The 56,149-nt window shown below is 64.1% G+C and carries 54 protein-coding genes and 1 tRNA gene (1 of these 55 cut by a window edge); 16 read left to right on the top strand and 39 right to left on the bottom strand.

The genetic code is table 11. The features are described from left to right. The 3 genes from lptE to UP09_RS16420 form a co-directional block, all read right to left on the bottom strand. On the bottom strand, nt 1–152 hold the 5' portion of the coding sequence (lptE, locus tag UP09_RS16430) for an LPS assembly lipoprotein LptE (RefSeq protein WP_044539284.1). It extends 400 nt beyond the left edge of the window; only the first 152 of its 552 coding nucleotides appear in the window; the start codon lies at nt 150–152; its stop codon lies off the left edge, out of view. Then, the gene (gene leuS, locus UP09_RS16425) at nt 139–2,775 is read right to left on the bottom strand and encodes a leucine--tRNA ligase (RefSeq protein ID WP_044539283.1); all 2,637 of its coding nucleotides are present in this window, start codon (nt 2,773–2,775) and stop codon (nt 139–141) included. Before leuS ends, lptE begins: the two co-directional genes overlap by 14 nt. 301 nt (nt 2,776–3,076) lie before the next feature. Continuing rightward, on the bottom strand, nt 3,077–4,768 hold the full coding sequence (locus UP09_RS16420) for a diguanylate cyclase domain-containing protein (RefSeq protein ID WP_044539282.1): 1,692 nt from the start codon (nt 4,766–4,768) through the stop codon (nt 3,077–3,079). A 110-nt stretch (nt 4,769–4,878) separates the two neighbouring features. Between UP09_RS16420 and UP09_RS16415 the strand changes: the two genes are divergently transcribed. Then, the gene (locus UP09_RS16415; RefSeq protein WP_044539281.1) at nt 4,879–5,568 is read left to right on the top strand and encodes a YggS family pyridoxal phosphate-dependent enzyme; all 690 of its coding nucleotides are present in this window, start codon (nt 4,879–4,881) and stop codon (nt 5,566–5,568) included. Between the two features lie 181 nt (nt 5,569–5,749). Here UP09_RS16415 and UP09_RS16410 read toward each other — a convergent pair whose 3' ends face one another. After that, nucleotides 5,750–6,535: a 2-keto-4-pentenoate hydratase gene (locus UP09_RS16410; RefSeq protein ID WP_044539280.1), complete on the bottom strand. Its 786-nt coding sequence runs from the start codon at nt 6,533–6,535 to the stop codon at nt 5,750–5,752. A gap of 17 nt (nt 6,536–6,552) precedes the next feature. Continuing rightward, nucleotides 6,553–7,092 (bottom strand): L,D-transpeptidase family protein, encoded by a 540-nt coding sequence (locus UP09_RS16405; RefSeq protein WP_044539279.1) that lies wholly within the window; start codon nt 7,090–7,092, stop codon nt 6,553–6,555. A 243-nt stretch (nt 7,093–7,335) separates the two neighbouring features. Here UP09_RS16405 and UP09_RS16400 point away from each other — a divergent pair, with 243 nt between their 5' ends. Further along, nucleotides 7,336–8,022, top strand: a complete 687-nt coding sequence (locus tag UP09_RS16400) for a response regulator transcription factor (RefSeq protein WP_044539278.1) — start codon at nt 7,336–7,338, stop codon at nt 8,020–8,022. 56 nt (nt 8,023–8,078) lie between these two features. Next, the gene (locus tag UP09_RS16395; RefSeq protein ID WP_044539277.1) at nt 8,079–8,519 is read left to right on the top strand and encodes a cyclic nucleotide-binding domain-containing protein; all 441 of its coding nucleotides are present in this window, start codon (nt 8,079–8,081) and stop codon (nt 8,517–8,519) included. Nucleotides 8,520–8,641: 122 nt separating this feature from the next. Here the strand turns inward: UP09_RS16395 and UP09_RS16390 are convergent, their stop codons facing one another. From UP09_RS16390 to UP09_RS16320, 15 genes are all read right to left on the bottom strand, one after another. Beyond that, complete coding sequence (locus tag UP09_RS16390) at nt 8,642–9,457, bottom strand: exodeoxyribonuclease III (RefSeq protein ID WP_044539276.1); 816 nt, start codon at nt 9,455–9,457, stop codon at nt 8,642–8,644. Nucleotides 9,458–9,542: 85 nt separating this feature from the next. After that, a complete protein-coding gene (locus UP09_RS16385) occupies nt 9,543–10,367 on the bottom strand; it encodes an outer membrane lipoprotein carrier protein LolA (RefSeq protein ID WP_044539275.1) in 825 nt (274 codons plus the stop codon). Between the two features lie 96 nt (nt 10,368–10,463). Beyond that, a complete protein-coding gene (locus UP09_RS16380) occupies nt 10,464–12,938 on the bottom strand; it encodes a DNA translocase FtsK (RefSeq protein ID WP_044539273.1) in 2,475 nt (824 codons plus the stop codon). 16 nt (nt 12,939–12,954) lie between these two features. Then, complete coding sequence (locus UP09_RS16375) at nt 12,955–14,181, bottom strand: aminotransferase class I/II-fold pyridoxal phosphate-dependent enzyme (protein WP_044539272.1); 1,227 nt, start codon at nt 14,179–14,181, stop codon at nt 12,955–12,957. A 284-nt stretch (nt 14,182–14,465) separates the two neighbouring features. Next, nucleotides 14,466–14,870, bottom strand: coding sequence for a GFA family protein (locus tag UP09_RS16370; RefSeq protein ID WP_044539271.1), 405 nt, complete (start codon nt 14,868–14,870; stop codon nt 14,466–14,468). A 199-nt stretch (nt 14,871–15,069) separates the two neighbouring features. Then, complete coding sequence (locus UP09_RS16365; protein WP_044539270.1) at nt 15,070–16,518, bottom strand: ammonium transporter; 1,449 nt, start codon at nt 16,516–16,518, stop codon at nt 15,070–15,072. 39 nt (nt 16,519–16,557) lie between these two features. Continuing rightward, the gene (locus UP09_RS16360; protein ID WP_044539269.1) at nt 16,558–16,896 is read right to left on the bottom strand and encodes a P-II family nitrogen regulator; all 339 of its coding nucleotides are present in this window, start codon (nt 16,894–16,896) and stop codon (nt 16,558–16,560) included. Nucleotides 16,897–17,243: 347 nt separating this feature from the next. Next, the gene (locus tag UP09_RS16355) at nt 17,244–17,846 is read right to left on the bottom strand and encodes an ATP-dependent Clp protease proteolytic subunit (protein ID WP_044539294.1); all 603 of its coding nucleotides are present in this window, start codon (nt 17,844–17,846) and stop codon (nt 17,244–17,246) included. 39 nt (nt 17,847–17,885) lie between these two features. Next, nucleotides 17,886–18,242 (bottom strand): SRPBCC family protein, encoded by a 357-nt coding sequence (locus UP09_RS16350; protein ID WP_044539268.1) that lies wholly within the window; start codon nt 18,240–18,242, stop codon nt 17,886–17,888. An 11-nt stretch (nt 18,243–18,253) separates the two neighbouring features. Continuing rightward, nucleotides 18,254–18,568: an ArsR/SmtB family transcription factor gene (locus UP09_RS16345; protein ID WP_044539267.1), complete on the bottom strand. Its 315-nt coding sequence runs from the start codon at nt 18,566–18,568 to the stop codon at nt 18,254–18,256. Between the two features lie 135 nt (nt 18,569–18,703). Continuing rightward, nucleotides 18,704–19,198, bottom strand: coding sequence for an ester cyclase (locus UP09_RS16340; RefSeq protein ID WP_082070159.1), 495 nt, complete (start codon nt 19,196–19,198; stop codon nt 18,704–18,706). A gap of 26 nt (nt 19,199–19,224) precedes the next feature. Continuing rightward, nucleotides 19,225–19,920: a hypothetical protein gene (locus UP09_RS16335; RefSeq protein ID WP_044539266.1), complete on the bottom strand. Its 696-nt coding sequence runs from the start codon at nt 19,918–19,920 to the stop codon at nt 19,225–19,227. Further along, the gene (locus UP09_RS16330) at nt 19,908–20,246 is read right to left on the bottom strand and encodes a PadR family transcriptional regulator (protein ID WP_044539265.1); all 339 of its coding nucleotides are present in this window, start codon (nt 20,244–20,246) and stop codon (nt 19,908–19,910) included. Before UP09_RS16330 ends, UP09_RS16335 begins: the two co-directional genes overlap by 13 nt. 110 nt (nt 20,247–20,356) lie before the next feature. Continuing rightward, nucleotides 20,357–21,688, bottom strand: a complete 1,332-nt coding sequence (locus tag UP09_RS16325) for an ammonium transporter (protein ID WP_044539291.1) — start codon at nt 21,686–21,688, stop codon at nt 20,357–20,359. Between the two features lie 76 nt (nt 21,689–21,764). Then, nucleotides 21,765–22,103: a P-II family nitrogen regulator gene (locus UP09_RS16320; RefSeq protein WP_044539264.1), complete on the bottom strand. Its 339-nt coding sequence runs from the start codon at nt 22,101–22,103 to the stop codon at nt 21,765–21,767. 270 nt (nt 22,104–22,373) lie between these two features. Here UP09_RS16320 and UP09_RS16315 point away from each other — a divergent pair, with 270 nt between their 5' ends. Further along, the gene (locus UP09_RS16315) at nt 22,374–23,267 is read left to right on the top strand and encodes a DUF4339 domain-containing protein (protein WP_044539263.1); all 894 of its coding nucleotides are present in this window, start codon (nt 22,374–22,376) and stop codon (nt 23,265–23,267) included. A gap of 3 nt (nt 23,268–23,270) precedes the next feature. On the opposite strand, the gene tesB is transcribed toward UP09_RS16315, so the two are convergent. Then, on the bottom strand, nt 23,271–24,131 hold the full coding sequence (gene tesB / locus UP09_RS16310) for an acyl-CoA thioesterase II (protein ID WP_044539262.1): 861 nt from the start codon (nt 24,129–24,131) through the stop codon (nt 23,271–23,273). 196 nt (nt 24,132–24,327) lie between these two features. Here tesB and UP09_RS16305 point away from each other — a divergent pair, with 196 nt between their 5' ends. Beyond that, a complete protein-coding gene (locus UP09_RS16305) occupies nt 24,328–25,548 on the top strand; it encodes a ubiquinone biosynthesis hydroxylase (RefSeq protein WP_044539260.1) in 1,221 nt (406 codons plus the stop codon). Between the two features lie 87 nt (nt 25,549–25,635). On the opposite strand, the gene UP09_RS16300 is transcribed toward UP09_RS16305, so the two are convergent. Genes UP09_RS16300 through UP09_RS16290 form a run of 3 tightly spaced genes read right to left on the bottom strand, consistent with a single transcriptional unit; the run spans nt 25,636 to nt 27,336 of the window. Next, nucleotides 25,636–26,553 carry an alpha/beta hydrolase gene (locus tag UP09_RS16300; RefSeq protein WP_044539259.1) on the bottom strand — a complete coding sequence of 306 codons (918 nt, stop codon included), beginning with the start codon at nt 26,551–26,553 and terminating at the stop codon, nt 25,636–25,638. After that, a complete protein-coding gene (locus tag UP09_RS16295; RefSeq protein WP_044539258.1) occupies nt 26,550–26,747 on the bottom strand; it encodes a Trm112 family protein in 198 nt (65 codons plus the stop codon). Before UP09_RS16295 ends, UP09_RS16300 begins: the two co-directional genes overlap by 4 nt. 46 nt (nt 26,748–26,793) lie before the next feature. After that, nucleotides 26,794–27,336, bottom strand: coding sequence for a TetR/AcrR family transcriptional regulator (locus UP09_RS16290; protein ID WP_044539257.1), 543 nt, complete (start codon nt 27,334–27,336; stop codon nt 26,794–26,796). Between the two features lie 97 nt (nt 27,337–27,433). Here UP09_RS16290 and UP09_RS16285 point away from each other — a divergent pair, with 97 nt between their 5' ends. The 3 genes from UP09_RS16285 to UP09_RS16275 all read left to right on the top strand — a co-directional run bounded on the left by UP09_RS16285 (nt 27,434) and on the right by UP09_RS16275 (nt 30,920). Beyond that, complete coding sequence (locus UP09_RS16285; protein WP_044539256.1) at nt 27,434–27,784, top strand: hypothetical protein; 351 nt, start codon at nt 27,434–27,436, stop codon at nt 27,782–27,784. Nucleotides 27,785–27,807: 23 nt separating this feature from the next. Beyond that, entirely contained in the window at nt 27,808–28,230 is a 423-nt protein-coding gene (locus UP09_RS16280) for a PaaI family thioesterase (protein ID WP_044539255.1), read from the top strand. Between the two features lie 158 nt (nt 28,231–28,388). Further along, nucleotides 28,389–30,920 carry a bifunctional diguanylate cyclase/phosphodiesterase gene (locus UP09_RS16275; protein ID WP_044539254.1) on the top strand — a complete coding sequence of 844 codons (2,532 nt, stop codon included), beginning with the start codon at nt 28,389–28,391 and terminating at the stop codon, nt 30,918–30,920. Nucleotides 30,921–30,927: 7 nt separating this feature from the next. Here UP09_RS16275 and UP09_RS16270 read toward each other — a convergent pair whose 3' ends face one another. Continuing rightward, on the bottom strand, nt 30,928–31,602 hold the full coding sequence (locus tag UP09_RS16270; protein ID WP_044539253.1) for an LON peptidase substrate-binding domain-containing protein: 675 nt from the start codon (nt 31,600–31,602) through the stop codon (nt 30,928–30,930). A 61-nt stretch (nt 31,603–31,663) separates the two neighbouring features. Further along, nucleotides 31,664–32,584, bottom strand: a complete 921-nt coding sequence (gene trxA, locus UP09_RS16265) for a thioredoxin (protein ID WP_044539252.1) — start codon at nt 32,582–32,584, stop codon at nt 31,664–31,666. 344 nt (nt 32,585–32,928) lie between these two features. Between trxA and UP09_RS16260 the strand changes: the two genes are divergently transcribed. Then, a tRNA-Gly gene (locus UP09_RS16260) sits at nt 32,929–33,003 on the top strand. A 66-nt stretch (nt 33,004–33,069) separates the two neighbouring features. Here UP09_RS16260 and UP09_RS16255 read toward each other — a convergent pair. Continuing rightward, nucleotides 33,070–33,948, bottom strand: a complete 879-nt coding sequence (locus UP09_RS16255; RefSeq protein WP_044539251.1) for an NAD-dependent epimerase/dehydratase family protein — start codon at nt 33,946–33,948, stop codon at nt 33,070–33,072. Nucleotides 33,949–34,263: 315 nt separating this feature from the next. On the opposite strand from UP09_RS16255, the gene UP09_RS16250 reads away from it, so the two are divergent. Then, a complete protein-coding gene (locus UP09_RS16250; protein ID WP_044539250.1) occupies nt 34,264–35,541 on the top strand; it encodes a PQQ-dependent sugar dehydrogenase in 1,278 nt (425 codons plus the stop codon). 179 nt (nt 35,542–35,720) lie between these two features. Next, nucleotides 35,721–36,308 (top strand): c-type cytochrome, encoded by a 588-nt coding sequence (locus tag UP09_RS16245; protein ID WP_044539249.1) that lies wholly within the window; start codon nt 35,721–35,723, stop codon nt 36,306–36,308. A 204-nt stretch (nt 36,309–36,512) separates the two neighbouring features. Here the strand turns inward: UP09_RS16245 and panE are convergent, their stop codons facing one another. The 4 genes from panE to UP09_RS16225 all read right to left on the bottom strand — a co-directional run bounded on the left by panE (nt 36,513) and on the right by UP09_RS16225 (nt 40,224). Next, on the bottom strand, nt 36,513–37,430 hold the full coding sequence (gene panE, locus UP09_RS16240; RefSeq protein ID WP_044539248.1) for a 2-dehydropantoate 2-reductase: 918 nt from the start codon (nt 37,428–37,430) through the stop codon (nt 36,513–36,515). Between the two features lie 109 nt (nt 37,431–37,539). Beyond that, nucleotides 37,540–38,145 carry a 2-hydroxychromene-2-carboxylate isomerase gene (locus UP09_RS16235; protein ID WP_044539247.1) on the bottom strand — a complete coding sequence of 202 codons (606 nt, stop codon included), beginning with the start codon at nt 38,143–38,145 and terminating at the stop codon, nt 37,540–37,542. A gap of 110 nt (nt 38,146–38,255) precedes the next feature. Next, the gene (locus tag UP09_RS16230; protein ID WP_502689056.1) at nt 38,256–39,605 is read right to left on the bottom strand and encodes an MATE family efflux transporter; all 1,350 of its coding nucleotides are present in this window, start codon (nt 39,603–39,605) and stop codon (nt 38,256–38,258) included. Between the two features lie 31 nt (nt 39,606–39,636). Then, nucleotides 39,637–40,224, bottom strand: a complete 588-nt coding sequence (locus UP09_RS16225; protein WP_044539244.1) for a DUF2239 family protein — start codon at nt 40,222–40,224, stop codon at nt 39,637–39,639. Between the two features lie 68 nt (nt 40,225–40,292). On the opposite strand from UP09_RS16225, the gene UP09_RS16220 reads away from it, so the two are divergent. Both UP09_RS16220 and UP09_RS16215 read left to right on the top strand, forming a co-directional pair. After that, a complete protein-coding gene (locus tag UP09_RS16220) occupies nt 40,293–40,958 on the top strand; it encodes a glutathione S-transferase family protein (RefSeq protein WP_044539243.1) in 666 nt (221 codons plus the stop codon). A gap of 117 nt (nt 40,959–41,075) precedes the next feature. After that, nucleotides 41,076–41,411, top strand: a complete 336-nt coding sequence (locus UP09_RS16215) for a GIY-YIG nuclease family protein (protein ID WP_044539242.1) — start codon at nt 41,076–41,078, stop codon at nt 41,409–41,411. Here UP09_RS16215 and UP09_RS16210 read toward each other — a convergent pair. The 3 genes from UP09_RS16210 to ggt form a co-directional block, all read right to left on the bottom strand. After that, nucleotides 41,408–42,283, bottom strand: coding sequence for an SDR family oxidoreductase (locus UP09_RS16210; protein WP_044539241.1), 876 nt, complete (start codon nt 42,281–42,283; stop codon nt 41,408–41,410). The two genes, UP09_RS16215 and UP09_RS16210, sit on opposite strands and share 4 nt — an antisense overlap. A gap of 207 nt (nt 42,284–42,490) precedes the next feature. Next, entirely contained in the window at nt 42,491–43,789 is a 1,299-nt protein-coding gene (locus tag UP09_RS16205) for an MFS transporter (protein ID WP_044539240.1), read from the bottom strand. Nucleotides 43,790–43,915: 126 nt separating this feature from the next. Beyond that, a complete protein-coding gene (gene ggt, locus UP09_RS16200; RefSeq protein WP_044539238.1) occupies nt 43,916–45,661 on the bottom strand; it encodes a gamma-glutamyltransferase in 1,746 nt (581 codons plus the stop codon). A 118-nt stretch (nt 45,662–45,779) separates the two neighbouring features. On the opposite strand from ggt, the gene UP09_RS16195 reads away from it, so the two are divergent. Continuing rightward, nucleotides 45,780–47,162 (top strand): MFS transporter, encoded by a 1,383-nt coding sequence (locus UP09_RS16195; RefSeq protein WP_044539237.1) that lies wholly within the window; start codon nt 45,780–45,782, stop codon nt 47,160–47,162. Between the two features lie 100 nt (nt 47,163–47,262). Here UP09_RS16195 and purH read toward each other — a convergent pair whose 3' ends face one another. The 3 genes from purH to UP09_RS16180 all read right to left on the bottom strand — a co-directional run bounded on the left by purH (nt 47,263) and on the right by UP09_RS16180 (nt 52,354). Further along, the gene (purH, locus tag UP09_RS16190) at nt 47,263–48,870 is read right to left on the bottom strand and encodes a bifunctional phosphoribosylaminoimidazolecarboxamide formyltransferase/IMP cyclohydrolase (RefSeq protein ID WP_044539236.1); all 1,608 of its coding nucleotides are present in this window, start codon (nt 48,868–48,870) and stop codon (nt 47,263–47,265) included. Nucleotides 48,871–49,128: 258 nt separating this feature from the next. Further along, nucleotides 49,129–50,877: a heparinase II/III family protein gene (locus UP09_RS16185; RefSeq protein WP_156164635.1), complete on the bottom strand. Its 1,749-nt coding sequence runs from the start codon at nt 50,875–50,877 to the stop codon at nt 49,129–49,131. Between the two features lie 124 nt (nt 50,878–51,001). Then, complete coding sequence (locus UP09_RS16180) at nt 51,002–52,354, bottom strand: RsmB/NOP family class I SAM-dependent RNA methyltransferase (RefSeq protein WP_044539235.1); 1,353 nt, start codon at nt 52,352–52,354, stop codon at nt 51,002–51,004. A gap of 202 nt (nt 52,355–52,556) precedes the next feature. On the opposite strand from UP09_RS16180, the gene UP09_RS16175 reads away from it, so the two are divergent. Next, complete coding sequence (locus tag UP09_RS16175) at nt 52,557–52,778, top strand: DUF1674 domain-containing protein (RefSeq protein WP_044539234.1); 222 nt, start codon at nt 52,557–52,559, stop codon at nt 52,776–52,778. Nucleotides 52,779–52,817: 39 nt separating this feature from the next. Continuing rightward, nucleotides 52,818–53,417, top strand: a complete 600-nt coding sequence (locus tag UP09_RS16170) for a thermonuclease family protein (protein ID WP_197082680.1) — start codon at nt 52,818–52,820, stop codon at nt 53,415–53,417. Between the two features lie 61 nt (nt 53,418–53,478). Here the strand turns inward: UP09_RS16170 and UP09_RS16165 are convergent, their stop codons facing one another. After that, complete coding sequence (locus UP09_RS16165) at nt 53,479–53,994, bottom strand: L,D-transpeptidase (protein ID WP_044539233.1); 516 nt, start codon at nt 53,992–53,994, stop codon at nt 53,479–53,481. Nucleotides 53,995–54,338: 344 nt separating this feature from the next. Further along, the coding region (acs, locus tag UP09_RS16160) for an acetate--CoA ligase (protein ID WP_044539232.1) at nt 54,339–56,149 on the bottom strand (1,811 nt) is incomplete at its 5' end.

Below are 56,149 nucleotides of genomic sequence, written 5' to 3'. Positions count from 1 at the left end.
GGCGGGATTTCCACGCCCATCAGCTTTTCGCGCAGATCGGGCGTGCCGTCGGTGTGTTCGGCATACATCGGATGGAAGCAGCCGGCCGTCAGCGCGGCCATGGCGACCACGGCAACGAGCCTGGCAGCGATCCTGATCCTAGCCGACAACATTGACGATCCTCATGGGCACCACGATCACCTTGCGGACGGGTTTGCCGTCCAAAGCAAGTTTTACCGCATCGAGCGCCAAAACGGCAGCCTCTATATCCGCATTTTGGGCGACCCGTGGCACGGTAACATCACCCCGCTTTTTACCGTTGACCTGGACCACCAGGGTCACGCTGTCTTCGACCAGCAAATCGCGTTCGATTTGGGGCCAATTCGCCTCAGAAACCAGCCCGTTCTGGCCCAAAACCACCCAGCACTCCTCGGCCAGATGCGGCATCATCGGCGCAAACAGTTGAACAAGGATGACAGCGGCCTCTTTTACCGCCCAGGAAACATCTGGAGCGACGTCCGGAGCCGGTTTTTCACCCTTGGCCAGCACCTCGGCCAGCGCATTGGCGAACTCGCGGATATGGGCGAGGCACACGTTGAAATGCAGCCGCTCGATGCCTGACGACACCTTGTCCAGCGCGCCATGGGCGGCCTTGCGCAGCGCCAGCGCCTCGGGCCCGAACGTAGCCGGCCGGGCCGCCGGCGCGGCCTTGGCGATTTCGGCCGATTCGTTGACCAGCCGCCACAGCCGCTGCAGGAAACGCGCGGCACCCTGCACTCGCTCGTCGCTCCAGATCACATCGCGGTCCGGCGGCGAGTCCGACAGCATGAACCAGCGCGCAACGTCGGCGCCGTAGCTCGCGATGATGTCGTCGGGGTCGACGGTGTTCTTCTTCGACTTCGACATCTTCTCGATCGGGCCGATCGTGACGTCCTCGCCCGTCGTCAGCAGCGTGGCGCGGCGGCCATTGCCGCCGACCTCGACCTTGACGTCGGCGGGCATGACCCAGGTGCCGTCGGCCAGCTGGTAGGTCTCGTGCACCACCATGCCCTGGGTGAACATGCCGGCGAACGGCTCCTTCATGTCGAGATGGCCGGTCGCCTTCATCGCGCGGGTGAAGAAGCGGCTGTAGAGCAGGTGCAGGATCGCGTGCTCGACGCCGCCGATATACTGGTCGACCGGCATCATCCGGTTGGCGACCGCGGGCGTGGTCGGCGCCGTCTCGTTCCAGGGATCGGTGAAGCGCGCGAAGTACCAGGACGAGTCGACGAACGTGTCCATCGTGTCGGTTTCGCGCAGCGCCTTGCCACCGCATTGCGGGCAGCTGACATGCTTCCAGGTCGGATGATGGTCGAGCGCGTTGCCCGGCTTGTCGAAGCTTACGTCCTCCGGAAGCACCACCGGCAAGTCGCTATCCGGCACCGGCACCACGTCGCATTTCGGGCAGTGGATGACGGGGATCGGGCAGCCCCAATAGCGCTGGCGCGAAATGCCCCAGTCGCGCAGGCGGAAATTCACCTGCCGCTCGGCGACGGGTGCGTTTCCGCGCAGCTCGCCTTCCAGGCGTTTTGCGACATCTTCCTTGGCCGCTTCGATCGTCATCCCGTCGAGGAAGCGCGAATTGATCATGCGGCCGTCGCCGTCATAGGCGACGTCAGTGATGACGAAGGTCTGGGGATCCTGGCCCTCGGGACAGACCACCGGCGTCACGCCGAGCGCATATTTGTTGACGAAGTCGAGGTCGCGCTGGTCGTGCCCCGGGCAGCCGAAGATCGCGCCGGTGCCGTATTCCATCAGCACGAAGTTCGCCACGTAAACCGGCAGCTTCCAGCTCGGATCGAACGGATGGACCGCGCGGATGCCGGTGTCAAAACCCTGCTTCTCGGCGGTGTCGATGATCTCTTGCGCGGTGCCGATCTTCTTGATGTCGGCGATGAACTCCGCAAGCTTTGGATTCTTCGCAGCTGCCGCCAGTGCCAGCGGGTGATCGGCCGAGATCGCCATGAATTTCGCGCCGAACAGCGTGTCCGGTCGCGTGGTGAAGATCTTCAGTTCGTTCTCGCCGGCGGGTGTCGTCGCCGCATCGAGCGCGAATCGAACCAGCAGGCCTTCGGAGCGGCCGATCCAGTTGCGCTGCATCAGCCGCACCTTGTCGGGCCAGCGGTCCAGCCCGTCGAGCGCGTCCAGCAGCTCCTGCGCGTACTTGGTGATCTTGAAGACCCACTGGCTCATCTCGCGCTGCTCGACCACCGCGCCCGAGCGCCAGCCGCGGCCGTCGATCACCTGCTCGTTGGCGAGCACGGTCATGTCGACCGGATCCCAGTTCAGCTTGCGCTTCTCGCGCTCGGCGAGGCCGGCGCGCAGCATGTCGAGAAACATCTTCTGCTGATGCTTGTAATATCTGGGGTCGCAGGTCGCGAATTCGCGTGCCCAGTCGAGCGACAGCCCGATCGACTTGAGCTGCTTCCTCATCGCGGCGATGTTGTCGTAGGTCCAGGCCTTCGGCGCCACCTTGCGCTCGATCGCGGCGTTCTCCGCCGGCAGGCCGAAGGCATCCCAGCCCATCGGATGCAGCACGTTGAAGCCCTTGGCGCGCATGAACCGCGCCAGCACGTCGCCCAGCGTGTAGTTGCGGACATGCCCGATATGGATGCGCCCGGACGGGTAGGGGAACATCTCGAGCACGTAGTATTTCGGCCGCGGATCGTCGTTCTTGGAAGCGAAGATCGCCTTGTCGTCCCAGGCGGCTTGCCAGCGGGGCTCGGATTCACGGGCGTTGTAGCGTTCGGAGGTCATGAAATCGCAGGGCTTTTGGGTGGCTTTTGGTGGATTTGGGTCCCATCTGGGGACGGCGGACTAGGCCATAAAAACGCCCATGGGGTCAACGGTTTGGGGACCTCCAAATCCTCATAGGGGGTGCCGCCCACTCCTCTCCTCCGGGTCGTCCTGGCTTTCGCTAGGACGACGCTGAGTGTGTTGTCGGCAGCACGCCGGCTACTTTGCATGGGGTTGTTTTCGATATTTTGGCAGTGCGCCGCTGGCCCGAAGGGGGAGGGAGTCTGAAGAGCGAGCTCGCCTGACGCGGCTTGGTGACGACTTAGCTCGCCAGCGCCATCCCGGCCTCGTCCAGCCGCTGCAAGAACCCATGCTCGACCACCGCATTCCGGCCGCGGTGCTTTGCGGCGTAGAGGGCGGCATCGGCGGCTTCGATCAGGTCGCCGGGGCGCTGGGTGTCGTTCGGCGTCGTCGTCGCAACGCCGACGCTGACGGTGACGACGCTGTGGCTCGAAGTGGCATGCGGCACGCCGAGGCCGAGCACGGCGGTGCGCACGGTCTCGCCGATCGCGAGCGCATGGGCGGCGTCGGTGTTCGGCAGCAGCAGGCAGAATTCCTCGCCGCCATAGCGGCCGGCAAAGCCCAGCGTGTCCGCCGCGATGCCGGACAGCGTCTCGCCGATCCGGGTGAGGCAGGTGTCGCCTTCGGGGTGACCGTAGGTGTCGTTGTAGAGCTTGAAGTGATCGACGTCGATCATCAGCAGCGACAGCGTGCAGTCATATTGCTGCGCCTTGAGCCATTCGAAGTCGAGCCGGCTCTGGAAGCCGCGGCGGTTGGCCAGGCCGGACAGCGCGTCGATCGAGGCCATCACGGTCAGGCGGTCATTGGAGGCGAGGAGCTCGCGCTCGCGCTGGCTGAGCTGGGCGGCCATCGCGTTGAAGGCGCGGGCGAGCGGAATGAACTCCGACGGCAGCTTGTGCTTGGCGACGCGCGCGGATGCGTCGCCCTCGCCGAAGCGTCGTGCCATGCCGGTCATCAGCTCGATCGGATGGATGATCAGCTTCTCGGCGCCGACCAGGGCTCCTAACAAAACGAACAGACAGACGAAGCCGAGCTGCAGATAGGCGGTGCGGATCTCGCGGTTGATCGCCGCCGTCACCTTGGCTTCGTCCATGCTGACGATCAGCCGCGATTCGGTTCCGGCGATGCGCGCGAAGCTCAACGTCCGCTGCGCGCCGTCGGACGCGGTGAATGACACCGAGCCCGCGGGCTCGTCGTAGCTCAGCGCCTTCTCCGCGATCGCCGACATCAGGGGAACGGTGTCGAGCGAGCGGCCGATCAGGCTCGCATGGTCCGATGGTGCGGCGATCACGACGCCGGTGCTGTCGACCAGGAGCGCCGACATGCCCGGCCGGCCGCCGAGATTGGCCATGATCTGCGACAGCCAGTCGATATTCATGCCGGCGACGACGACGGCATCCTGATCCGGATTGATTGCTGATACCGGATAGGCCGCCATCATCATCGGCCGGCCGTTGGTCTTGCCGAACAGGTAATCGCTGAACACGAAGCCGCCGCTCTCCTGCGCCTTCTTGAAATAGTCGCGGTCGCCGAGCTTCAGCCCGACCTGGAAGTTGAGGTTCGAGCACTGCACCAGTCCGTCCTTGCTGACGAACATGATGCTGCGAATCCACGGCAGGTTGGTCGGCAGGCTGGCGCGCAGCACCTCGCAGCTGCGCGCGATGCCGCCGGAGGCGCGGATATAGGCGGCCGACTTCAACATGGTCTCGACCGAGGAGATGACCTCGCGCTGGGTCTCGGCCGCGTGGTGGGTCAGATTGGCGTATTCTTCGGCGGCCTGGGCGACCTGCTTGGCGCGGAAATCTTCCAGGGTGCGGACGCGGTCCAGCATCAAGGGAGCGACCAGCATCACAGCAAGCAGGGCCAGCCGGGCACGAACGCCCAGAAGCTTCTTGAGTTTGACCCGGTTGCGGTTGAAAGTTACGCCCGACATTTTCGTCCCTTGCCCCGTGAGCCAAGGTAGAATGAAGGGCTTCAAAAAGCCTTTCCCGAATTTGGTAAAATTCGACCCAACCCCCGAGCCTGTCAGAAAACGGCACAAGCATGACGCAAAGCCCGACCACGTCGTTATCAGCCCATTCACCAAACGGCCTCGCCGCCGTCGAGCAGGAGATCGCGCGCGCCTGCAAGGAAGCGCGGCGCGACCGCGCGACCGTGACGCTGATTGCGGTCTCCAAGACCTTCGATGCCGACGCCATTTTGCCCGTTATTAGTGTCGGACAGCGTACATTTGGCGAGAATCGGGTGCAGGAGGCCAAAGGCAAGTGGCCGGCGCTGATGCAATCCCATCCGGGACTCCTGCTGCACCTGATCGGGCCGCTGCAGTCGAACAAGGCCAAGGAAGCGGTCGCGCTGTTCGATGCGGTCCATTCGGTCGACCGTGTCAGCATTTGTGAAGCGTTAGCCAAGGAAATCAAATCTCAAGGCAAGCAGCCGCAACTGTTCGTCCAGATCAACACCGGCGAAGAGCCGCAGAAGGCCGGCGTCGCGCCGCAAGACGCCGACGCCTTCCTCGCCGCGTGCCGCGAGACCTATGGGCTGACGATCTCAGGCCTGATGTGCATCCCGCCAGTTGACCAAGCGCCGGCACCGCATTTCGCGCTGACCGCCAAGATCGCCGCGCGCAACGGATTGACGAATCTCTCGATGGGCATGAGCGCGGATTTTGCAGTGGCGATCGAGATGGGCGCGACCCATGTGCGGGTGGGGTCGGCGATTTTTGGGGCGCGGTAGCCGCCGCATATGGCGTAGGGCTCCCTCGCCCCGCTCTTGCGGGGAGAGGGTTGGGGTGAGGGGCTGCTTCCGCGAGCTGTGAACGTGGTGAGACCTGTACCCCCTCACCCGGATCGCATTCCGCTCCGCTGCATGCAATCCGACCTCTCCCCGCAAGCGGGGCGAGGTGGAAAAGCGCAGCCTACGCGAACCCCACCGACACCTCTCCCAGCACGCCAAAATCTGCCGCGAAGACATCGCCGGCCTGGATCGGCAGCGGCGGATGGCAGGTGCCTGTCGTCACCACCTCGCCTGCGCGCAATGTCAGCTCGAGCGCGCGCAATTCATTGGTGAGCCAGGCCAGCGCCACGCGGGGATCGCCGAGCACGTTCTTGCCGTGGCCGACATAGTGTTCGCCGCGCAGCGCAATGGTCGGTCGCTGCTCGACGAGATCCATCGCGCGCCAGTTGGCGGATGTTGCAGGGCCCAGCACGAACAAATGCGCGCAGGCATTGTCGGCGATAAGCTGGGCTTCGCCGGCGGAGGTGAAATCGGCGAAGCGCGAATCCGGAATCTCGATCGCCGGATGCAGCGTGCCGACCGCATCGAGCACCTCCTGCACGGTGTAGGGTGTTGGCCGCGGCGGCAGGTCGCGCGCCATCCGGAAGGCGAATTCCGGCTCGCCGACGCGCATCTCGTTGCCTGTCATCGACGCCGTGCCGCCATCGGCAATCACGGTCTCGGCGAGGATGCGCCCGGCCAGCGGCCCCGCGACATTGATGTGCTTCTGGCCGGCTTCGCTGGTCGCCGCGATCTTCCAGCCGAACAGTTTGTCACGCGACGTCTTTTGCAGTTCGGCCTGCACCGCGTAGCCCTCGGCGCGATCGCGCGGCCGCATTGCGCTGGCGAGTTCGCCGAGCTTGGTGCCGGCGTGCCAGTGCTGATGCAGCGTCCTTGATGCAGCGGCGATCTGATCGTTGTTCAGCATTCGTTGAATTCCAATTGCTAGCCGATGACGATCTTGGTCTGCGGGCTCATCCGCCGCAACAGGCGCAGCATCGATGTCTTCGTCATCGAGACGCAGCCGGCCGTCGGCGAAAAATTGCTGCGGGCCAGGTGAAGGAACACGGCGCTGCCGCGGCCGGCGATGCGCGGCGCGGCGTTGTGGTTGATCTCGACGATGAAGTCGTAGAGATGGTCTTCGCGCGTCAGGCGGTCGCCGGCCTGCTCCCGGTCGAGCCGGATCGGCTGGTTGTAACGGCGGTCGCTGGGATCCTCGCACCAGGCGTCCTGGGGGCGGATCGAACGGGTCGGCAGCAAGGTTTTCGGTCTGGAACAGCGGTCGGCGCGCCACCACAGTTGCAGCGGATGGAAGATGCCGCGCGGCGTGCCGCCGTCGCCCTCCCGCTTGTTGGCGAGGATGCCGCCGCGCCCGAGCGCCACCGGCACGGTCCAGCTATCAGCCGTCAGCCAGCCCCGGCGCGGGTCGCCGGCGGCGGCGCGGACACGGATTGCGGAGAGCGGATGATCACGTGATTCTGTCATATAAGTGATTGAAATAGCTCGGCTTCCTCTAAGAATCGTTCCAATCCAAACTTGCCTTCGGACATCAGCTTGTTCTATCTGGCGGGATTACAGGACATTCACCTCACCCCCGCCGAATTTGGGATAGACTGCCGTCGCCTTGTGAATCGGCAACAACAGCCTACCTGAAAGCCTATCTACCCGAAGTGTGGCCATAAGCGCTGTCCGCTTCTGACCGTTCGCTGCCCCCCAAAGGATGTACCTATGGCCAATGCCCGCAAGATCTTGATCGTGGATGACGATACCGATCTGCGCGATACGCTGGTCGAACAATTGTCGCTGCATGAGGAATTCGAAGCCTCCGCAGTCGATACCGGTGCCAAGGGCGCCAGCGCCGCCAAAGCCAATTCCCCCGATCTGGTGCTGATGGATGTCGGCCTGCCCGACACCGACGGCCGCGAAGTGGTCCGCTCCCTGCGCAAGGGCGGATTCAAGGCCCCGATCATCATGCTGACCGGCCACGACACCGATTCCGACACCATTCTCGGGCTGGAATCCGGCGCCAATGACTATGTGGCAAAGCCTTTTCGTTTTGCGGTGCTGCTGGCCCGGATCCGGGCCCAGCTGCGCCAGCACGAGGCCAGCGAGGATGCCGTGTTCTCGGTCGGTCCCTACTCCTTCCGGCCCGGCTCGAAGATGCTCACCGGCGCCAATGCCCGCAAGGTGCGGCTGACCGAGAAGGAGACCGCGATCCTGCGCTTCCTCTACCGCGCCGGCCAGATGCCGGTGTCGCGCGAGACCCTGCTCCAGGAGGTCTGGGGCTACAATTCCGGCGTCACCACCCATACGTTGGAGACCCACATCTACCGTCTCAGGCAGAAGATCGAGAAAGACGCCGCCAATCCGGAGATCCTGGTCACGGAAGCCGGTGGCTACAAGCTGGTGCCGTGATACGATTCGCGCTCAACGATTCGTGAAATCGAGGCGCACCGCGGTCACCGGCCTGAATGTCGATCGATGATGATGTAGCCCTGCTCGAGCGGGTCCCGACAATGCGTCTGTTGGGCGATACCTCGTTGCGCATGCTGGCGATCGGCTCCGAGCAACGCGATTTCAACCAGGGCGACCTGCTGTTCAAGGTCGGCGACGACGCCGATGCCGGCTACATCGTGCAGCGCGGCGCTTTCCGGGTCGAGGAGGGCGGCGCCGAGATCGTGGCCGGCCCCGGCGCGCTGATCGGCGAACTCGCTCTGATCGTGGCGATGAAGCGGCCGTCGACCGCAATTGCGCTGGAACGCACGACCGTCATCCGCATCGCGCGCAGCCTGTTCCAGCGCGTACTGGAAAGCGACCCCGCCGCCGCCCGCCGCCTGCGCGACGAGCTCGCGATGCGGACGAGTCAGTTGGCCAGCGATATATTGATGGCGGGCGCGAAGCTGAGTACCTAGCTCGCCCCTCTCCACCGTCGTTCCGGGATGGCCCGAAGGGCCAGACCCGGAATCCATTTAGCCACAGCGCCCGCGTCACGATGGATTCCGGGCTCGCGCTGCGCGCGCCCCGGAATGACAAACTAAACCTCCAGCACCGCCGTCACCGGCACATGATCCGACGGGCGCTCCCAGCCGCGGGCGTCGCGGGTGATTTTGAAATCGCTGACGCCATCCTTCAGTGCGCGCGAGACCCAGATGTGGTCGAGCCTGCGGCCGCGGTCGGCGGCGGTCCAGTCGGCGGCGCGATAGCTCCACCAGGTGTAGACCTTTTCCGACATCGCAATCCGCTCGCGCGCGACGTCGAACCATTCGCCATGCGCTTGCGCGGCGAGCAGCTTCTCGGTTTCGACCGGCGTGTGCGAGACGACCTTGAGCAGCTGCTTGTGCGACCACACGTCGTTCTCATGCGGCGCGACGTTAAGGTCGCCGACCAGGATGTGGCGATCGTCGCCACGCGGATGCAGCGGCTCGCACGCCTTCATCTCGTCTAGGAATTGCAACTTGTGCTCGAATTTCGGATTGAGCGCGGGATCGGGAATGTCGCCGCCGGCCGGCACGTAGAAATTATGCAGCACCAGCGGCTTTGAAAGCTGCGCCTTTTCACCGAAGGAAACGGAGATGTGCCGCGAATCGACCTTGTTGCAGAAGGTCCTGATATCGCTGCTCTCGAACGGCAATCGCGAGACGATGGCGACGCCGTGATAGCCCTTCTGCCCGTTCAGCGCGACGTGCTCATAGCCGAGCCGCTTGAAACGCTTCAGCGGAAACGCATCGTCGATGCATTTGGTTTCCTGCAGGCACAGCACATCCGGCCGCGCGCTCTTCAGGAATTTGGCGACGATGTCGATGCGAAGCCGCACCGAATTGATGTTCCAGGTCGTGACGGAGAAACGCATGAGGGCTGCGTCTTAGCACGGTTCGCGGCCGCGAAGCGCATTGTCCACAGGCGGGAATTCGGATTACGTCGCCTCGCTTGCGGGGCTAGCCCGGCGAGGCGCCCGGGTATTTCGTGAAGTCGATCTTGAACATCGACGGGTCGGGCTTCTGCGTCACATCCAGATTGTAAACGGCGACCGTGGTGTCGTAGCCCTGCGGGTCGGTGACGGTCCACTGCTTGAGCTTGCCGTCCTTGGTGCCGATCATCAGCATCAGTCTGCTGGTGCCGACCAGCGCCTGCTTCTCCTCGATGGTGACGCTGACGAAGACATCATCGGCGGTGACGCTGACGACATTGGTGTCCTTCAGCAGGTCGATGCGATCGGACAGCAGATAGCGCAGCGGCGTCTGCGACAGCGGATAGATGTCCTGGGTGGCGAGCCTGCGGTCGCGTACCGCAACCGACGAGCCGTCGGCGATGATCTCGATCGGAGACGGATCATCATATTCGAAGCGCACCTTGCCGGGCTTCTGGATGAAGAAATCGCCCTTGGTCTTGCTGCCGTCGGGTCCGACCTGGACGAAGTTTCCGACCAGCGTCTGCAACGATGACAGATAGGTGCTGACCTTGGCGGCCTGTGCCTTCTGGTTGGCGTCGAAGCTCGCGAAGATGTTGGCGGGCACGTTGCGGCGCGGATCGGGAATGACCGGATCGGGCGGCGTCTGGGTGGCGCCAGTGGTCGCCGGACCCTTGTCCTGCGCGGTCGCTTGCGCGCCGCTGTCTTTGGGCTTCGGTGTGGATTTGGGTGCGGGTTTCGGTGTCGGCACGTTCTGCGCCGTGGCGGCGGAAGACGCGCCGCCGGCGATCGCGGCGGAGACGAGGAGAGCCAGCGCGTAGCGCGTGAAACGGTGAGTGAAGTGCTTTTCCATCAGATATTTAGGTCTCTGTTCGACGCTCGTCCCGCTTCGCCCGATCTTATCGCGCCTCATCCGAAGCGGATATGGCTTTTCCGTGAAGATTCCCGATCAGAACTGGCCTTCTTCCTCCTCGACCAGGATTTCGCGTTTGCCGGCGTGATTCGCCGGGCCGACGATGCCTTCGAGTTCCATCCGCTCCATCAGCGAGGCGGCGCGGTTATAGCCGATTTGCAGCCGGCGCTGAATGTAGGAGGTTGACGCCTTGCGGTCGCGCTTGACGATCGCAACCGCCTGCGTGAACAGGTCGCCGCCGCCGCCGTCCGCACCCATGCCGGTGGAATCGAACACGGCGCCGCCCTCCTCGTCGGTCGGCTCTTCGGCGGTGACGGCCTCCAGATACTCCGGCTGTCCCTGCGTCTTCAAATGACGCACCACCTTCTCGACTTCTTCATCGGACGCGAACGGGCCGTGCACGCGGCTGATGCGGCCACCGCCCGCCATGTAGAGCATGTCGCCCTGGCCAAGCAGCTGCTCGGCGCCCATCTCGCCGAGGATGGTGCGGCTGTCGATCTTCGACGTCACCTGGAAGGCGATGCGGGTCGGGAAGTTCGCCTTGATCGTGCCGGTGATGACGTCGACCGACGGACGCTGGGTGGCGAGGATAACGTGCAGGCCGGCGGCGCGCGCCATCTGCGCGAGGCGCTGCACCGCGCCTTCGATGTCCTTGCCGGCGACCATCATCAGGTCGGCCATCTCGTCGACGATGATGACAATGTAGGGCAGCGGTTCGAGGTCGAGCTTCTCTTCCTCGTAGATCGCCTTGCCGGTTTCCTTGTCGAAGCCGGTGTGCACCGTGCGCGTCAGCTCTTCGCCCTTGCCCTTGGCTTCGAGGAGACGCTGGTTGTAGCCGTCGATGTTGCGGACGCCGAGTTTGGACATCCGCTTGTAGCGTTCTTCCATTTCGCGCACCGCCCATTTCAGCGCGACCACCGCCTTCTTCGGATCAGTGACGACGGGCGTCAGCAGATGCGGGATGCCGTCATAGACGGAAAGTTCGAGCATCTTCGGATCGACCATGATCAGGCGGCACTGGTCGGGCCGCAGCCGATACACCAGGCTGAGGATCATGGTGTTGATCGCGACCGATTTGCCGGAACCGGTGGTACCGGCGATCAGCATATGCGGCGTGCGCGCGAGGTCGATGATGACGGGATCGCCGCCGATCGTCTTGCCGAGACAGAGCGGCAGTTTTGCAACCGACTCGGTGGTCTCTTTCGCGACCAGCAGCTCGCGCAAGTACACCTTCTCGCGATGCGCGTTTGGCAGCTCGATGCCGATCGCGTTGCGCCCGGAAACGACGGCGACGCGGGCCGACAGCGCGCTCATCGAGCGCGCGATGTCGTCGGACAGGCCGATGACGCGCGACGATTTGATGCCGGGCGCGGGCTCGAGCTCATACAGCGTAACGACCGGGCCGGGATTGGCCTTCACGATCTCGCCGCGCACGCCGAAATCCTGCAGCACGCCTTCGAGCGCGCGCGAATTGGCTTCCAGCTCGGCCTTGCTGAGCGGCTGGCGGTCGCTCGCCTTCGGCGCGCTGAGCACCGAGACCGACGGCAGCTCGAACTTGTCGGAGGATTTTTTCTTGACGCGCGGCTCGGGCTTCTTGCGCGGGGCGCGGGCGACGGGAGCTTCCTCTTCGTCGTCCTCGTCGGCGCTGAAATGTTCAGGTTCGTCGTCGTCCTCGGCGGTGGGTGCGATCGGCGGCGCGGCGCGGCCATTGCCGCCGATATTGGGCTCCTGACGTTCGAAGGCCGCCGTTCGGCTCTGTGGCGCGCTCGAGACCAGCGATTTGTAGGCCGTTCCAAACAGCCAGCCGAGCCGCGCCTTGGTGCTCATCAGCGCGTGGAACAGCCAGCCCAGCGAGACCGAGCTGCGGTCGTTCTCTTCTTCCTCGACGAACGGCTCGTCATCGTCGGATATCGGCGTCAGCTCCGGATCGCTCTCCTTGGCGCCCCAGCCGCAGGCAAACAGGAAGCAGGCCGCCATCGCGGTAAATAGGATGAGGCCGAGCACGAGGCGATAGATGAAGCCGGGCGGGCCAAGGACGACCGCCGGCGCGCGCACCAGCGCATCGCCGACCACGCCGCCGAGCCCGGTCGGCAGCGGCCATGTGGTGTTGTGCGGCCAGCAGCTGGCCAAGCCCGCCGCGATCACCGTGCACAGGATCCAGCAGCCCAGCCGCAGCGCCTCGCGGTCGAAGGCGCGGTGCGTCAGCATCCGCCAGCCCCATACCGCAACGGGCAGGATCAGCATGATCGCGCCGAGCCCGAGGATCTGCATCAACAGGTCGGCGCCGATCGCGCCGGGATAGCCGAGCACATTGCGGATCGCGCGCGAGGTGGCGTGACTCAGCGATGGATCCTGCACCGACCAGGTCATCAGCGCGGCAGCGAGGACGCCTGACAGCGCGATCAGGCCGAGCCCAGTAAGCTCGCGCAGCCGCCGTCCGAGCGCCTCGCGAATCGAGAGCGGCAGATGGCCGACCAGGGGAATGACACGTTCGATCGCAGGCATGCTCAATCTTCGCGCTTGGCGATTAACCCAGGGTTTCGACCAGCCGATGCAAAGCTTCGGCTGCAGATTCGCTGTCGGAGACGAGCGCAAGGCGGATATAGCCCGCGCCCGGATTGGAACCGTCGTTCTGCTGGCGCGCCAGATAGCTGCCCGGAATCACCCGCACGCCGGCGTCGCGATAGAGACGCACCGCCGCCGCCTCGTCGCCGCCGCGGTCGGAGACGTCGAGCCATACGCAGAAGCCGCCTGCGGGCCGCTTGTAGCCGTAGCGGTTGCCGAGGATCTGGTCGGCGAAATCGAACTTGATGCGATAGAGCCGGCGGTTCTCCTCGACATGGGCCTCGTCGCTGTAGGCTGCGACGGCGACATGCTGCAGCGGCACCGGCACCTGCGGTGCCGCGACATTGCGCAATTCGTGGAACGCGGCCAGAAACTTGCTATCGCCAGCAGCGAAGCCGACGCGCATGCCCGGCAGGTTCGAGCGCTTCGACAGCGACTGGAACGCGACCACATTGCTGAAGTCGAGGCCGGCGCATTCCAGAATGCTGCCGGGCGCTTCCTTGGTGTAGATCTCCGAATAGCACTCGTCGGAGAGGATGATGAAGCCGTAGCGGTCGGCGAGCGCTCTCAGGCGGATGAGATAGTCGCGCGAGGCGACCGATCCTTGCGGATTCGCGGGCGAGGCGATGAAGAACGCGACGGTGCGCGCCAGCGTGGCTTCGTCGATCGAATCGAGGTCGGGCAGGAAGCCGTTGGCGAGCGTGGTCGGCAAATAGATTTGCTCGCAGCCGGCGGCGCGGGCGCCGGCGCCGTAGGCCGGGTAAAACGGGTTCGGCATCAGGATCGCGGGTGTGCCCTTGCGCGGCGAGACGTAGCGCGCGGCCGTGATCGCGGCGAAGAACAGCCCCTCGCGACTGCCGTTCAGCACCATGATTTCGCTCTCGGGATCGACCGGGCGGGGAAGATCGAACCGGCGCGACAGCCAAGCCGCCACCGTGCGGCGGAACGGTTCGATGCCCTTGGCGATCGGGTAGCGGCCGAATTCGGCGGTATATTTTGCCAGCACTGGCCCGACGAAATCGGGTACGGGATGCTGCGGCTCGCCCAACGACAGCGTAATCAATGGTTTAGACGGCTGATAGGGAGCCAAGAGCTCGGTCGTGCGCAGGAACGGCGAACGCTCCGCCTGGCCGGCGGATGCGACATTGCCGGCGCCTTGCGCCACGCCGGATGAGGCAGTCATAGCCATGTTTGAAGCGCCAGCACTTTCACTGCGATCGGGGGTGGGGAGGTCCGACCGTAAACCGATCAAATCACCATAGATAGGGCGAGGTTAAGACGCGATTAACCATCGGCGGCGGGGGGCGATATGGGTGATTTCGATGGGCCTGGATGTGGCCGCCCGCCGCAGTATCCGACGATGGCGATCCCGGAAGTTGCCGGGATAACGAGCTCTGCTTGCTTCATGGCAAGGCGGCGCGCGCCGGCCGATGAAGCGCGCGCGACGTCGCCTGATGCCAAGTTCTCGCGCGGTTAGTGCGCTGGCATCTTCTCGAAGGCCGGCATATCCGCGGGGATCTGATGGAACGCCTGCTTGTCGCAGGTGAAGATTGCGGCCTGCGGGCTGTAGAGCGCCGGATTGTCGAAGGTGCCGACCTTCAGGATCGCGGCGGGCAGCCCGGGCACCTTGGTCGCCAGATGGGTGCCGCATTCGGGGCAGAATTCGCGCGTCACGGGGCGCGCGAGGTCCTTGCGGGTGAACTGCTTGGGTTCGCTTGCGGTATATTTGAAGCCGGTGACCGGCATCGCCATGAACATGTTCGGCCCGCCGCCGGTGATGTACTGGCATTCCCGGCAATGGCATTGCGCCGCCATCATCGGCTCGCCCTCGGCCTCATAGCGCACCTTGCCGCAATAGCATCCGCCTTCGACCTTCATGACGTGCTCCTGTTTTTGTTGGCGCAGCCTCGTTGTTCCACAGAGGCGGGTAATCGCAGCAATTCTTTCTCAAGACACGACAAAAAGAAAGGGGCTCCAACTTGCGCTGGAGCCCCTCAACGGTCCTGGCATTGCCGGGTATGTGCCCGGACCGTAGTTCTGGACCTGGCGCCGGAGGGGCGCCAAGTCCCGGGAGAACTCACATGTTGTAAGCGCGCTCCGTGTGCTCGGTGATGTCGAGGCCTTCACGCTCGGTCTCGACGTTGGCACGCAGGCCGACGATCACATCGACGACCTTGTAGAGGATCGCCGAACCGATGCCTGAAATCACCAGCGTGGTGCAGACGCCCCAGCACTGCGAGATCATCTGCGCCGCGAAGTCGTAGTCGGCGACCTTCGGCGGGATCGCGGTGTAGTCGATGATGCCGGCACCGCCGAGCGCCGGGTTGACCAGGATGCCGGTGCCGAGCGCGCCGATGATGCCGCCGACGCAGTGGACGCCGAACACATCGAGCGAGTCGTCATAGCCAATCGCGTTCTTCACGACGGTGCAGAAGAACAGGCAGACCACGCCGACCACGAGGCCGAGCACGATGGCGCCCATCGGACCGGCATAGCCGGCCGCCGGTGTCACCGCGACGAGTCCCGCGACCGCGCCGGACAGAGCGCCGAGCAGCGAGGGATGGCCCTTGATGATCCATTCCGCGAACATCCAGGACAACGCCGCCGCGGCCGTGGCCACGAAGGAGTTGGTCATGGCGAGCGCAGCGCCGCCATTGGCTTCGAGGTTGGACCCGGCGTTGAAGCCGAACCAGCCGACCCAGAGCAGCGAGGCGCCGATCATGGTCATGGTCAACGAGTGCGGAGCCATCAGGTCCTTGCCGTAGCCGGTGCGCTTGCCGATCAGGAGCGCGCCGACGAGACCGGCGATGCCGGCGTTGATGTGCACCACGGTGCCGCCCGCGAAGTCAATCGCACCCTTCTTGAAGACCCAGCCGGCGTCGGCGTTGACTTCATCGAGCTTGGCCTGCGCCGCGGTCTTTGCGGCACCGTCAGCCGCGGCAGCGAGCGCCTTGGCGGCATCCTGGATCGCGTCCGGACCGGCCCAGTACCAGACCATGTGCGCGATCGGGAAGTAGATCAGGGTGACCCAGAGCGGGATGAACAGCGCGACCGCCGAGAACTTCATGCGCTCGGCAAAGGCGCCGACGATGAGGGCGGGCGTGATCGCCGCGAAGGTCATCTGGAAGCAGACATAGACCAGCTCCGAGATGTTGGCGTCGACCGAGAAGGTCGCCGCTTTCGAATCGGGGGTAACGCCCATCAGGAAGGCCTTGGAGAAGCCGCCGATGAAGTCGGAACCGCCGGTGAAGGCGAGGCTGTAGCCGTAGAGGGCCCAGAGAACGGTGACGATGCACACGGTGTAGAACACCTGCGCCAGCACCGAGAGCATGTTCTTGGAACGAACGAGACCGCCGTAGAACAGCGCAAGGCCCGGGATGGTCATCAACAGTACCAGCACTGTCGAGGTCAGCATCCAGGCGTTGTCGCCCTTGTTGACGGTTGGCTCGGCGTAGGCGGCGGTGGTGGCGAAGAGGCCAACCGCGAGGGCCGCCAGTCCCGCGCTATAGGGACGCTTGAACGTCATGTTGTTTAACTCCTGAGGTCTTAAGGTTTGAGCGCGAAATCAGAGGGCCGCGGCATCCGCCTCGCCAGTGCGGATACGGACCGCATGCTCGAGGCTGATGACGAAGATCTTGCCGTCACCGATCTGTCCGGTCTTGGCGGCTGCGGTGATGGCATCGATGGTCTTGTCGACCTGGTCGGAGGCGACTGCGACCTCGATCTTGATCTTCGGCAGGAAGCTCACGGCATATTCGGCGCCGCGATAGATTTCCGTGTGGCCCTTCTGACGGCCGTAACCTTTGACTTCCGTCACCGTGAGACCGTGAACGCCAATGGCGGTCAGGGCGTCACGGACCTCTTCGAGCTTGAATGGCTTAATGATCGCCATAACAATTTTCATGAGTCCTATCCCCGCTTGGGCCCGGTGCGAACGAACACCGGGAGATTTTGCGACTGAGGTTCACCACGCGGAGAGCTTCCATTACGCGGGCACAGCCAGACCCGTTAGAATCAAATGCCGTGCCAGATTGGCGGCGCTCCCTAACGGGTTATGAATCCGGACCTTTTCCCGCTTTGCGGGAGGCGCCCGGGAATGCGCCATTCCGTCGCGCCTAAAATCTGGTCACGCCTGATTAAAACGTAAGCGAGACAGACTCCGGACATAATCTTGCCCAGAGCAGTGGCAGGTTTGCGGTAATTAGGTAGGTCTGGGGTTGCTGCAGCGCAGCGACACGAAGACGCCGACCGTCAGGCGGCATCGCGTTGCGCCAGAACCTTGTCGATCAATCCCCACTCGCGGGCCTGCTGCGCGGTCATGAAGTGATCGCGGTCCAGCGTCCGCTCCACCTCGTCTTCAGGGCGCCCGCAATGCTGCGCATAGAGCCGGGTGATGCGCCGTTTGGTCTCCTGTATCTCGGCGGCGTGGATCAGGATGTCGGAAGCCTGGCCCTGGAAGCCGCCGAGCGGCTGATGCACGTGAAGGCTGGCGTTGGGCAAGGCGGCGCGGTGACCGGGCTCGCCGGCCATCAGCAGGAACGACCCCATCGAGCGCGCGGTGCCCATGCACAACGTATGGACCGGTGCCTTGATGAACTGCATGGTGTCGTACATCGCAAGCCCGCTGGTGATCACGCCGCCATAGGAGTTGATGTAGAGATTGATCGGCTTGTTCGGATTATCGGCCTCGAGGAACAGAAGCTGCGCGCAGACCAATCCGGACATGGCGTCATTGACCTCGCCGTTCAGGAAGATGATGCGCTCGCGCAAGAGCCTGGAATAGATGTCGAAAGATCGTTCGCCGCGGGCCGATTGTTCAACGACCATAGGGACGAGTTGCATCATGTCGCGCATCGGCGACCTCCATTTCAGCATGCGATGAAGTTTGGTTGTCTAGGCCGCGCGCATCAGGCAGCGGCCGTTGGTGTTGGCTGCTTGCGGCCGCGTTCGCCTGTTGTCACAGACTTCCTGAATGATCCGAAACCTTGTGCCGCCGGCCTCGTTCGGTTCGATCCGGAAGGTGACGCGGCTTTCGCGAAACGGTGGTTCGGACTCGCGGAGGCGGTAGCGCACCTCCTCGCCCTTTACCGTCGCTTCAGGTTCGGCCCTCGCGAGGTCGCAATCAGGAAGCCAGCGTTCGCGCAGCGCGGGAATGCTGACGGCGCGCCAGACCTTTTCAGGCGGCGCATCGAACTCATATTCGAGCACCAGGTCGGCGTCGGCGTGGTCAGGCTTGATTGCGTCGCTCATTGATCCAAGTCCTATTGATCCATGTCCTTCAGGAGGTCGTGGAGCGCATCCATCCGCTTCGGCCAGTAAGCGCGGTAGCGCGCAAGCCATGTCCCGATGCTGGCGATACCGTCCGGATCGACCTCGTAGTTGACAAAGCGGCCTTGCCGCTGTTCGCGCACGAGGCCGGCCGCGCGCAGCACCGCGAGATGCTGCGACATCGCCGGTTGGCTGATCTCGATTCCGTCGCGCAAGGCGCTGGCGTTCAGGCTTCCGCCAGCGAGCTTTTCAAAAACCTGTCGGCGGGTGGGGTCGGCCAGCGCCTTGAAGATGTCAGCTTCGATCATGACGATACATAAGCATATACTTATGTGACGCGCAAGTCCGCAGCGACATCAAGCCCGCAGCGACCGGGAGGCTCGCCGGCTCTACTGCGATCGGCTGACAGCGACGACTGACGTCTTATCGCGTGGAGTTTCTGGTCATTTGCCGGACAGTTGTTTTTCCAGTCCGACGGTATCGATCAGGTCCCAATGCTCTGCGAACTTGCCGCTCTCAACGCGCCAGATGTCAACGGTCGCAAACGAGATCCTCTTGCCGGTGCCGGCAAATCCTCGAACGACGTGGTCGTGCGTTGCCGTGTAGGTGCAGCGCGCGACGACCTTAGCGCCATCGATGATACGATCCTCGACGTGCATTTGAATATCGGGCCATGTTTCCTGAATGCGATGAAAGTTTTCGACCTGAGCTGGCAGCCCGGATGGGCTGCGGCCTGAGTGCTGGATATAGTCTTCGGTGAAAATTGTCGGGAATACAGTTGTGTCGTGCGCATTTATGGCGGCCGCATAGCGATCAAGCAGTGCGGAATTCGCGGCGTTTGCATCAGCCGACGATGCAGCCCGCACCATCGCGTGTGGGGCGATCGCAGCAGCAGCACCGGCCGTGGCGAGAGCGAGAAAAATGCGGCGATCGGTCATGTCAGGAGGTCTCCGGGAGCCGAGAGTTAGAGGTCAAATCGCAGGGTTGCTGTTGCGACAAGAGACGTCACCGCATGAACGCTGGCGACGAGCACCACGACAAGCGCAACCTCGATCCCGACTGACGCGATCGGTATCAAGTGAGAGGTGGACCACCCAACCCCGGAAAGCCGAAGAGCGGTCAGGACGATGTCGGCCAGCACTGAACCTATCAGCGCCGCTCCCGCGGCGGCCGACAGCATGAACGATCGCTGTAGCCGGGTTTTGTCGAGCGCGCCCGACGGCATGCGGGAGGCGTAAACCCATGCGCACAGCCCGGCAATCAATGCCAGATAGAACGCATACCGGTCGAATGCGTAGGCGATGACGCCGATATCCTGGAATCTTGCAGGCTCGCTCGCGGTCCAGCCCGTGGCCGCATACCACGCAACGCGTGCCTTCATGGCGGCGAATACGCCGAGCACGATCAGAAGGACGATTGGTCCGACAGATCGAGACCGCTTTAAGAGCGATGTAGCCGCAAATTGCGCGGCAATGGTCTTTGCCGGGCCGAACAGCTCAATTGCTTTGCGTTCCGCCTCCATGATGTTGCCGGCAGGGTGGCGTTCTGCGGATTGGCGAAGGTGATCCTCGACCTCTTCACACACCCGGCGCGACAATGACCGATCAAAAGACAGTTCACACGCGAGCGACTCAAGATATTTGGCGATCAGGTGCGACACGGCCTTGGCTCCGCAAGAAGACCATTAACGGCGCTTGAGAATTGGACCCATGAAGTCCTGCGCTCGACCATTGATGCCTTGCCGCGCTTGGTCAGCGCGTAGACCCGGCGGCGGCGGCCGATCGGAGACTTTTCCCAATGACTGGACAGCAGCTGCGATGCCTCAAGGCGATGCAGTACCGGATAGACCGTGCCTTCCGGTAGATCGAAGGCTCCACCGCTCCGGCGGCGGATTTCATCGATGATGGCATAACCATGTGCCGGAGCCGCCTCGACAGCGGCGAGCACGATCATATCGAGATGCCCTTTGAGTGTTTCGCCTTCCATACCTAGCATTGCTAGGCAATGTGACGCTTGGTGTCAAGCGCCCTCGCCTCGTGATCTCCGTCTGACGCGACCGGAAACGGCTGACCTTGCGTCCGCAATTCGGTTTCAGGTTACTGCAGCGCCTCGCCGTGCTGGGAAATGTCGAGGCCTTCCAGCTCCTGCTGCAGCGAGACGCGCAGCGGCACGAAGACGCTGACCAGCTTGAGCAGCACATAGGTGACGCCGCCGCACCACACGAAGGTGACGGCCACGCCATAGAGCTGGATCAGGAGCTGCTGCGGACGGCCCTCCAGGAGACCGGCAGTGCCGCCGATCGCCGACGTGGCGAAGATGCCCACCAGCAACGTGCCGGTCATGCCGCCGATGCCGTGCACCCCGAACACGTCGAGCGAGTCGTCGTAATTGAAACGATGCTTCAGCCAGGTGCAGGCCCAGTAGCAGACGAGCCCGGCAATGATCCCGATGACGATGCCGTGCCAGGGCGCAACGAAGCCGGACGCCGGCGTGATGGTGCCGAGGCCTGCGACCGCGCCCGAGATCATGCCGAGCACCGACGGCTTGCGCCGCTTCGCCCATTCGAGCGCGCCCCAGGTCAGCGCACCTGCGCAGGCCGCAAGATGGGTGGCGATGATCGCCATCACCGCATGCGAATTGGCCGCCAGCGCCGATCCGCCGTTGAAGCCGAACCAGCCGACCCAGAGCAGGCCGGTGCCGACCACCGCAAGCGACAGATCGAACGGCGACAAATTATCGCTGCCATAGCCGTGGCGGCGGCCCATCACTTTCGCAGCGACCAGGCCGCTGACGCCGGCGGAGAGATGCACGACGAGGCCGCCGGCGAAATCCAGCACGCCCATCGCGGCGAGGAAGCCGCCGCCCCACACCCAATGCGCCAGCGGCACGTAGGCGAAAACGAACCAGCCGATCGAGAACAACAGATAGGCGGAAAACCGCATCCGGTCGGCCACCGAGCCTGCCACCAGCGCCACCGTGATGATCGCGAACGTCATCTGGTACAGCATGAACAGCGCTTCGGGGATGGTCTTCGCCGCCGGATTGACGCTGTCCATCGTGAGCCCTGCGAGGAACCAGCGGTCGAGCGTACCGAGCCACGGACCGTCGCCGACGAAGCTCAGCGAATAGCCGAAGGTGACCCAGAGGATCGAGACGATCGCAACCGCAGCGAGGCTCTGCGCCATCGTCGCCAGCACGTTCTTCTTGCGCACCATGCCGGAGTAGAACAGTGCGAGACCCGGAATCGTCATCATCAACACCAATGCGGTGGCGATGATCATCCAGGCGGTGTCGGCGGGGTTGATCGTTGAATTGACGCTCGGATTGACGCTTGCGCCTTGGGCGAAAGCTGGCGTGCCCAGCGCAAGCAAAATTGCAGCATTGATCGGCGCAGCCGATAGCGCTGCGCGAAGAGCCCGTGCCCCCATGATCATTCCCCGGCGTGTCGTGGTTTTGTGGCGCGCGCCAGCGTCGTTGCCGGCGGCGATGTCAGATTGGAAGGTCTTAGAGCGCGTCGCGGTCGGTCTCGCCGGTGCGGATGCGCAAGGCGTGATCGATCGGCGTCACGAAGATCTTGCCGTCGCCGATCTGGCCGGTGCGCGCGCTCTGGGTGATGACGCTGACCGCCTTCTCGGCGAGGTCGCTATCGACCGCGATCTCGATGCGCAGCTTGGGCAGGAAGTTCACGACATATTCGGCGCCGCGGTAGATCTCGGTGTGGCCCTTCTGGCGGCCATAGCCCTTGACCTCGGTCACCGTCATGCCGTGGACGCCGATCCCGGTCAGCGCCTGGCGCACCTCATCCAACTTGAACGGTTTGATGATCGCGACGACGAGTTTCATGGTCAGGCCTTTATTCTCTCAAGGTTTCCGCACCGGCCCCCTCGGAGTGGCGAATTGCCATTCCCAGGGCGCTTTTTGCGCCTGCTAACTCTGGCATCTTTCTGGGCAAATGGCACAAAAAAGTTGCAGACTGAAGGGGAAAACGTGGGCCGCGGGTGAACTCCCTCACTGTACGGGATGAGAACCGTCGGCCAGAATGCGGTTTTCCCGCCCGGCCAGCGGTCCCGCTGGCTCGTTTCGCCTAGGCTGCGCGCGCTCCGAGGAAACAAAATGTCCAACCGAAACTGGTTTTATGCATCCGAAGGCCAGCAGAAAGGCCCCTTGCCCGAGGCTCAGCTCCGCGACCTGATCGCCCGGGGGACGGTGCGGGCCGATACGCTGGTGTGGACCGAGGGCATGTCCGGCTGGCAGAAGGCGGCCGAAATTCCCGGTCTCGTCCCCGGCGCCGGCGCGCCTCCGGCATTTCCGCAGGCCGGCGGTCCGCCCCAGGTGGTGGCGTCCGGAAGCTATAGCGGCGGGCCGCTGTCGGTCGATTTCGGCATCTGGGATTTTACCTGGCGCAGCATCGTGTGCTCGATCGCGAGCTGCTTCATCGTCCCGGCTCCGTGGATGATCGTCTGGTACCTCAAATGGCTTATCCCGCACATCCACGTGCCGGGACGCCCGAACCTCAGCTTCGAGGGCACGGCGATGACGATCGTTCCCTGGTTTTTCGGCGGCGTCGTGGTTGTGATCGCCGCGTCCATGAGCGGGTATCAGTCACTCAACATTCTGGTGCTGCTGGTTGAGGTCGCGCTCTATTGGCTCTTCTTCAAATGGTTCGTCGGGAGCCTAGCATCAAACGGGCAGTCCCTGGGACTGAGCTTCTCCGGTTCGTTCTGGGCCTATCTCGGATGGTTCGTTCTGACGATCGTTTCCGCCATCACGATCATCGGGCCAGCCTGGGTTTACGCGGCCTGGACCCGGTGGTTCTGCCGGAATATCGAGGGTACGCGCCACGAAGTGATCTTCAACGGCACCGGACTGGAATTTCTTTGGCGCGGGATCGTGGCCATCATCGGCTTCTCCTTCATCATCCCGATTCCGTGGGTGTACCGCTGGCTGATGCAGTGGATCGCGTCGCAGACGGTTCTCGTCGAGCGCGGTTCGCAGCAAGACGTGTAGGCGCTACCGCCGCTCGCGCACCGAGCCTTCCTGCGCCACCGACGCCACCAGCGTGCCGTCGGGCTTGAAAATGAGACCGCGGGTCAGGCCGCGGCCGCCTTGCGCGCTCGGCGAATCCTGCGCGTAGAGCAGCCATTCGTCGGCGCGGAACGGGCGGTGAAACCACATCGCGTGATCGAGGCTCGCCGGCATCATGCGCTTGTCGAACAGTGTGCGGCCGTAGCGCGCCATCACGGCATCGAGCAGCGAAAAGTCCGACGCATAGGCCAAAGCGCACATATGTAGCGCCGGATCGTCGGGCAGTTTTGCCGCGGTGCGGATCCAGACATGGATGCGGCCGTCGTCGATCTTCTGGCCAAAATAGCGACCGAGCTCGACCGGACGCAGCTCGATCGGCCGGTCGGATTCGTAGTAGCGGCGGATGAAGTCGGGCATCTCCTTGAACATCGGTTGCTTGGCGACTTCCTCCGCGGTCAGCTTCTCCGGCGGCGGCACGTCGGGCATCGTCTCCTGATGATTGAAGTTGCTCTCTTCCTCGGCATGGAACGAGACCATGATGGAGAAGATCGCGTTGCCGTGCTGGATCGCGGTGACCCGGCGGGTCGAATAGCTCTTGCCGTCGCGCAGCCGCTCGACCTGGTAGATGATCGGGATCTGCGGATCGCCGGGCAGGATGAAATAGCAATGCAGCGAATGCGGCAGCCGGCCCTCGACGGTGCGGCATGCCGCCACCATCGCCTGTCCGATCACCTGCCCGCCGAACACGCGCTGCCACCCCGTCTTCGGGCTGTTGCCGCGGAACAAATTCACCTCGAGCTGCTCGAGATCGAGGATGGACAGCAAGTCGATCAGGCTTTTGGACATGGATCGCTTTCGCTTCGATTTTACCCGTCATTCCGGGGCGATGCGTCAGCATCGAACCCGGAATCTCGAGATTCCAGGTTCACACTTGCGCGTGCCCCGGAATGACGGTCTCCACCTTGTATCTAAGCCCTGTTTCGCCCAGCTATTATCAGGTAGCAAGCACAGTCTGAGTGCGCCAAGCGCGTAAAGGAAGGGCATGCCGGTACAGCGAAGCATTGTGATCTGCGGGGGCGCTTTCGCTGGGCTAGCGCTGGCGCTGGCGCTGCGCCAGGGGCTCGGGCCAGATGTTCCCGTGATCGTGGCCGATCCGGCGCTCAGCCAGCGGCCGAGCCGCGATCCGCGCGCGACCGCAATTGTGGCGGCCTGCCGGCGGCTGTTCGAGACGCTCGGCGTCTGGGGCCAGGTCGCGCCGACCGCGCAGCCGATATCGGACATGGTGGTCACTGATTCCCGGCTGGAAGACGCGACCCGTCCGGTGTTCCTGACTTTTGCCGGCGACGTCCAGCCCGGCGAGCCCTTCGCGCATATGGTCGAGAACCGTTATCTGATCGATGCGCTGGCCGCGCGCGCTGAAGCCGAAGGCGTCGAGCTACGCGCCATCGCGGTGTCGACCTTCGAATCCCGTGCCGACGGCGTCAGCGTGACGCTGGCCGACGGCAGCGTGATCGATGCGAGCCTGTTGGTGGCCGCGGACGGCGCGCGCTCAAAGCTGCGCGAGCGCGCCGGCATCGCCACCCATGGCTGGGACTACGATCAATCCGGCATCGTCGTTACCGTCGGGCATGAGCGCGAGCATCACGGCCGTGCCGAAGAGCATTTCCTGCCCGCAGGCCCGTTCGCGATCCTGCCGCTGACCGGCAATCGTTCGTCGCTGGTGTGGACCGAAACGCGCAAGGATGCCGCGCGCATCACCGCGTTGAGCGACGACGAATTCCACGCCGAGCTCGAGCAGCGTTTTGGTTTGCATCTCGGCGAGATCAAGGCGCTCGACAGACCGCGCGCGTTTCCGCTCGGCTATTTCGTCGCGCGCTCCTTTATCGCCGAGCGGCTGGCGCTGATCGGCGACGCCGCGCATGTGATCCATCCGATCGCGGGGCAGGGGCTCAATATGGGCCTCAAGGACGTCGCGGCGCTTGCCGAAGTCGTGGTCGACGCGGCGCGGCTCGGCATGGATCTCGGACAGGCCGACGTGCTCGATCGCTATCAACGCTGGCGGCGCTTCGACACGGTGGCGATGGGCGTTGCCACCAACTCGCTGAACTTCCTGTTCTCCAACGAATCGACGCTGCTGCGCACCGTGCGCGACATTGGCTTGGGTCTCGTCGACCGCACGCCGCCATTGAAGAGCCTGTTCATCCGCCAGGCGGCGGGATTGTCAGGCGAAGTGCCGCGGCTGTTGAAGGGCGAGGCGCTGTAATTCGTAGCCCGGATGAAGCGAAGCGAAATCCGGGACCAGTTTCTCCTCGGATGGACCTGCCCCGGATTGCGCTGCGCTCCGTCCGGGCTACGGAGCTGAGATAAAACTCGCCACCGCGTCGATCATGTCAGGGTCGAGCGGCCGCTCGGGCTGATTGTAGCTCGCCACATCATCCGCCTCGTCTGACACGTCGACCAGCACGTGGTTCATATCGGGCAGCCACAGCGATTTGGCGGCGAAGTCTGCGGAGGCGAGCGCGAGGAAGTCGAGCCGCGCCAGTTGATGGTCGCGGCCGCCTGCGATGATCAGCGTCGGACTCGTGATCTTCTTCATGGGATCGATCGGATCCTCGGTAAAGGCAGATGCGATGCCGGGCTGCATCGCAGGCGCGATCGCAAACCCCGCCGGTGGCGGATCGACGACTTGCCCGGCCATAATGTCATCGATGGCCTTGGCGATCGGCGCGAATTTGTCCGGCGGCAGCTGCTTTTCGAGTTGCGCCTTCAGGAGGGCGCCCTGCTTGCGCGCCGCGGTCGCGAGCAGCACCAGCCGGTCGACCGGCACGCGTTGCGCGGCGAGGATCGCGACCAGGCCGCCCTCGCTGTGCCCGATAACAGCTACTCTTGAGAATTTGCCGCTGCCGCGCAGATCATCGATCAGCGCTGCGGCATCGCCGACAAAGTCCTTGAAGCGAAAATCCTCGGGTCGGCCGAACTCCTTCTTCCAGCCGCCGGCGCCGCGCTTGTCGTAACGCAGTGTCGCGATGCCTCGTGCGACCAGTTGCTCGGAGAGTTTCTTCAGCGTCGCCGGCTTGAGCTGCGGCCCGTTGCCGTCATGGTCGGTCGAGCCGGAGCCGGCGATCAAAAGCGCCACTGGCGGCCTTGCAACGTCGGATGGGACGGTCAGCACCGCATCGATGGGCCCGACCCGGATCTTGCTCTCGTCAGCCGCCGCGCCCGCCAGCGAGACGAGCAGCAGCAGCAATGTGACGATTGCCCGCGTCAATCGATCTTTCGCGCCTCTTCCGGCAGCATGATCGGGATGCCGTCGCGGATCGGATAGGCGAGCTTGGCCGAACGCGAGATCAGCTCCTGCTTCGCCGCGTCGAATTCCAGTGGCCCCTTGGTGATCGGGCACACCAGGATCTCCAGGAGCTTCGGGTCGGCGGTGCTTTCGAGATGGTCGGGCGTGGAATTCATTGCGGTCTCCGGCTGGCGGTCGTGTAGCACATCCCGACGCGGGGTGTCATGACGGCGGCTGTGTTACCATCCGCAGCAGTTCGGCGACCACGGCCTGCTGCCTGTCCTGCGACAGCATTTGGTCGGACAATGCGAAGCCGAGAAACGTCCAATAGACGATTTGGGTGCGGTCGCGCGCGACGGCGTCCGGCAGGCCGGCCCTTCTCAGCAGGCTTTCGACATAGTCCAGCCGGCGGCGGTCGATGGCCTGAACGGCGGCGCGGGGCGCGGGATCGTGCGCGGCCCAGCTGCGCACGGCTTTCTCCAGCACAAGCCTGCTGCCGAAGGTCAGGCGCAGCAGCACGGCGACCGGGTCTTCGCCTTTGGCCGCCTCGATGCCGGCGATGATCTGCTCGGCGGCGACGTCGCGCCAGCGCTTGAGGATCGCGGCGTGGAATGCGCCGATATCGGCGAAGTGCCAATAGAAGCTGCCGCGCGACACCCCCATCGCCTTGGCCAGCGGCTCCGCCTTCAGCGCCGTGAAGCCGCTCTTCGCCAGCGTCTTCAGGCCCTGGTCAAGCCAATCCTGCGCCGAGAGTTGATCCGCCATGGTTTCCGGATGTTGCTTCGTTCCACCATACACAAGTGTATTGACAGCCGCCAGCGTCAGGGATCATAACCATACAGTACTGTATGGAGCCGTTCCGATGCGTGATCTTCTGCTGCAGGGTGCCGGTGTCATCGCTATTGTCATCAGCCTGATCCACGGCGTGCTCGGTGAGACCAAGGTCTTTGCCCGCGCCACCGTCGAGCCGCCGCGGCTGCGACTGTTGCTACGTCTCGTATGGCAAGCCGGCACGATCGCCTGGGTCGGCGGCGGCGTGCTGTTGATCGCAGCGCCCACGATGGCCGACGACGTCGCGCGGCACTGGATCATCCTCACGCTCGCCGTCGTGTTCGGCTGTGCCGCTCTCGCCAACGCGATCGCGACGCGTGGTCGCCATTTCGGCTGGATCGGGATGAGTGCCGTCGTGGCGCTCGCGGTCGCCGGCTATTAGCGCACGTCGCGGGGGAGTTTTGCATGACCGCCAATCCGGGATTTGATCTGCAGCGTCTCGTCGCGACCAATGGTTCGGCCGCCTTCAATCGCATGGCCGGCTTCGAGGTCGTCGCGGCGGGCGATGGCGAGGTGGAGCTGCGCATGATTTGGCGTGACGATCTCACCCAATACGCCGGACATCTGCATGCCGGCATGATCGCTGCCCTGCTCGACACCGCGTGCGGCTTTGCGGCAGCCACCGTCGTCGGCAACGTCACGGCCTCGCACTTCTCAATGAATTGCCTGAGGCCGGCCGTCGGCCGCAGCTTCGTCGCCAAGGGCACGACGGTGCGCGCGGGACGCAGGCAGGTGTTCGCCCGCGCGGAGCTCTTCGCGGAAAACGAACAGGGCGAGACCTCGCTGGTCGCAACCGGCGAAACGGTGCTCATTCCGCTCAGCAGCTGATCGGTCGGCTGTGAACGCGCCGGAAGTTATGGAGCCATCAATTTCGATGCGGATTCGGCTTACGCGCGGATAACCATGCCACCGAAAGTTGTGAAATCTTATCGAGAAGAAAGTTCAAGCGGATTATTCGTCGGAGTGAACAATCATGGACCGACGCGATGTACCGTGTTTTTACGTGCCTCACCGGCGAGCATGACTGGCGGCTGGTTTTGCTCGCCGGCCTGGTTTGCTTCGTTGCGAGCATTGTCGCCGTCAACATTTTCCACCGTGCGATCGCGGCCCATGCAAGGACGCGCCTGATCTGGATCGTCATTGCAGGCGCGGCGATCGGTTACGGGATCTGGGCGACGCATTTCATCGCTATGCTCGCCTACGAGCCGGGGATTCCGACCGGATACGGCATTACCCTGACCGCGCTGTCGCTCGCCGCGGCAATGGTCCTGACGTCAGTCGGCCTCGGCTTTGCCGCGGGCGAGTCCAGCCATTGGCGTGCACCCGTCGGCGGTGCGATCATCGGCGCCGGGATCGCCAGCATGCACTATCTCGGCATGTGGGGGCTCGAAGTGCCCGGCCATGTGACCTGGTCGATTGATCTCGTATTGGCCTCCATCATGCTCGGCATGGTGTTCGGCTATGCCGCGCTCGCGGTCGCGGTGCGTTACCAGGATCGCCTGAGAACGTCGGCCGCCGCACTGCTGCTGACGCTTGCGATCGTTTCACATCACTTCACGGCAATGGGCGCAGTCGAGATCGTGCCGGATCCGTTGCTGGCGCCCGACGCCTTGTCGCTCTCTCCGGCCTTCCTCGCCGTCGCGATCGCCGGCGTTGCGCTGTCGGTGCTCGGGATGAGCCTGGTCGGCGTTCTGGCCGATCGCCGGCTTGCGCTGCGCACTCACCGTTTCGAGGAAATCATCAGCCAGCTTTCGTTCGCGCGCCAGCAGGTCGAAGCATCGCAGACGGAGCTGCAGGAACAGAAGCTCCGGCTCGACACGGCGATCAACCACATGGGCGAGGGCCTCTGCATGTTCGATGCGGACAAGGAGCTCGTCGTTTGCAACGATCGCTACGCCAAGATGTACCGGCTGCCGCCGGAGCTGTTGCTGCCCGGGACGCCGCATCGCGACATCATCACGCATCGGATCGCGACGGGCATCCTCAAGGGCGAGACCAGCGACAATGCCGCAACGCAGGTGCTTGCGACGTTGAACGCGCTGCCTTCTGACGAAATCAGCCGCCGGATCGACGAACTCGCGGATGGCCGATTGATCTGCGTCACCCGGCAGCCGATGGCCGGCGGCGGCTGGGTGGCGACGCATCTCGACGTCACCGAGCAACGGCGCTCCGAGGCCAAGATCACCCACATGGCGCAGCACGACGCGCTGACCGACCTGCCGAACCGGGTGCTGCTCCGGGAGCGCATGGAGCACGCGCTTGCCGTGACGCGCCGCGGCGGACAAATGCTCGCGGTGCTGATGCTCGATCTCGATCACTTCAAGGAAGTCAATGACACACTCGGGCATCCGGCGGGTGACGCGCTGTTGCAGGCGGTCGCCGCCCGGTTGCGCAGGTGCGTCAGCGAAACGACGCTGATCGCGCGGCTCGGCGGCGACGAGTTCGCCGTGTTCGACTACGTGACCGATCCGGTCGCCGACGCGGGCTTGCTTGCCGAGAAGATCAACAAGGCACTCAGCGGGCCGGTCGATCTCGGCCACCATCAGGTGACCACCGCCACCAGCATCGGCATTGCGATCGCGCCGCGCGATGGTGCCGATTCCGATGAGATCCTGCGCAGCGCGGACCTCGCGCTCTACGCGGCCAAGAGCAGCGGCCGCGGCTCATTCCGCTTCTTCGAGCCGGAGCTCGATCAGCTGCTGCACGCAAGGCGCAACCTCGAGCAGGACATGCGCAGTGCGCTCGTGAACGGCGAGTTCGAACTTCACTATCAGCCGTTCATCGACGTCGCGAGCGGCGAAACCAGCGGCTTCGAGGCGCTGTTGCGCTGGAATCATCCGCAGCGCGGCATGGTGCCGCCGGTCAAATTCATCCCGTTGGCCGAGGAGACCGGCCTGATCGTGCCGCTCGGGGAATGGATACTGCGAACCGCCTGCATGGAAGCCGCCAAATGGCCCGACGATCTCAAGATCGCGATCAACCTGTCGCCGGCGCAGTTCAAGAGCCCGGAGCTGGTGCCAGTCGTCATCCACGCGCTGGCAAGCGCCGGGGTAGCGCCGCAGCGGCTTGAGCTCGAAGTCACCGAGACGGCCATCATGCACGACAGCACGGCCGTGTTCAGGGCGCTGGGTCAACTGCACGATCTGGGAGTACGGATCGCGCTCGACGACTTCGGCACGGGATATTCGTCGCTGAGCTTCCTGCAGAGATTTCCGTTCGACAAGGTCAAGATCGACCGCAGCTTCGTTCACGAATTGGCCGGACCGGCGGATGAGGCGCGCCGGATTGCGCGCGCGGTGGTCCGCTTCGCTGTCAGCCTCGGCAAGACCACGACCGCCGAAGGCGTCGAGACCGTGGAGCAGCTCGATATCCTCCGCACCGAGGCCTGTGTCGAAGCGCAAGGCTTTTACTTCGGCCGGCCGGTCAATGGCGCGAAGGTCGCGCAGCTGATCAAGGGACGGGCACGAACGGCGGAGCCGCGTAGCGGCCGACGCGCGATGGCCGGTGCCGGTCTCTGACGATGCACTATTGCAGCGGCGGATCGCCGCTGGTGCGTTTCCTGGCGAGATCCATCTCGGTGACCGCGATCAGGATTTCGGCGCGCGTCTTCAGGTCCGGCGCTTCGAGCAGCGCCTGCTTTTCGGCCGAACCATAGGGCGACATCATCGCGAGCGCGTTGACCAGCGCCTCGTTGGGCGCGGCCTCGATGCCTTCCCAATCGACCTTCAGATTGTTGGCCTTGAGGAAGTCGCGGAGCACCTCGAGCAGCCCGTCGCGGTCGACCGCCTCTTCGCCCTTGCGCGCGGTGAAGTCGCCGATGAAGGAGAAGAAGTCGACCTTGCACTGGCGATACGGCGTCAGCACGGTCAGCTCCTCGACCACCTTGAAGCGCGCGACGCCGGTGAGTTCGAGGACGTAGCGGCCGTCGCCGGATTCGGCGAGCTGGGTGATGCGGCCGACGCAGCCGATACTGAACAGTGCCGGTCTTGCCTCACTGCGCGAATGCGTCGCATCGGGCTGGATCATCCCGATCAGGCGGTGGCCGTCGCGCAATGCGTCGTCGACCATCGCCAGATAACGCGGCTCGAAGATGTTGAGCGGCATCTGGCCGCGCGGCAGCAGCAGCGCGCCGGGCAGCGGGAACACCGCGATCACTTCGGGAAGTTCGCCGGGTCCGCGATATTCGGCATTGATCGGCATCTGCGGTCCCGGTGATGTTGGTGGCGAGGTCTCTTTGCGCTTTAGCGCGTCTCTTGGCGCTTCAGGAGAACAGGACGATCGACAACCGCTTGCGTCCCTCGACGGTTGCCTCATCGGTGCCGCCCCACGCTTCGAAGAACTGCACCAGCTGCTTGCGCGCGCCGTCGTCGTTCCACTTGCGGTCGCGCTTGACGATGGCGAGCAGCTGCTCGGTCGCCTCAACGCGATTGCCCATCGCATTCAGCGCGGTCGCGAGATCGAATCGGGCCTGATGATCCAGCGGGTTTGCGGCGACTTTCTGTTCCAGCTCCGCGACCGGACCGACCGACTGCGCCTGTTCGGCGAGATCGATCGCGGCCTGCACGGCCTTCACCGCGGCGTCGTTGCGCTTGGATTCGGGAACCATCGCCAGCGTCTGCTTGGCCTGTTCGACCGCGCCTGTCGTGACATAGCATTTGGCGAGGCCGGCGAGTGCCGGGATGTTGGTCGCGTCATGCGCCAGTACCTCGGCATAGATCTGCGCGGCCGCGGCGGCATCGCCTTCGGCGAGCACGGCATCGGCCTCGGTCAGGATCTCGGCGAGATCAGGCTCACCGGATGCGGGTACGCCCTTGGTGATCTTCTCGATGAAGGCGTTGATCTGGCTTTCCGGCACCGCGCCCATGAAGCCGTCGGCGGGCTGGCCGTTGACGAAGGCGATCACGGCCGGGATCGACTGGATACCCATCTGGCCGGGGATCTGCGGATGGTCGTCGATGTTCATCTTGACCAGCTTGACCCGGCCCTTGGCGTTGCGGACCGCCTTTTCCAGCATCGGCGTCAGCTGGCGGCAGGGACCGCACCAGGGCGCCCAGAAGTCGATCATGACCGGCTGATGGCGCGATTCCTCGATGACGTCCTTGACGAAGGTCTGGGTCGTCGTTTCCTTGATCAGATCGGGCGCTGCCTGGGGCGTGGGGCCGCCCTGCTCCATGATTGTCAAATTGTCCTCGCCTGGTCTTATGAGGGTCGAAAAAATCCTGGGGCGTTCTAGCACGCCCCGAGCGGCCGGTTCAGCCGTTCTGTCAGGCTAAATGGCGGTCAGAAGACAAAATTCAATCGTCTGCCGGAGAGCCGGTTCCACCGGGGATCGGGTGGGTTTGCGCCCTTTTCCCTGCGACAAGGCGGAGAAATTTTCAGGTGGCCCAGTTTCGGGCCGTTTCGAGCACAATTTTTAAGGAATTCAGGCTATTTCGACTGCAACGGACCGTGCTCTTGTGTTGCATTCACAGACAGCATTTGGCATAGGTCTGCCGTTGTCGGCGAGCGATCGCCGCCATCTCGGATGCGGGTGTAGCTCAGTGGTAGAGCACGACCTTGCCAAGGTCGGGGTCGAGGGTTCGAGCCCCTTCGCCCGCTCCAGATTTTCTCGCTGACCGAGCTGACAGTTTGATGAAGGCCCGCCATTCGATGCGGGCTTTTTGTTTTTCAGGCGAGGGCTTCGATCTCTGCCTCGGGATCGAGATGCGTCGGCCGCCAGCCGAGGTCGCGCCGCGCCTTTGCGCCGCTCAGGCGTTGATCGAGCGCGTAGCCCTTGGCCCAATCACCGAGTTCAGCCGCAATCGCGTCGGGGGAGACGATCGCCGGGTCTTCTGGTCCGCCAGATTGTCTTGCGAAGGCGCGTGCGATGCGTCCGACCTGCCAGCCTTCGATCGCGGCGCCGATATAGCTTGACCCCGCCGGCGCGTGCGCGAGTGCCAGTGCATAGAGCACGGCAAGGTCCTCGCTATGCACCAGCGGCCAGCGAACGGCTTCACTCGCAACGACGCGGACCGCGCGAGCTTCGCTCGCCTCGCGCGCGAAGCGGCTGAAGACGCCGCCCGCAGGTTCGTAGACCATTGCGGGATGAATGACGATGCCGTGGATCCCGGGCGCGGCCATGACGCGCTGCAGATGCGCGATCATCCAGGCAAAGGCGGGCAGGGGGCGAAACGGTGTGTCTTCAGTGGCGATGGCTTCGCCGGTCGCGCCGAACAGCCAGCAGCCACCGGTGTAAATGAAGCGAATGTCACGCGGCTGGCTCGCCAGCGCAGGCAGCAACACGTCGAGCAAACGACGTTCGATCGTCTCCATCTGAGGCGAGAAATCACAGGCCGCATGAACGAAGGTGTCGATATCGGGGAGTGTTGCTGTCCATTGCTCGGGCGCGGTCATGTCGCCACCGACCGGAATAGCCCCCCAACCGGCAAGCCTGGTTGCCGCTTCATCCGAGCGCGCCAGCGCGAACACAAGATGGCTGCGGGCGATCAGTTCCCGCACCACGGCGGAGCCGATCGTGCCCGTACCCCCCGTCACGAAAATGCGCATGTGACAAATTTCCTTACAAATTTCCTTGCAGCCTCCAACTCACGCGCGATGCATCGCCAATCTGCAACCGTTTACTTCGTGCGAATATTGCGCTGCAGCGCGATTGCCTCTTTCTCTTGCACATCGCGCGCAGGAAAATTTCGTCTCAATTTCTTTTGACTGCAGCGCACCACGATGCATGCGCTTCTCACCGGCGTTGGATGTGCTACCATTTTGCTGTCTGACCTACCTCGCAGACCGCCACAATCATCTCTCAGGGCGTTCAAAATCAATAATAGCTGCAAGCTGCAACGGCTTGCTTAGGGGAGTGACGCGATGAAATCGGCTTTCAATCGATCAATACTTGCGATCGCAACGATCGCACTGCTGGCGGGGTCAACCTTCGCCAGTGCGCAAACTGCGGCGGACAAGAGCCGTGCGCTGAAGAAATACGAATCAGGCACCAAGGAATTCTGGACCCATCCGCCGGATGACTGGTTCCTCGGCGACGAAACCGAAGCACAGAAGGGCCTTGCGCCGCCGTCCGGCCCGCCGACCGGCGCCTCCGACGCCGAACTCGCCACCATGATGAAGAAGATCAAGCTGCCGGCGGGCTTCAAGATCGAGGTCTATGCCTCGAATGTGCTTGCCGCGCGCCAGATGGCGTGGGGCGACAAGGGGACGCTGTTCGTCGGCTCGTTCGGCCTCGGCAACGTTTATGCGATCAAGGACAACAACGGCAAGAAAGAGGTCAAGACGGTCCTCAAGGGGCTGAACATGCCCACCGGCCTCACCTTCCAGGATGGCTCGCTCTACGTCATCGCCGTCGACAAGCTGATCAAGTATGAGAACGCCGAAGCCAATCTCGACAAGCTCGGCGAGGGCAAGGTGGTGTATGACGACATGCCGTCCTATGCGGCGCATGGCTGGAAATACATCGCCGTCGACAAGGAAGGCTGGTTCTTCATTCCGTTCGGCCCGCCCTTCAACGTCGGCATCCCGCCCACCAGCGTGTCGCAGATCCGCCGCGTCGATCCGAAGACCGGCAATGCCGAGGTTTATGCGCTCGGCGTTCGCAACAGCGTCGGCGGCGACGTCGATCCGCGCACCGGCAAGTACTGGTTCACCGAAAATGCGCGCGACTGGATCAGCGATGATCTGCCCAGCGACAAGCTCAACATCATCACCAAGATGGGTGAGCATTTCGGCTATCCTTATTGCCACCAGGGCAATTTGCCGGACACCAAGTTCGCGATGGGTCACAAGTGCTCGGAGTTCACTCCTCCGGTGTACAATCTCGGCGCCCACGTGGCTCCGCTCGGCATGAAGTTCTATACCGGCAGCCAGTTCCCGGCTGAGTACAAGAACAGCATCCTGATCGCCGAGCACGGCTCCTGGAACCGGCATAAGTACCAGGGCGGCCGCATCGTGCGCATCACCGCGAGCCCCGAAGGCAAGAATGCCAAGCAGGAGATCTTCGCGGACGGCTGGATCCAGGGTGACCAGGGCTATCTTGGCCGCCCCGCTGATATCGTGCTCGACAAGGACGGTTCGATCCTCGTCGCCGACGACTGGGCCGGTGCGATCTATCGCATCAGCTACAGCAAGAAGTAGCGCCTGAATCCAGGTGAGGCTGCGGTGGCCGACAAGGCGGCCGCAGCCTCATGCTTTTTGGCTTCGCTCGCATGCGCAAATAGCGAGCCCGGAACCGGCAACCACGAATAAGGTTATGGAGTCCGGGCCTGCGCCGGTGCGCATCCCGCAAAGTGACCTCCTCGCGAAAGCGCTGTCTCATGCTTAATCGATTCGTATCGCGTGCCTTGCTCGGCGCACTCCTGGTGTTCGCAGTTGGCCCGACGCGGGCTGCGGATACCGCTGCCGTCAAGGAGAAGGCCGAGGTTTGCTCCGGCTGCCACGGCGAGAACGGCCTCTCGCAGACCGAGAACATTCCCTCGCTCGCGGGCCAGCTCGATCAGTTCATCCAGTGGCAGCTGGTGTTCTTCCGCGCCGGCGCGCGCAAGAACGAGCAGATGCAGCCGATCGTCGAGCAGCTCACCAACGAGGACATCCGCGATCTCGGCGCCTATTTCGCTGCACTGCCGCCGTTCAAGGGCACCAAGGACGACAATCCGGATCTGTCGGAGAAGGGCAAGCAGGCCGCCGCCGGCCGCCGTTGCGCCTCATGCCACACCGATACGTTCGTCGGCATCAAGGCCGTGGCGCGCATCGCCGGCCAGCGCGAGGAATATCTCGTCAAGGCGCTGCACGACTACAAGTCGGGCGTCCGCTCCGGCGGCGCCCAGGCCGCGATGGCCGACGTGGCTTATCCGCTGAGCGATGAAGAGATCACGGCGCTCGCGCATTATCTCTCGCATCTGTAGCCGCAAAAGCGCTGCGTAGCCCGTGCAGCGATCCTTTCTTATCCTCCCCTGGAGGGGGAGGATCGACGCGAATGCAATGAGCGGCGAGGTGGGGTGACAGTCTCTCCACGCGATCGCTGCCCGTGTTGAGAGATCACCCCACCCCGTCTCACATTCCGCTACGCTCATGTGAGCCGACCCTCCCCCTCCAGGGGAGGGTGGAAGTCATCCCCGCTGCTTCTCATACGCCTTGAGATGGGTATACGCAGTGCGCAGCTTCGGCACCGGGATCTTCGCGGCATCGGCACGCACGATCAGGTCGCCGATCACGTGATCGGCTTCAACAGGCAGGCCACCCTTGATGTCGCGGAACATTGAGGCCGTCATCGGCGAGCCTTCGGTGGTCAGCAGTCCGCGGGTGCGCTGGAAGAACGGGCCGCCGGGCAAGTGGCCCGCGGCGCCGGCGATCGCGCTGCATTCCTCGAGGATGCCGAGCAGGAAATCCTTGCCGCCGGGCGCGGCCAGGATGTTGCCCACTGACGTTCGCATCAGGCTGGTGGAGGCAGCGAGCGAGGCCAGGAACACCCACTTCTCCCACATATCCTGCATCACGTGCTCGCTTGCGGCCGCGCCATTGATGCAGGAGAACGTCTCTGCGATCGCACGCACCCGATCCGACATGCCGCCCGCGCGTTCGCCGAACGTCAGCGACTGCATCGGCTGCAGTTGCACCACCTCGCGCGCCTCGTTCAGCGTCGCCGCAATCGCGCAGAGCCCGCCGAGCACGCGGGGGCTGCCGAATTTCTGGTCCAGCGCGTCGAGATGCAGCATGCCGTTGAGCAGCGGAATGATCGCGGTGTTGTCGCCGACCGCGGGAGCAAACGACTTGATCGCATCCTCGAGATCGAACGCCTTGCAGCTCAACAGCACGACGTCGAACTTTTCCGACAACTTGTCGGCCTGCACGGTCGGCGGGTTCTTCAGCGTGACGTCGCCGTTCGGGCTCTTGATGACGAGACCGGCCGTCGCCAGCTCGGACGCGCGTTTGGGCCGCACCAAAAAGGTGACATCGCGGCCGGCTTGAAGCATCCGGCCGCCAAAGTAACCGCCGATTGCACCGGCACCGACCACGAGAACGCGCATGGGATTTAGTCCTTCTTTGTTGTTCGCTGCCAGGGGGCGAATGGCGAATAGCGAATAGATATAGACGGCAGCGCACCATTCGCTACTCGCTATACACTATTCGCTCATCTCACTTTTCCGACACCATTTCCTCGACCTCGCGCAGCTGCTCCTTGCCGAAGAAGATCTCCGTTCCGACGAAGAAGGTCGGCGAGCCGAATGCGCCGCGCTCCACGGCGGACTGGGTGTATGCGATCAGCTTGGCCTTGACCTCGGCTTCCTGTCCGCGGGCGAGCAGTTTGGCCCCATCAAGGCCCGAGGCGTTCAAGGCTTTGGCGGCCACTTCCGGATCGTCCATCTTCTTTGGCTCGACCCACATATGGTGGAACGCCGCCTCGATGTAGTTTTCGAAGACGCCTTCGAGCTGGGCGGCGACCGCAGCCCGCATCAGGTTCAGCGTGTTGACCGGGAAGAACGGGTTCCAGATGTAAGGCTTCACGTTGAAGCGCTTGATGAAGCGCTCGGTCTCGATTTTCTGGAACTCGGGTTTGTTCTTGACGCCGGCGAGCGTCTCGGCCGGCGACTTGTTGTTGGTGGCCTTGAAGATGCCGCCAAGCAGGATCGGGACATACTCGAATTTGACGCCGGTGCGCTTTTCGATCGCCGGGATCGCTTCATGGCTCAGGAAAGCATTGGGGCTGCCGAAATCAAACAGGAATTCCGGATTCTGGCTCACGGCAGTGCTCCCTTAGGCTCGTTTAGGATGGGCTTGCTCAGCATGGGTCTGCTGTCGCAGGTGCCATCACTAGAATATGATAATCATCATGTGAGGCGCGGCGCGCGATGTCAAATCAGCCGCGTGATTGTTTGCTTGCGCCATACCAGTCCGTAATAGGCCATCTGCAAAACGAACATGGTTGCAAACGTGACCGGATAGGCGATCCAGACGCCCTGGATGCCGATCGTACGGCTGAGCAGGGTCGCGACCGGTACCTCGACCAGCGTGATCGCCAGGATCGAGATCAACAGCGGCATCCACACCGTGCCGCCGGCGCGCATCGCGCCGGAAAACACCGTCGCCATGCCGAACAGAACGATGCTCCAAAGCACGATGTGCAGCAGCCCTTCGGCCAGCGCGAGCACTGCGCTGTCGACGATGAAGAAACCCATCAGGGGATGTGCAAACAGATAGCCGAGCACGACCAGTCCGCCGGTCAGCGCGAGATTCATCTCCAACCCGGTCCTGACGATGGCGCCGATCCGGCCGGAATCGCCGCGGCCGATCGCCTGCGCGCCGAAGATCGACACCGAGATCGCGATCGAGATCGCCGGAAACTGCACATAGCTGATCACCTGGTTGACCGCGCCGTAGGCGGCGGTGGCGTTGGAGCCAAAGCCGTTGACGAGGCCAAGCAACACCAGCTCGGCGAGCGAGACCACGACCATGCCGATCGCGGTCGGAATGCCGAGCCGCAGCACGATCCGCAGCAGCGCAGCGTTGGGCCGCATCGCGCGCAGGAATGCGGTGTCGAACGCAAGTGGGTGCCGACGCCGCAACATGTAGACATGCAACCACAGCAGCGTGACCACGCCCGAGACCGCAGAGGCGACAGCCGCACTGGCCACGCCGATCATGGGCAGGCCGAACCAGCCGCGGATCAGGGCCGGGGTCACCACGAGGCCGACGATCGTCGAGACCGTCAGCGCGATCAGCGGTGTCACGGTGTCGCCGACGCCGCGCATCATCGCCGCGAGCAGCAGGAACGCGAAGGTGACCGGCATGAAGATCATCATGATCCGCGCATAGGACACCGCCGCGTCGAGGACGTCGGACGGCGTGGCCAGCGCGATCAGGAGCGGACGCGTGAACAGACCACCGAAGATCGCGATTGCCAGCGCCAGCAACAGCGTCACGGTCATGGTCGTGCCTGCGACCGCCTTCACCCTCTCGGGCTCGCGGGCACCCCAGGCCTGGCCGATCATGACGGAGGCGCCTGCGCTCAATCCGATGACGAAGGAGATGAAGAAGAACATCACCGGGAAGAACACCGACGCGGCCGCGAGCGCGTCGACCCCGATCATCTGGCCGAGATAGACGCCATTGATGGTGCCGAACAAGGATTGGAGGATGTTGCTCAGCAACATCGGTGCGAGGAAGAGCAGGAATGCCTTCCGAAGAGATGGGATGGTGGACACGTTCAGATTCCAGGAATGAGGTTGTGCGGAGCTAGTCCGCTTGATCGCTGTAGGCGAGCCCGATCGCATGGTCGCGAATGTCGGCCGGCCAGTCGGCGATCAATGTCACAAAGCGCCGGCGGTCGTGTGCGAAGAGGGCGCGGATCGCATCCTCGTAATGCGGCCGGTTGCCGGCCATCGTCGTCATGAAGCGGTAGGCGGCGTCCTGGGCGAGGCGCGTGCGGTCCTTGTCGCCGCTGTTGCGCCGTGCCTCGTCGATTAATTTGCGGATCGCGACCGATGCGCCGCCCTTCTGCTGCGCCAGCCAGTCCCAATGCCGCGGCAACAGCGTGATCTCGCGCGCGACGACGCCGAGCTTTGGGCGACCGGGGCCGCGCGGCGCAGGGGGCACGGCTTGCTCCTCTTCCACAGGGGCTTTCGGCTTCGGCAGGCGCGCCAGCACGTCATCGATCGAGCCGCGGAAATCGATGTCGACCAGGGCTGAAGTGCGGCCGTTGAACACAAGGATCGCCGCGTCCTTGCGCTGATCGAGCAGTTGCCTGGCGGCGCGGGCGACCTCGATGAGATCCCCTGCCGCGATGCAGCGCTCGCCCTCGAAGGCGACATAGGCTGGGTTCATTGCGGACCTCGACGGTTGCTCGATATATTGCCCGGCCGATCGAGGCCGCGACAGACCAGGGGACGCCAATGCTGACCGTTCATCATCTCAACAATTCCCGCTCGCAGCGCGTGCTGTGGCTGCTCGAGGAATTGGGCGTGCCCTACGAGATCGTGCGATATCAGCGGCAGCCCGACATGCGGGCGCCGAAGGAGCTGCGCGCGATCCATCCGCTCGGCAAGTCGCCTGTGATCACCGACAATGGCAACACGGTCGCGGAATCCGGTGCGATCCTCGAATACATCATCGGTACCTACGGCAATGGCCGCCTGATTCCACCGGCTGATACGCCGGAACGGCTGCGCTACACCTATTGGCTGCACTATGCCGAGGGATCGGCGATGACGCCGCTGCTGTTGAAGCTGTTGTTCACGCTGATGCCGAAGCGCGCGCCGGCGCTGCTGCGGCCGCTGGTGCGCAAGGTCTCCAATCAGGCGCTCACCACGCTGGTCAATCCGCAGATCAAGCAGCACATGGCCTATTGGGAGGGCGAGCTCGGCAAGAGCGAGTGGTTCGCCGGCAATGAATTTTCCGGCGCCGACATCCAGATGAGCTTTCCGCTCGAAGCGGCCTCGGCGCGCGGCGGGCTCGAGGACGGCCATCCGAAATGCGTCGCATTCCTTTCGCGCATTCACGCACGCCCGGCCTATGCGCGCGCGCTGGAGAAGGGCGGGCCGTATCAGGTCGGCCGATAAATCTTGAGTCATCGCGACAGCTCGACCGGATTTCGATTTGGCTAGTTTTACCCGGATTTAATTGCGGTGTCAATAATACCCGGATATAACTATGGCGCCAGATCCGGAGGAGCCGCTGTGAACACCGACGCCCGAAAGCTTGCCATTGCCGACTACAAGAAGCGCGCGAGCGTCGCCGGTATCTTCGCGGTCCGCTGCCGCGCGACCGGCGAGGTCTGGGTTGGGCAAGCGCTCGATATCGAGAAGATCCAGAATCGCATCTGGTTCTCGCTGCGCATGGGCAATCATCGGAACGTGGAGTTGCAGCGCGCCTGGTCGGCGCATGGCGAAGCGAGCCTTTCGCTCGAAACGCTCGAGCGCATCGAGGACGAGGAACTGGCCTATGTGCGCGATCGGCTGCTCAAGGAACGCCTGCAGCACTGGCGCGCGGAGTTGAACGCGTCCGCGGTCTAGCGCGACGGCAGCGGCTGCACGGTGACGCCGGGCGGCGGCACGTCGTCATCAGGCACGAAGAAATCCGACATCAGCTGTAACGACGGGTCGACGCGATAACGCTCGAAGTCACGCACTCCGTTGGCGTAGAGCACCTTGTCGTCGATGCAGAAGTGTCCGGTGAATTCGCGCGATGGCCGGGTGAAGATCGCATGGGCCGCATCGGCCATGATGTCAGGCGTGCGGCTCACGCGCATCATCGCGTCGCCGCCGAGCAGATTACCGACCGCAGCGGTCGCGATCGTGGTGCGCGGCCACAGTGCGTTGACGGCGATACCGGCGGATTTCAGCTCGCCGGCCAACCCGAGCACGCACATGCTCATGCCGAATTTCGCCATCGTATAGGCGGTCGAGTGCTCGAACCATTTCGTCTTCATGTCGAGCGGCGGCGACAGCATCAGGATGTGTGGATTCGGCGCCTTCTTCAGATGGGGGATGCAGTATTTCGACACCATGAAGGTGCCGCGCGTGTTGATTCCCATCATCAGGTCGAACCGCTTCATGTCCGTCGCCTGCGAGTTGGTCAGGCTGATGGCACTGGCATTGTTGACGCAGATGTCGATGCCGCCGAACGCTGCGACGGTCTGTTCGATCGCCGCCATCACCTGCGCCTCATCCCTGATATCGCAAACGACAGGCAGCGCCTTGCCGCCGGCGGCGCGGACCTCGTCGGCCGCGGTGTAGATCGTGCCTTTCAGCTTCGGATGCGGCTCGGCGGTCTTCGCCGCGATCGCGACATTGGCGCCGTCGCGCGCGGCACGAAGCGCAATCGCCAGCCCGATGCCGCGGCTCGCACCCGAGATGAACAGCGTCTTGCCTTTGAGGGATGTCATCTGCTGGCTCCTCTATGGTTAGGGACGCACGACACGATGGCTCCCTCTGTGGGAGAGGGTTGGGGGTGAGGGGTATCTCTCCATGCGGCGTAATGCGCGGAGAGATACCCCTCACCCGGATTGCATCTCGCGATGCAATCCGGCCTCTCCCACAAGGGGAGAGGCGAAGCAAAGCAAGCGGCGCGCTCGTCGCGCGACCGCGATAAATCACCCACCGGCATGCAGCACGCGGCCGCGGGTCTCCGGCAGCGCGTAGGCGGCGACGAAGAACAGGCCATAGGCTGCCACCGCGAAGATCGCGATCGCGTTTGCGAGCGTGGTGGTGGTCGACAGTGCGCCGACCAGGAACGGGAACAGCGCGCCGATGCCGCGGCCGAAATTGTAGCAAAAGCCCTGGCCGGAGCCGCGCAGCCGCGTCGGATAGAGCTCGGTGAGGAACGCGCCCATGCCGGAGAAATAGCCCGAGGCGAAGAAGCCGAGCGGGAAGCCCAGCACCCACAGCACTTCATTGGAGAGCGGCAGCTGGGTGTAGAGCAGCACGATGGCGATGGCGCCGAGCGAGAAGATCAGGAACAGATTGCGCCGGCCGATGCGGTCGGCGAGCCAGGCGCCGACGAGATAGCCAATGAACGAGCCGATGATCAGCGTTGCAAGATAGCCGGTCGAGCCGACCACCGAGAGATGGCGCTCAGTGGTGAGGAAGCGCGGCACCCAGAAGGTGATCGCGTAATAACCGCCCTGCATGCCGGTTCCGACCAGCGACGCCAGCAGCGTTGTCTTCAGGATCGGCCCCTGAAAAATTTCCAACAGCGAGGCGGGGCCGGTCCCGGACGCTTGCTGCTGCGCCATTGTCGCGGCCGATATCTCCGGCTCCTTGACGTAGCGGCGGAGATAGAACACCAGCAGCGCCGGCAATGCGCCGATCACGAACATCCAGCGCCATGCGTTCTCCGCCGGCAGGTAAGAGAACAGGATCGCCTGGGCCAGCACTGCAAGGCCCCAGCCGATCGCCCATCCGGATTGCACCGAACCGACCGCGCGTCCGCGATATTGCGGCCGGATCGCCTCGCCGATCAGCACCGCACCGGCCGCCCATTCGCCGCCGAAGCCCAAGCCGAGCAGCGCGCGGGCAATCAACAGCTGATCGAAGTTCTGCACGACGGCGCAGACCAGCGAAAACACCGAGAACCAGGCGATGGTGAGCTGCAGCGTCTTCACCCGGCCGATGCGGTCGGCGAGATAGCCGCCGAGCCAGCCGCCGACAGCGGAGGCCAACAGCGTCACGGTGCCGGCGAGCCCCGCGGTGCCGGGGTCGACCTTCCACAATGTGATGATGGTGCCGATCACGAGCGGATAGATCATGAAGTCCATGCCGTCGAGCGTCCAGCCCGACGCGCAGGCCCAGAACGTGCGCCGCTCCGGCAGATTCATGTCGCGGTAGAAGGCGAGGAGACTGGTGTCCTCGATCTCGGCGACCTCGATCGGCTTGGACTCGGCCGTGCTCATGCGTTCCCCCGGAGAAACGTGTCACCGGCTTTTTGCACTCCGCGGCCGGACTTGCGCGGAAGTGAGCAACCTAGCGCGATGCTGGTGGGCGGGCAAAGGCGCATTTGCGCCGTGCCCACCCACGGTTCACTGCCCCGCGGCCTCCGAGCCGCGCGTGCGCGGGTCGGGCGCGCCGAGCAGGCCGTTGGGCGTCACCGCAATCGAATTGGCCGAGGAATAGCCGAGCGGCTCGACCAGCGTGTGGCCCTTGGCCTTCAATTCGACGAGCACATCGTCCGGAAAGCCGCGCTCGATCCGGACCTCGTCGGGCAGCCATTGGTGATGCACCCGTGGCGCCGCGACCGCAGCGGCGATATCCATCCTGTAGTCGATGACGTCGACGATGATCTGCGTCACCGCCGAGATGATGCGGCTGCCGCCGGGCGTGCCCGTCACCAGCACCGGACGGCCCGCCTTCAGCACGATGGTCGGCGCCATCGACGACAGCGGCCGCTTGCCGGGTCCGGGCAGATTGGCCTCGAAACCGACCAGGCCGAAGGCGTTGGAGGCACCCGGTGCTGCGGTGAAATCGTCGAGCTCGTTGTTGAGCAGCACGCCGGTGCCGTCGGCAACGAGGCCGACGCCATAGGGGAAGTTGAGCGTGTAGGTATTGCTGACGGCGTTGCCGCTGGAGTCGACAACGGAATAGTGCGTGGTGTTGCTGCCCTCGTGCGGCGGCTTCGCATTCTGGATGTCGGTCCAGGGTGTGGCGCGGATAAGATCGATGGTCGCACGCTGCTTGGCGGCGTAGTCCTTCGAGATCAACAATTGCGTTGGCGCGTCGACGAAGGCGGGATCGCCAAGATAGCGCGCACGATCGGCATAGGCGCGCTTCATCGCCTCGATCATCGCATGTAGCGAGGCCGCCGAGCCTTGCTTCATGTCGGACATCGGGAAACCTTCGATAATGTTGAGGATCTCCAGCAGCACGATGCCGCCGGAGGAAGGCTGCGGCATCGAGACGATGTCGTAGCCGCGATAGGTCCCGCGCACCGGGGTGCGAATGACAGCCTGATAGGATTTCAGGTCGTCGACGCCGATGATGCCGCCGGCATTTCCGATGCCCTTGACGAGCTTCTCGGCGACCGCGCCCTCGTAGAAGCCGCGCGGACCCTGTTCGGAAATCGCCGTCAGCGTTGCGGCGAGATCGCTCTGGACCAGGCGGTCGCCTTCGTGCAGCGGCGTGCCGTCGGCATGGGAAAAGGTCTTGGCCGTACCCGGCCAGCGCGACATGCGGCGATACATGTCTCCCAGCGTATCTGATGTGTCGTCGGTGATGATGAAGCCGTCGCGCGCCAGATCGATCGCGGGTTTCAGGATCTGGGCCAGCGTGAATTGGCCGGAGCCGTATCTCTCCAGCGCCAGCGCCAATCCCGCCACGGTGCCGGGCACGCCGATGCCGAGCGCGGAATTGCGCGACTTGTCGGGATCGGGCTTGCCGTCGGCGCCTAAGAACATGTCGCGTGTGGCGGCTTGCGGTGCGGTCTCGCGATAGTCGATCGCGATGTTCGCGTCATGCTCGGCAAGATGGATCACCATGAAGCCGCCGCCGCCGATATTGCCGGCGCGCGGATAGGTCACCGCCATCGCAAAGCCGGTCGCGACTGCGGCGTCGACCGCGTTGCCGCCCTGGCGCAGGATGTCGGCGCCGATGCGCGCGGCAAGCTTCTCCTGCGCCACCACCATGCCGTGTTCGGCGGGAATGCTGTGAATAGCATCAGCGGCCGGCGGCGTGTAGAAGCGGCGCTGCTCCTGGCCAAGCGCCGGCGCGAAGAGACCGATCACCAGGAGCGCGGCAAACAGCCGTCGTGACATCGTTGCTGTCAGCGCCATCGAAACTCCCGCCCGTTCATCGCCGATGTGACATTCGCAAGACAAGCTCATGCTATATGGGAACGCGTCGGCGAGGCAAAACGCCTGTTCGTGATTCGACGTGAGGATATTTTTGGCAATGACGGCGACGGGACAGACGGGCGCTGCTGACACGAAGACCTATCCGGGCCGCGCCGCCGTCATCAGCTGGATTTTCTTCGACTGGGCCGCGCAGCCCTATTTCACGCTGATCACGACCTTCGTCTTCGCGCCCTATTTCGCAAGCTTCGTCGCACCGGACCCGGCGAGCGGGCAGGCGCTGTGGGGCTTTGCCACGGCCGCCGCCGGACTCGCGATTGCGCTGCTGTCGCCGGTGCTGGGCGCGATTGCCGATGCCAGCGGCCGCCGCAAGCCGTGGATCGCGGGTTTTGGCGCGCTGCTCGTCATCGGCGCCAGCGCAATGTGGATCGGCAAGCCCGGTGATCCCGGCGTGATTCCTGCGCTGCTGCTCGCCTATGCGATCGCGAGCGTCGGCGTCGAATTCGCGACCGTCTTCAACAATGCGATGATGCCCACACTTGTGCCGCCGGAGAAAATCGGGCGCCTCTCCGGCACCGGCTGGGCCACCGGTTATGTCGGCGGCATAGTGAGCCTTGTGCTGGTGCTCGGCTTCCTCGCCGCCAATGCCGAGACCGGCCGCACGCTGTTCGGATTCACTCCGTTGTTCGGCCTCGATCCCGTCACGCATCAGGGCGACCGCATCACCGGGCCGCTGACGGGACTTTGGTTTATCATCTTCGTGGCGCCGATGTTCCTGTTCACGACGGATTATCCGGCCAAGCTTCCGATGCGCGCGGCGATGGGCGAAGGTTTGCGCGAGCTCCGGCAGTCGCTGGCCGAGTTGCCGAAGCAGAAATCGCTGGCCCGGTTCCTGCTGGCGAACATGATCTACACCGATGGGCTGGTCTCGCTGTTCGCCTTCGGCGGCATCTATGCGGCTGGCACGTTCGGCTGGGACACGATCCGCATCGGCACCTTCGGCATCATCCTGGCAATCGCCGGTACGTTCGGCGCGTGGCTCGGCGGCCGGCTGGATGATGCGCTGGGACCGAAGCGCGTGATCATGGGCAGCATGTCGATCCTGTTGTTCGCCGTCATCGCGATTCTCACTGTGAACAAGGATTCGATCTTGTTCGTGCCGGTCGCGCCGCCCGTGCCAGGCGGCCCGCTGTTCGCCGGTGCTGCGGAGCGCGCCTATGTCGTGCTTGGCTGCCTGATCGGTGCTGCCGGCGGGCCACTGCAGGCGGCCTCGCGCACACTTTTGATCCGTCTCGCGCCGAAGGATCGCATCGCGCAGTACTTTGGGCTGTTCGCGCTGACCGGGAAGGTGACGTCGTTTATCGGCCCGCTGCTGATTGGCGCGATCACCGCTGTGACCGCGAGCCAGAAGGCCGGCATGGCGGTGCTGGTGGTGTTTTTCGTGGTGGGCTTGGTGCTGCTTGCGCGGGTCAGAAGCAACTAACCGCGGTCATTCCGGGGCATCGCGTAGCGATGAACCCGGAATCCATCGTGCCGCGGATGAATGGATTCCGGGTTCGAGCTTCGCGCGCCCCGGAATGACGTTAATGCCGGAAATGCCGCACGCCGGTGAACACCATGGCGATGCCGTGCTCGTCGGCGGCCTTGATCACCTCGTCGTCGCGCATCGAGCCACCGGGCTGGATCACCGCGGTGGCGCCGGCCTCGATGCAGGCGAGCATGCCGTCGGCGAACGGGAAGAAGGCGTCGGAGGCGACCACCGAACCCTTGGTCAAAGGCTCGGCGAGCTTCAGCTCGGCCGCCGCATCCAGCGCCTTGCGCGCGGCGATGCGGGCGGAATCGACCCGGCTCATCTGGCCGGCGCCGACGCCGACGGTCGCGAGATCCTTGGCGTAGATGATGGTGTTCGACTTCACGTGCTTGGCCACCCGGAAGGCGAATTTGAGATCGCGCAGCTCGGCCTCGGTCGGCGCGCGCCTGGTCGCGACCTTGATGTCCATGTCCTCGACCACGGCATTGTCGCGGCTCTGCACCAGCAGGCCGCCGGCAACCGTCTTGGCGGTGAGACCGACCGCACGCGGATCGGGCAGTCCGCCGGCGAGCAGCAGGCGCAGATTGCGCCGTCCAGCGATGATCGCGATCGCCTCGTCGGTGGCATCGGGCGCGATGATCACCTCGGTGAAAATGCCGATGATGGCGCGCGCGGCCTCCGCATCGAGCGTGCGGTTGACCGCGATGATGCCGCCATAGGCCGACGTCGAGTCGCAGGCGAGCGCGCTGCGATAGGCGGTGGCGAGATCGGGGCCCTCGGCGACGCCGCAGGGATTGGCGTGCTTGACGATAACGCAGGCCGCCGTCCGCTTCGGGTCGAACTCGCCGACGCATTCATAGGCCGCGTCGGTGTCGTTGATGTTGTTGTAGGACAACTCCTTGCCCTGCAATTGCCGCGCGGTGGCGACGCCCGGCCGCTTCTGCGGCGTGGCATAGAACGCTGCGGTCTGGTGTGGATTCTCGCCATAGCGCAACGACTGGATCAGCCGGCCGCCGAAAGCGCGGAAATCCGGCGGGTTGCGCGGTGTGCGGGGGTCCTCGAGTTGGGCCGCAAACCAGTTTGAAATCGCGGCGTCGTAGGTTGCGGTTCGCGCATATGCCTTCGCGGCCAGGTGACGTCGCACGTCCAGAGGCGTGGCGCCATTGAAAGTCTCGAGAGACTTCGTAATCAGGCCGTAGTCTTCTGGATCGACCACGACGGCGACGTCGTCATGGTTCTTTGCCGCGGCGCGGATCATCGCGGGGCCGCCGATATCGATGTTCTCGATGCACTCCTCGAAGCCGGCGCCTTTGTCGACCGTCGCCTCGAACGGATAGAGGTTGACGACCAGGAGATCGATCGGCGCGATGCCGTGCGAGGCCATCGCGGATGCGTGCTCCTTGTTGTCGCGGATCGCGAGCAGGCCGCCATGGACCTTGGGATGCAGCGTCTTGACCCGGCCGTCCATCATCTCGGGGAAACCGGTCAGCTCGGAGACGTCCTTGACCTTCAGCCCGGCCGCCGCAATCGCCTTGGCGGTGCCGCCGGTCGAGACCAGCTCGACGCCATGCTCGGCCAACGCCCTGGCGAAGTCGATCAGTCCGGTCTTGTCGGAAACGGACAACAGAGCGCGGGTCACGCGGCGAAGCTGTTCGGTCATATCGGAAATCCCTGGCTGTTAAGGCAGCCGGGTAGCATGGTTTGGCAGGGTGCGAAACCGGTGCAGGGGGTTGATTCCCCCGGAAATTGGCTGTGATTGGGCGCAAATTTCCGGCGCGCCACACCCATCCCCCGTCATCCTGAGGAGCCCGCAGGGCGTCTCGAAGGATGAATCGGCCCGGCTGGTGGCCGTCGACCCTTCGAGACGCGCTTCGCGCTCCTCAGGGTGACGGTACGTTCAGCGACCGGATGCTTTGTCCTACAGCGGCAGTTCCGGCTCGCGGCGGGCGTTGCGGCGGGCATTGGTGGCGGTGGCTGAGGTCGAGGAACGCACAAAACTCCAGCGCAGCGACGAGGCCTGCCGCGCGTCCTGGCGGATCACAATCTGGGAGGTCCGGCGCGGGCCGTCATTGCCGGCCAGGAACACGCTGTCCTCGAGATCGACCTTGTCGTCGAGCGCCTCGAAGGTCCAGACGTCGCGGTTCGGCAGCACCAGCATGACGCCGCGCGCATCCGACAGCCGGCTTGCCTTCACCGACGGGTGCAAATGAAAGCGCAGCGCAAAGTCGGATTCGCCCTTGATGCGGCCGCCCGGCGCCGGCGTCAGCGAGTCCTCGCCTTCCAGCCGCGTGCCGTCGTGAGAGACCATCAGCACACGGCGATGGATCACACCGAAGCGGGCGAGATAGCCGTCATGCGAGGTGGTCAGCATGTCGCCATCGGCGACGGCCTCGCGGTAGTGCTCGACATTGTTAGGACCGCTGGTGATCGGCGCGCCGCGCAGCAGCCGTTTCATCGCCGACAGCTCGACGAATTGGCACGACGAGGCCTCATGATAGGTCAGCGTCGAATGCGCCGCGGTGGAGCGCGCGAACGGCCGCCAATTGTCGCGCCCGGTGGCCGGCATGCCGCAATTGACGACGATGCGGCTGGGACCGGAGGAGAACTCGAACGACAGGCAACCGGCATGCGCGTCCTGGCTGACGCTCGCCGGCGGCGGCGGGCCAGTGTCGATGATCACGGTCGCAGCAGCCGCGTCGAGCCGCTGGAAGCCGCTATGCGGCATGCTCGCCATCGGCACGCCGTGGGTGTCGTCATAGGCGAGCAATGTCGCGACCAGATCTGATGGCGCGGTGCTCATGCCGTTGAAAAGCGCGAAGCTGCCGTCGCCGTGACGGAAGAAGCGCATCATCGGCATCATGCGGTCGATCGCGTTCAGCAGCGCCGGCGGCGGCGCGATGTTGCGCGCGGCAAAAGTCTGCCGCAGCGGCAGCATATCGCTGAGCAGTTCGACCAGCGCGCCGGGATTGCGCGAGATATGGCCGCCATCCGGCAGGATCTGGCGCTGCAATTCGTCGGAGAGTCTTTTCGAGGCTGCGCGGATGCTCTTCGCCTGGTTGGCGAGGCAGAGCGCGGCGTAGCACAGCGCGATCAGCACCTGCAGGCGTGGAACGCCGTCATTGTCGAGCGTCGAGTAGCGCAGATAGCGAATCTCGCGCGCCAGCCCGCGCAGATATTTGCGGTAGAATTTTCCGTCGGTGTCGCCGAGCACCAGCGGCGCCTGCGACAACAGCGAGATCACGCGCCGCGCGCGGACATCGGCGCGGCGTTCCAGCGGCCGCCGGCGCGCCTGGTTGGAGATCCAGTCGTCGACCAGCGAGCGGGCGTTGGCGCGGGTCAGCGCGGTGTCGGCAGCGCGCAAATGGCGCAGCCAGCCGAAACCGAGCAGCGCCGCTTCCCAATCTTCCGATGGCGGCTCGAGATCGAAGATCGAGCGTCCGTGGCAGGTGACGATCTTGCCCGCGAACACGAATCGGCCGGCATAGATTTCGGCGGCACGGGTGGCGTCCGCGGTCCGCAGGTCGTGCGGGGCGATGATCAGCCGGTCGGTCCGGCCGGGCCACAGCCGCGACAGCGCAACCGTGCTGCCGCTGGCGCGTGCGATCAGGCTGCGCGCGAAACGGCCAGCAATCAGCGTCGAGATGCGTCTGCTTTGAGCGACCGACACGCCTAACCTTGTGGGGAGGAGATTTTCAGCGAATCCATATCTAATCCGGAAACGCGCCCAAGACACCCTCTTGAAACCGCGCGAATCAGCCGGAGCTTAGAAAATTCAAGTTTAAAATCAGGATTTAACCAGCGGACTTAACCAGTCTTGCCGCGTAAAATCCATCCAGCCCGCCCAGCCTGGGGTCTTCATGGGGCAAATGGCAGGGCAGGGTGCGCAAATCGCCGTCGGCGGTGATGATGTCGGCGAGGCCGGCAACCTCGCCTGTCTCAACCGGCGCACGCCGCAGGCCTGATTCGGAGGCCAGCAGCGCTGATATCGCCTGCTCGCCTTCCTCCGGCTCCAGCGAGCAGGTGCAATAAACCAGCGTGCCGCCGGGTTTCAGCAGGGCAACAGCCTTTTGCAGCAGCCGCTTCTGCAATCCGGACAGTGCGGCGATGTCGGCCTCCTGCCGCAGCCAGGCGACGTCGGGGTGGCGCCGGATGGTTCCGGTCGAGCTGCAGGGCGCATCGACCAGGATGCCGTCGAAACTTTCGGCTTCCGCGGACCACTCGGCCGCGTCGGTCATGACGGTATCAGCCTGCAGCGCGAGGCGCGTGAGATTGTCGCGCAGCCGCGCCACGCGCGCCGGCGACCGGTCGATGGCGGTGACGCGGGCGCCAGCGAGCGCAAGCTGGGCGGTCTTGCCGCCGGGCGCCGCGCAGAGGTCGGCGATCGCCTTGTCCTTGACGTCGCCGAACAGGCGCACGGGCAGCGCGGCGGCGGCGTCTTGCACCCACCATTGGCCTTCCGAAAAACCCGGCAGCATCATCACCGAGCCCTGCAGCAGCGTGCGCACGGTTCCGGTCGGCAGCGTCTCGCCATGCAGCCGGGTTGCCCATTGCGGCGCATCCGCCTTCACCGTGAGATCGAGCGACGGCTCGTGGCCGAGCGCGAGCGCCATGTCGCGCGCGGTCGCCTCGCCATAATGCGCGGTCCAGCGCGCCATCATCCATGGCGGCAGATCGAGGGTCTGCATCTTGACTTCGTCGATCAGCCCCTGGCCCTCACGCGCGCAGCGGCGCAACACGGCATTGACCAGCCCGGCATATTTCGCGGCGCGCCGGTCCGACTGCACCAGCCGCACCGAGAGATCGACCGCAGCGTGATCGGGCACGTCCATCCAGAGAATCTGTGCCGCGCCAATCAGAAGCGCGCTCTGTGCCCGCGGTGCGTCGGTCGGAACGCCGCGGTTGAGCAGGCGCGAGAGCACATGGCCAAGCGTACCGAGACGGCGCAGGATGGTCGACACCAGACGGCGCATCAGTGCGCGGTCGCGATCGGCCAGCGACTTCAGGCCGGGATGCGCGCCGGCGCCGTCGAGCTGGTCGTCGAGCGTGCGATGCTTGTGCAGGACGCCGTCGAGAATGTCGGCCGCGATCCGGCGTGCCGCGAGGCCGGGCACTTCTGTGGGAGCTGCAAATCTTGAAGGAGGCATGGAGCGGTAATATCTTTGAAGGTGCTGAGGTTACATTCGGCTCATGCCCGTGACTTGCAAACACCTGTGGCATGCGAATATGCCAAATGTAAGAATCATCAGGCGGTATCTTGCGATCGTCATGCCGTCGATGAGCCGACCTTGAAGTACGAGACACGCGTCCGGAAAGTTTTGCCAAAGAGCTCTGCCAAAGAGACCTGCTATGTCTGAAAAATTGTCGTCGCCACCGGAACCCGCCCCGCGCAAGCCGCTGACGCCGGCCGCGCAGCGCGCGCTCGCCGAGGCCGCAGAGCGGCGCAAGGCCGCCGAGGAGGCTGCCGGTCAGGACGCTGCGGCGCGGCCGAAGGAATTCCAGGGACCGAAAGGTCCGGAACCGACTCGCTACGGCGACTGGGAAACCAAGGGCATCGCGTCGGACTTTTGAGGCCTTTCCTGACGAGCCGACTCGGGTGCAATTGGGAATATGTCCCCAGATGAAAGAATAAATACTCATCGTGGCTCGCGGCGACTGCCGTTCGGCCGTTCACCCTGGGGCCGCCGCGCCGCGGCCGCGCTGCCATGGCTGTTCGTGCTCGGCGTGGCCGCCGCGACGATGCGGCCGATTCGTCAGTGGGTGCACTGGCCACTGCCGCACTGGTCCGACAGCCGGTCTCACGATACCGACGCGATCTGGCAGCGTGCCGGGGCGCCGGATGTCCGGCATCCCGTCGACGTGATCAGGACGATCGACGGCGACACCTTCGAGGCGCTGATACATGTGAGCGAGGGCTTTACCCCGATCACCCATGTCCGCTTGCGCGGCATCGATGCGCCGGAGCTGAAGGCCTCCTGCCCGCAGGAGCTTGAGATGGCGCAAGCGGCGACGTCAGCGCTGCGCGATCTGCTCGGCCAGGGTGGTGTCGCGATCTACAATATCGGCCCCGACAAATATCAGGGGCGTGTCGTCGCCGACGTCGTGACTGGCAAGACCGACAACGTCTCGGCCGCGCTGCTCGCATCGGGCCACGCGCGTGCCTACAATGGCGGTCACCGCGGCAGCTGGTGCGCGAACGCGACGCGCTAAGCGACGCCATCAACAAAAAAGCCGCGCGGATGCGCGGCTCTTCTTTGCGATACTTGTGAGATCAGCGGGTGACGACGACGGTCGTGCCGACCGAGACACGCTGATAGAGATCGGTGATGTCGGTGTTCAGCATGCGGATGCAGCCGTAGGACACGAAGCCACCGACCGAGCCCGGCATGTTGGTGCCGTGGATCGCATATTCGCCGCCGGCCAGCGTCATTGCCGCCACGCCCATCGGATTGTGCGGCGAGCCGCCGGGGATCACGTTCGGCATGTTCGGCTTGTCGCGCTTCACCTCGGCGGGCGGTGACCAGGCGGGATTGGTGTATTTGCCGTCGATGCGGGTGGTGCCGGCCCACTGCTTGCCGGACTTGCCGACGCCGACCGGGTACCGCATCGCGTGGCCGGAATCGACGATCAGATAGAGCCGCCGTTCGTTGGTTTTCACGACGATGGTGCCCGGCGAATAATTGTCGGCGTGAAGCCCGACCATTTCAGGCCGCGCTTGCGCCGCCGACGACATCAAGACACCCGCCCCGATGGTGGCAGCCAACGCCACCGCGATCCTCATCGACATCAACCTTCTCCACTTCCCAACGGCTCCCTGTGGGAGCCTAAAAACGAAGCTACAGACCCCTGAAAAGCCGGGCCTGCTGGTCTCACGCACGCAATGTTAACTGCGTGTCTTAACCGGATGGTTTCCAAACCGGTCGCGAGACGCGTCCTGATGACGGGAGGAAAGGAAATGTTGGGATTAAAGTAAATGACTTGAAAACAACACTTGGCCACAAACGCGCCGCAGAGCCGCCTTGCCTCTGACAATCCCGTGACGTGCCAACCTTGAAAAGTCAGGGGCCGCGGCGGTCATCGCGCGCGGCCCCTGCATCTGCTTCCGAAATTACCCGGCGTCGATTACGCCAGCTAACCCTTCTTGTTCTGCCGGTTCTGCACGAGATCGTCGACCACGGCCGGATCGGCCAGCGTCGAGGTGTCGCCGAGGGTCGACGGCTCGTCCTCGGCGATCTTGCGCAGGATACGGCGCATGATCTTGCCGGAGCGGGTCTTCGGCAGGCCGGGCGCGAACTGGATCAGGTCCGGCGAGGCGATCGGCCCGATGTCCTTGCGGACCCAGGCGACCAGCTCCTTGCGCAGCGCCTCGGACGGCTCGGTGCCCTTCATCAGGGTGACATAGGCGTAGATGCCCTGGCCCTTGATGTCGTGGGGGTAGCCGACCACGGCGGCTTCCGAGACTGCGGGATTGGCGACCAGCGAACTCTCGACCTCGGCGGTGCCCATGCGGTGGCCGGAGACGTTGATGACGTCGTCGACCCGGCCGGTGATCCAGTAATAGCCGTCGGCGTCGCGGCGGCAGCCGTCGCCGGTGAAGTACTTGCCCTTGTAGGTCGAGAAATAGGTCTGCTCGAACCGGGCATGATCGCCATAGACCGTGCGCATCTGGCCCGGCCAGGATTTTGCGATGCAGAGGTTGCCGGAGGTCTCGCCGTCCAGCACCTTGCCGTCGGCATCGACGATTTCGGGCACCACGCCGAAGAACGGCCGGGTTGCCGAGCCCGGCTTGAGTTTGGTTGCGCCGGGCAGCGGCGTAATCAAAATGCCGCCGGTCTCGGTCTGCCACCAGGTGTCGACGATCGGGCAGCGCTCGTCGCCGACCACGCGATGATACCATTCCCAGGCTTCCGGATTGATCGGCTCGCCGACCGAGCCGAGCAGCCGCAGCGATTTGCGCGAGGTCTTCTTCACGGGATCGTCGCCGAACTGCATCAGCGCGCGGATCGCGGTCGGCGCGGTGTAGAAGATGTTGACCTTGTGCTTGTCGATCACGTTCCAGAAACGGGAGTTGTCCGGGTAATTCGGCACGCCCTCGAACATCAGCGTGGTCGCGCCATTCGCGAGCGGCCCGTAGAGGATGTAGCTGTGGCCGGTGACCCAGCCGACATCGGCGGTGCACCAGTAGATGTCGCCGTCGTGATAGTCGAAGACGTATTGATGCGTCATCGAGGCGAACACGAGATAGCCGGCGGAGGTGTGCAGCACGCCCTTCGGCGTACCGGTCGAGCCTGACGTGTAGAGAATGAACAGCGGATCCTCCGCGTTCATTGGCTCGCACGGGCACTCCGAGGTCACCATCTCGGCGGCCTCGTGATACCAGAGGTCGCGCGTCGGGTTCATATCGATCGCACCACCAGTGCGCTTCACCACGACGACCCAGTCGACGCCGCCGCTCTTGGCAATGGCCGCGTCGACATTGGCCTTCAGCGGCACCTTCTTGCCGCCGCGCAGGCCTTCGTCGGCGGTGATGATCACCTTGGATTCGCAGTCCTTGATGCGCTGGGCGAGGCTGTCGGGCGAGAAGCCGCCGAACACCACCGAGTGAATGGCGCCGATCCGCGCACAGGCCAGCATCGCGTAGGCGGCCTCCGGAATCATCGGCAGATAGATCGTGACGCGGTCGCCCTTCTCGACGTTCCTTGTGCGCAGGATGTTGGCCATCTTGCAGACTTCGTCGTGCAGCTCGCGGTAGGTGATGTGCTTGGACTCGGAGGGATCGTCGCCCTCCCAGATGATCGCGGTCTGGTCGCCGCGCGTCTCCAGATGGCGGTCGATGCAGTTCCAGGCGACGTTCAGCTCGCCGTCCTCGAACCATTTGATCGAGATGTTGCCGGGCGCGAAGGAGACGTTTTCAACCTTGGTGAAGGGCTTGATCCAGTCGA

Origin of the sequence: Bradyrhizobium sp. LTSP885 (assembly GCF_000938305.1) — a bacterium.
Classification (GTDB): Bacteria; Pseudomonadota; Alphaproteobacteria; order Rhizobiales; family Xanthobacteraceae; genus Bradyrhizobium.
The sequence above is the reverse complement of the archived record's forward strand: the minus strand, read 5'-3'. Positions and strand labels throughout refer to the sequence as shown.

Bases quoted from the DNA above. Each gene is read 5' to 3' on its own strand.
- leuS (WP_044539283.1), bottom strand. From the start codon at position 2,775: ATGACCTCCGAACGCTACAACGCCCGTGAATCCGAGCCCCGCTGGCAA.
- UP09_RS16420 (WP_044539282.1), bottom strand. From the start codon at position 4,768: ATGTCGGGCGTAACTTTCAACCGCAACCGGGTCAAACTCAAGAAGCTT.
- UP09_RS16415 (WP_044539281.1), top strand. From the start codon at position 4,879: ATGACGCAAAGCCCGACCACGTCGTTATCAGCCCATTCACCAAACGGC.
- UP09_RS16410 (WP_044539280.1), bottom strand. From the start codon at position 6,535: ATGCTGAACAACGATCAGATCGCCGCTGCATCAAGGACGCTGCATCAG.
- UP09_RS16405 (WP_044539279.1), bottom strand. From the start codon at position 7,092: ATGACAGAATCACGTGATCATCCGCTCTCCGCAATCCGTGTCCGCGCC.
- UP09_RS16400 (WP_044539278.1), top strand. From the start codon at position 7,336: ATGGCCAATGCCCGCAAGATCTTGATCGTGGATGACGATACCGATCTG.
- UP09_RS16395 (WP_044539277.1), top strand. From the start codon at position 8,079: ATGTCGATCGATGATGATGTAGCCCTGCTCGAGCGGGTCCCGACAATG.
- UP09_RS16390 (WP_044539276.1), bottom strand. From the start codon at position 9,457: ATGCGTTTCTCCGTCACGACCTGGAACATCAATTCGGTGCGGCTTCGC.
- UP09_RS16385 (WP_044539275.1), bottom strand. From the start codon at position 10,367: ATGGAAAAGCACTTCACTCACCGTTTCACGCGCTACGCGCTGGCTCTC.
- UP09_RS16375 (WP_044539272.1), bottom strand. From the start codon at position 14,181: ATGGCTATGACTGCCTCATCCGGCGTGGCGCAAGGCGCCGGCAATGTC.
- UP09_RS16370 (WP_044539271.1), bottom strand. From the start codon at position 14,870: ATGAAGGTCGAAGGCGGATGCTATTGCGGCAAGGTGCGCTATGAGGCC.
- UP09_RS16365 (WP_044539270.1), bottom strand. From the start codon at position 16,518: ATGACGTTCAAGCGTCCCTATAGCGCGGGACTGGCGGCCCTCGCGGTT.
- UP09_RS16360 (WP_044539269.1), bottom strand. From the start codon at position 16,896: ATGAAAATTGTTATGGCGATCATTAAGCCATTCAAGCTCGAAGAGGTC.
- UP09_RS16355 (WP_044539294.1), bottom strand. From the start codon at position 17,846: ATGCGCGACATGATGCAACTCGTCCCTATGGTCGTTGAACAATCGGCC.
- UP09_RS16350 (WP_044539268.1), bottom strand. From the start codon at position 18,242: ATGAGCGACGCAATCAAGCCTGACCACGCCGACGCCGACCTGGTGCTC.
- UP09_RS16345 (WP_044539267.1), bottom strand. From the start codon at position 18,568: ATGATCGAAGCTGACATCTTCAAGGCGCTGGCCGACCCCACCCGCCGA.
- UP09_RS16340 (WP_082070159.1), bottom strand. From the start codon at position 19,198: ATGACCGATCGCCGCATTTTTCTCGCTCTCGCCACGGCCGGTGCTGCT.
- UP09_RS16330 (WP_044539265.1), bottom strand. From the start codon at position 20,246: ATGGAAGGCGAAACACTCAAAGGGCATCTCGATATGATCGTGCTCGCC.
- UP09_RS16325 (WP_044539291.1), bottom strand. From the start codon at position 21,688: ATGGGGGCACGGGCTCTTCGCGCAGCGCTATCGGCTGCGCCGATCAAT.
- UP09_RS16320 (WP_044539264.1), bottom strand. From the start codon at position 22,103: ATGAAACTCGTCGTCGCGATCATCAAACCGTTCAAGTTGGATGAGGTG.
- UP09_RS16315 (WP_044539263.1), top strand. From the start codon at position 22,374: ATGTCCAACCGAAACTGGTTTTATGCATCCGAAGGCCAGCAGAAAGGC.
- tesB (WP_044539262.1), bottom strand. From the start codon at position 24,131: ATGTCCAAAAGCCTGATCGACTTGCTGTCCATCCTCGATCTCGAGCAG.
- UP09_RS16305 (WP_044539260.1), top strand. From the start codon at position 24,328: ATGCCGGTACAGCGAAGCATTGTGATCTGCGGGGGCGCTTTCGCTGGG.
- UP09_RS16295 (WP_044539258.1), bottom strand. From the start codon at position 26,747: ATGAATTCCACGCCCGACCATCTCGAAAGCACCGCCGACCCGAAGCTC.
- UP09_RS16290 (WP_044539257.1), bottom strand. From the start codon at position 27,336: ATGGCGGATCAACTCTCGGCGCAGGATTGGCTTGACCAGGGCCTGAAG.
- UP09_RS16285 (WP_044539256.1), top strand. From the start codon at position 27,434: ATGCGTGATCTTCTGCTGCAGGGTGCCGGTGTCATCGCTATTGTCATC.
- UP09_RS16280 (WP_044539255.1), top strand. From the start codon at position 27,808: ATGACCGCCAATCCGGGATTTGATCTGCAGCGTCTCGTCGCGACCAAT.
- UP09_RS16275 (WP_044539254.1), top strand. From the start codon at position 28,389: ATGTACCGTGTTTTTACGTGCCTCACCGGCGAGCATGACTGGCGGCTG.
- UP09_RS16270 (WP_044539253.1), bottom strand. From the start codon at position 31,602: ATGCCGATCAATGCCGAATATCGCGGACCCGGCGAACTTCCCGAAGTG.
- UP09_RS16255 (WP_044539251.1), bottom strand. From the start codon at position 33,948: ATGCGCATTTTCGTGACGGGGGGTACGGGCACGATCGGCTCCGCCGTG.
- UP09_RS16250 (WP_044539250.1), top strand. From the start codon at position 34,264: ATGAAATCGGCTTTCAATCGATCAATACTTGCGATCGCAACGATCGCA.
- UP09_RS16245 (WP_044539249.1), top strand. From the start codon at position 35,721: ATGCTTAATCGATTCGTATCGCGTGCCTTGCTCGGCGCACTCCTGGTG.
- panE (WP_044539248.1), bottom strand. From the start codon at position 37,430: ATGCGCGTTCTCGTGGTCGGTGCCGGTGCAATCGGCGGTTACTTTGGC.
- UP09_RS16225 (WP_044539244.1), bottom strand. From the start codon at position 40,224: ATGAACCCAGCCTATGTCGCCTTCGAGGGCGAGCGCTGCATCGCGGCA.
- UP09_RS16220 (WP_044539243.1), top strand. From the start codon at position 40,293: ATGCTGACCGTTCATCATCTCAACAATTCCCGCTCGCAGCGCGTGCTG.
- UP09_RS16210 (WP_044539241.1), bottom strand. From the start codon at position 42,283: ATGACATCCCTCAAAGGCAAGACGCTGTTCATCTCGGGTGCGAGCCGC.
- UP09_RS16205 (WP_044539240.1), bottom strand. From the start codon at position 43,789: ATGAGCACGGCCGAGTCCAAGCCGATCGAGGTCGCCGAGATCGAGGAC.
- ggt (WP_044539238.1), bottom strand. From the start codon at position 45,661: ATGGCGCTGACAGCAACGATGTCACGACGGCTGTTTGCCGCGCTCCTG.
- UP09_RS16195 (WP_044539237.1), top strand. From the start codon at position 45,780: ATGACGGCGACGGGACAGACGGGCGCTGCTGACACGAAGACCTATCCG.
- purH (WP_044539236.1), bottom strand. From the start codon at position 48,870: ATGACCGAACAGCTTCGCCGCGTGACCCGCGCTCTGTTGTCCGTTTCC.
- UP09_RS16180 (WP_044539235.1), bottom strand. From the start codon at position 52,354: ATGCCTCCTTCAAGATTTGCAGCTCCCACAGAAGTGCCCGGCCTCGCG.
- UP09_RS16175 (WP_044539234.1), top strand. From the start codon at position 52,557: ATGTCTGAAAAATTGTCGTCGCCACCGGAACCCGCCCCGCGCAAGCCG.
- UP09_RS16170 (WP_197082680.1), top strand. From the start codon at position 52,818: ATGTCCCCAGATGAAAGAATAAATACTCATCGTGGCTCGCGGCGACTG.
- UP09_RS16165 (WP_044539233.1), bottom strand. From the start codon at position 53,994: ATGTCGATGAGGATCGCGGTGGCGTTGGCTGCCACCATCGGGGCGGGT.